53 protein-coding genes, 1 other RNA gene and 2 pseudogenes (1 of these 56 cut by a window edge) are annotated in these 54,670 nt (G+C 54.5%); 45 read left to right on the top strand and 11 right to left on the bottom strand.

Translation table 11 applies throughout. From position 1 onward, the window contains the following. Positions 1-1,381 precede the first annotated feature (1,381 nt). Together BN2684_RS25485 and serS are read left to right on the top strand one after the other, a co-directional pair. Positions 1,382-1,894 (top strand): annotated as a pseudogene (locus BN2684_RS25485) (SbcC/MukB-like Walker B domain-containing protein); the annotation flags it as partial. Positions 1,895-2,447: 553 nt separating this feature from the next. Next, positions 2,448-3,797, top strand: a complete 1,350-nt coding sequence (gene serS, locus BN2684_RS09400) for a serine--tRNA ligase (RefSeq protein WP_058301916.1) — start codon at positions 2,448-2,450, stop codon at positions 3,795-3,797. 814 nt (positions 3,798-4,611) lie between these two features. Here the strand turns inward: serS and BN2684_RS09395 are convergent. Then, positions 4,612-5,235, bottom strand: a complete 624-nt coding sequence (locus BN2684_RS09395) for a GyrI-like domain-containing protein (RefSeq protein WP_058301915.1) — start codon at positions 5,233-5,235, stop codon at positions 4,612-4,614. A gap of 210 nt (positions 5,236-5,445) precedes the next feature. Between BN2684_RS09395 and BN2684_RS09390 the strand changes: the two genes are divergently transcribed. The 3 genes from BN2684_RS09390 (at position 5,446) to BN2684_RS09380 (ending at position 9,092) form a co-directional block, all read left to right on the top strand. Beyond that, entirely contained in the window at positions 5,446-5,778 is a 333-nt protein-coding gene (locus tag BN2684_RS09390) for a PadR family transcriptional regulator (RefSeq protein WP_058301914.1), read from the top strand. Further along, positions 5,775-7,190: an FtsW/RodA/SpoVE family cell cycle protein gene (locus BN2684_RS09385; protein WP_058301913.1), complete on the top strand. Its 1,416-nt coding sequence runs from the start codon at positions 5,775-5,777 to the stop codon at positions 7,188-7,190. The genes BN2684_RS09390 and BN2684_RS09385 overlap by 4 nt, the downstream gene beginning before the upstream one ends. Before the next feature lie 183 nt (positions 7,191-7,373). Then, positions 7,374-9,092 (top strand): family 10 glycosylhydrolase, encoded by a 1,719-nt coding sequence (locus tag BN2684_RS09380; protein ID WP_058301912.1) that lies wholly within the window; start codon positions 7,374-7,376, stop codon positions 9,090-9,092. 107 nt (positions 9,093-9,199) lie between these two features. Here BN2684_RS09380 and modB read toward each other — a convergent pair whose 3' ends face one another. Together modB and modA are read right to left on the bottom strand one after the other, a co-directional pair. Continuing rightward, positions 9,200-9,877, bottom strand: a complete 678-nt coding sequence (gene modB, locus BN2684_RS09375) for a molybdate ABC transporter permease subunit (protein WP_058301911.1) — start codon at positions 9,875-9,877, stop codon at positions 9,200-9,202. Continuing rightward, positions 9,874-10,776 carry a molybdate ABC transporter substrate-binding protein gene (modA, locus tag BN2684_RS09370; RefSeq protein ID WP_058301910.1) on the bottom strand — a complete coding sequence of 301 codons (903 nt, stop codon included), beginning with the start codon at positions 10,774-10,776 and terminating at the stop codon, positions 9,874-9,876. Before modA ends, modB begins: the two co-directional genes overlap by 4 nt. A 215-nt stretch (positions 10,777-10,991) precedes the next feature. On the opposite strand from modA, the gene BN2684_RS09365 reads away from it, so the two are divergent. Further along, positions 10,992-11,966 (top strand): helix-turn-helix transcriptional regulator, encoded by a 975-nt coding sequence (locus BN2684_RS09365; protein ID WP_058301909.1) that lies wholly within the window; start codon positions 10,992-10,994, stop codon positions 11,964-11,966. Positions 11,967-12,159: 193 nt separating this feature from the next. Next, on the top strand, positions 12,160-12,480 hold the full coding sequence (locus BN2684_RS09360) for a P-II family nitrogen regulator (protein WP_199825310.1): 321 nt from the start codon (positions 12,160-12,162) through the stop codon (positions 12,478-12,480). Positions 12,481-12,563: 83 nt separating this feature from the next. Here BN2684_RS09360 and BN2684_RS09355 read toward each other — a convergent pair whose 3' ends face one another. Further along, entirely contained in the window at positions 12,564-13,586 is a 1,023-nt protein-coding gene (locus BN2684_RS09355; RefSeq protein ID WP_058301907.1) for a ThiF family adenylyltransferase, read from the bottom strand. An 84-nt stretch (positions 13,587-13,670) separates the two neighbouring features. Here BN2684_RS09355 and BN2684_RS09350 point away from each other — a divergent pair, with 84 nt between their 5' ends. Next, positions 13,671-14,429 carry a HesA/MoeB/ThiF family protein gene (locus BN2684_RS09350; protein ID WP_058301906.1) on the top strand — a complete coding sequence of 253 codons (759 nt, stop codon included), beginning with the start codon at positions 13,671-13,673 and terminating at the stop codon, positions 14,427-14,429. Positions 14,430-14,528: 99 nt separating this feature from the next. Here BN2684_RS09350 and BN2684_RS09345 read toward each other — a convergent pair whose 3' ends face one another. Continuing rightward, positions 14,529-14,777 (bottom strand): MoaD/ThiS family protein, encoded by a 249-nt coding sequence (locus BN2684_RS09345; protein ID WP_058301905.1) that lies wholly within the window; start codon positions 14,775-14,777, stop codon positions 14,529-14,531. Between the two features lie 333 nt (positions 14,778-15,110). On the opposite strand from BN2684_RS09345, the gene nifB reads away from it, so the two are divergent. From nifB to BN2684_RS09305, 8 genes are read left to right on the top strand one after another with little or no spacing between them, the layout of a single operon-like run. Beyond that, positions 15,111-16,475: a nitrogenase cofactor biosynthesis protein NifB gene (gene nifB, locus BN2684_RS09340; protein ID WP_058301904.1), complete on the top strand. Its 1,365-nt coding sequence runs from the start codon at positions 15,111-15,113 to the stop codon at positions 16,473-16,475. A gap of 24 nt (positions 16,476-16,499) precedes the next feature. Then, positions 16,500-17,381, top strand: a complete 882-nt coding sequence (nifH, locus tag BN2684_RS09335; protein ID WP_187385764.1) for a nitrogenase iron protein — start codon at positions 16,500-16,502, stop codon at positions 17,379-17,381. Next, entirely contained in the window at positions 17,378-18,823 is a 1,446-nt protein-coding gene (gene nifD, locus BN2684_RS09330; RefSeq protein WP_058301902.1) for a nitrogenase molybdenum-iron protein alpha chain, read from the top strand. The genes nifH and nifD overlap by 4 nt, the downstream gene beginning before the upstream one ends. Positions 18,824-18,836: 13 nt before the next feature. Further along, the gene (nifK, locus tag BN2684_RS09325; protein ID WP_058301901.1) at positions 18,837-20,372 is read left to right on the top strand and encodes a nitrogenase molybdenum-iron protein subunit beta; all 1,536 of its coding nucleotides are present in this window, start codon (positions 18,837-18,839) and stop codon (positions 20,370-20,372) included. 43 nt (positions 20,373-20,415) lie between these two features. Then, the gene (gene nifE / locus BN2684_RS09320) at positions 20,416-21,798 is read left to right on the top strand and encodes a nitrogenase iron-molybdenum cofactor biosynthesis protein NifE (protein WP_058301900.1); all 1,383 of its coding nucleotides are present in this window, start codon (positions 20,416-20,418) and stop codon (positions 21,796-21,798) included. Next, positions 21,782-23,128, top strand: a complete 1,347-nt coding sequence (gene nifN, locus BN2684_RS09315) for a nitrogenase iron-molybdenum cofactor biosynthesis protein NifN (RefSeq protein WP_058301899.1) — start codon at positions 21,782-21,784, stop codon at positions 23,126-23,128. Before nifE ends, nifN begins: the two co-directional genes overlap by 17 nt. Continuing rightward, complete coding sequence (locus BN2684_RS09310; protein WP_058301898.1) at positions 23,125-23,517, top strand: NifB/NifX family molybdenum-iron cluster-binding protein; 393 nt, start codon at positions 23,125-23,127, stop codon at positions 23,515-23,517. The genes nifN and BN2684_RS09310 overlap by 4 nt, the downstream gene beginning before the upstream one ends. 54 nt (positions 23,518-23,571) lie before the next feature. After that, positions 23,572-23,883, top strand: coding sequence for a nitrogenase-stabilizing/protective protein NifW (locus BN2684_RS09305; protein WP_159065776.1), 312 nt, complete (start codon positions 23,572-23,574; stop codon positions 23,881-23,883). A gap of 183 nt (positions 23,884-24,066) precedes the next feature. Here the strand turns inward: BN2684_RS09305 and BN2684_RS09300 are convergent, their stop codons facing one another. Next, entirely contained in the window at positions 24,067-24,621 is a 555-nt protein-coding gene (locus BN2684_RS09300) for a DUF1697 domain-containing protein (protein WP_058301896.1), read from the bottom strand. 316 nt (positions 24,622-24,937) lie between these two features. Here BN2684_RS09300 and BN2684_RS25355 point away from each other — a divergent pair, with 316 nt between their 5' ends. The 3 genes from BN2684_RS25355 to BN2684_RS09285 are packed head-to-tail and all read left to right on the top strand — an operon-like array spanning position 24,938 to position 26,771. Continuing rightward, positions 24,938-25,258, top strand: a complete 321-nt coding sequence (locus BN2684_RS25355) for a nucleotidyltransferase domain-containing protein (protein ID WP_392389005.1) — start codon at positions 24,938-24,940, stop codon at positions 25,256-25,258. A gap of 45 nt (positions 25,259-25,303) precedes the next feature. Next, the gene (locus BN2684_RS09290) at positions 25,304-26,206 is read left to right on the top strand and encodes a MerR family transcriptional regulator (protein WP_058301894.1); all 903 of its coding nucleotides are present in this window, start codon (positions 25,304-25,306) and stop codon (positions 26,204-26,206) included. Positions 26,207-26,219: 13 nt separating this feature from the next. Next, a complete protein-coding gene (locus tag BN2684_RS09285; protein ID WP_058301893.1) occupies positions 26,220-26,771 on the top strand; it encodes a GNAT family N-acetyltransferase in 552 nt (183 codons plus the stop codon). Between the two features lie 157 nt (positions 26,772-26,928). Here BN2684_RS09285 and BN2684_RS09280 read toward each other — a convergent pair whose 3' ends face one another. Continuing rightward, positions 26,929-28,722 (bottom strand): putative bifunctional diguanylate cyclase/phosphodiesterase, encoded by a 1,794-nt coding sequence (locus tag BN2684_RS09280; protein WP_058301892.1) that lies wholly within the window; start codon positions 28,720-28,722, stop codon positions 26,929-26,931. A gap of 179 nt (positions 28,723-28,901) precedes the next feature. Next, positions 28,902-30,215 (bottom strand): annotated as a pseudogene (locus BN2684_RS09275) (FAD-dependent oxidoreductase); the annotation flags it as partial. A gap of 184 nt (positions 30,216-30,399) precedes the next feature. Between BN2684_RS09275 and BN2684_RS09270 the strand changes: the two are divergent. The 6 genes from BN2684_RS09270 to BN2684_RS09250 all read left to right on the top strand — a co-directional run bounded on the left by BN2684_RS09270 (position 30,400) and on the right by BN2684_RS09250 (position 32,957). Continuing rightward, positions 30,400-30,744, top strand: a complete 345-nt coding sequence (locus BN2684_RS09270) for a histidine triad nucleotide-binding protein (protein ID WP_058301890.1) — start codon at positions 30,400-30,402, stop codon at positions 30,742-30,744. Positions 30,745-30,832: 88 nt separating this feature from the next. After that, on the top strand, positions 30,833-31,150 hold the full coding sequence (locus BN2684_RS25350; RefSeq protein ID WP_392389011.1) for a GAF domain-containing protein: 318 nt from the start codon (positions 30,833-30,835) through the stop codon (positions 31,148-31,150). Next, entirely contained in the window at positions 31,077-31,298 is a 222-nt protein-coding gene (locus BN2684_RS09265; protein ID WP_262360907.1) for a response regulator transcription factor, read from the top strand. The genes BN2684_RS25350 and BN2684_RS09265 overlap by 74 nt, the downstream gene beginning before the upstream one ends. A 160-nt stretch (positions 31,299-31,458) precedes the next feature. After that, a complete protein-coding gene (locus BN2684_RS09260) occupies positions 31,459-31,794 on the top strand; it encodes an MFS transporter (protein WP_159065775.1) in 336 nt (111 codons plus the stop codon). A 529-nt stretch (positions 31,795-32,323) separates the two neighbouring features. Continuing rightward, positions 32,324-32,497 (top strand): 30S ribosomal protein S21, encoded by a 174-nt coding sequence (gene rpsU / locus BN2684_RS09255; protein WP_005547957.1) that lies wholly within the window; start codon positions 32,324-32,326, stop codon positions 32,495-32,497. 16 nt (positions 32,498-32,513) lie between these two features. Continuing rightward, complete coding sequence (locus BN2684_RS09250) at positions 32,514-32,957, top strand: GatB/YqeY domain-containing protein (RefSeq protein WP_058301887.1); 444 nt, start codon at positions 32,514-32,516, stop codon at positions 32,955-32,957. Between the two features lie 115 nt (positions 32,958-33,072). Here BN2684_RS09250 and BN2684_RS09245 read toward each other — a convergent pair whose 3' ends face one another. Together BN2684_RS09245 and BN2684_RS09240 are read right to left on the bottom strand one after the other, a co-directional pair. Beyond that, positions 33,073-33,531: a chemotaxis protein CheX gene (locus tag BN2684_RS09245; protein WP_058301886.1), complete on the bottom strand. Its 459-nt coding sequence runs from the start codon at positions 33,529-33,531 to the stop codon at positions 33,073-33,075. Beyond that, positions 33,524-33,949 carry a bacteriohemerythrin gene (locus tag BN2684_RS09240; protein WP_058301885.1) on the bottom strand — a complete coding sequence of 142 codons (426 nt, stop codon included), beginning with the start codon at positions 33,947-33,949 and terminating at the stop codon, positions 33,524-33,526. Before BN2684_RS09240 ends, BN2684_RS09245 begins: the two co-directional genes overlap by 8 nt. A gap of 232 nt (positions 33,950-34,181) precedes the next feature. Here BN2684_RS09240 and yqfC point away from each other — a divergent pair, with 232 nt between their 5' ends. The 20 genes from yqfC (at position 34,182) to rnpB (ending at position 54,296) form a co-directional block, all read left to right on the top strand. After that, entirely contained in the window at positions 34,182-34,463 is a 282-nt protein-coding gene (gene yqfC, locus BN2684_RS09235; protein WP_058301884.1) for a sporulation protein YqfC, read from the top strand. Between the two features lie 12 nt (positions 34,464-34,475). Further along, positions 34,476-35,663, top strand: coding sequence for a sporulation protein YqfD (yqfD, locus tag BN2684_RS09230; protein ID WP_058301883.1), 1,188 nt, complete (start codon positions 34,476-34,478; stop codon positions 35,661-35,663). Positions 35,664-35,940: 277 nt separating this feature from the next. After that, positions 35,941-36,915, top strand: a complete 975-nt coding sequence (locus BN2684_RS09225; RefSeq protein WP_058301882.1) for a PhoH family protein — start codon at positions 35,941-35,943, stop codon at positions 36,913-36,915. 48 nt (positions 36,916-36,963) lie between these two features. After that, a complete protein-coding gene (locus BN2684_RS09220) occupies positions 36,964-39,246 on the top strand; it encodes an HD family phosphohydrolase (protein WP_058301881.1) in 2,283 nt (760 codons plus the stop codon). Between the two features lie 4 nt (positions 39,247-39,250). Beyond that, the gene (gene ybeY / locus BN2684_RS09215) at positions 39,251-39,775 is read left to right on the top strand and encodes an rRNA maturation RNase YbeY (RefSeq protein WP_058301880.1); all 525 of its coding nucleotides are present in this window, start codon (positions 39,251-39,253) and stop codon (positions 39,773-39,775) included. After that, positions 39,772-40,479 carry a diacylglycerol kinase family protein gene (locus BN2684_RS09210; RefSeq protein WP_058301879.1) on the top strand — a complete coding sequence of 236 codons (708 nt, stop codon included), beginning with the start codon at positions 39,772-39,774 and terminating at the stop codon, positions 40,477-40,479. Before ybeY ends, BN2684_RS09210 begins: the two co-directional genes overlap by 4 nt. A 22-nt stretch (positions 40,480-40,501) precedes the next feature. After that, positions 40,502-40,942 carry a cytidine deaminase gene (locus BN2684_RS09205; protein ID WP_082651853.1) on the top strand — a complete coding sequence of 147 codons (441 nt, stop codon included), beginning with the start codon at positions 40,502-40,504 and terminating at the stop codon, positions 40,940-40,942. Positions 40,943-41,051: 109 nt separating this feature from the next. Then, on the top strand, positions 41,052-41,981 hold the full coding sequence (era, locus tag BN2684_RS09200) for a GTPase Era (RefSeq protein WP_058301878.1): 930 nt from the start codon (positions 41,052-41,054) through the stop codon (positions 41,979-41,981). A 158-nt stretch (positions 41,982-42,139) separates the two neighbouring features. Continuing rightward, on the top strand, positions 42,140-42,289 hold the full coding sequence (locus BN2684_RS23870) for a YqzL family protein (protein WP_234340206.1): 150 nt from the start codon (positions 42,140-42,142) through the stop codon (positions 42,287-42,289). 50 nt (positions 42,290-42,339) lie between these two features. Next, the gene (gene recO / locus BN2684_RS09195; protein ID WP_058301877.1) at positions 42,340-43,089 is read left to right on the top strand and encodes a DNA repair protein RecO; all 750 of its coding nucleotides are present in this window, start codon (positions 42,340-42,342) and stop codon (positions 43,087-43,089) included. A 425-nt stretch (positions 43,090-43,514) separates the two neighbouring features. Further along, the gene (gene glyQ, locus BN2684_RS09190; RefSeq protein ID WP_058301876.1) at positions 43,515-44,411 is read left to right on the top strand and encodes a glycine--tRNA ligase subunit alpha; all 897 of its coding nucleotides are present in this window, start codon (positions 43,515-43,517) and stop codon (positions 44,409-44,411) included. Then, positions 44,404-46,479 (top strand): glycine--tRNA ligase subunit beta, encoded by a 2,076-nt coding sequence (gene glyS / locus BN2684_RS09185; protein WP_058301875.1) that lies wholly within the window; start codon positions 44,404-44,406, stop codon positions 46,477-46,479. The genes glyQ and glyS overlap by 8 nt, the downstream gene beginning before the upstream one ends. Before the next feature lie 4 nt (positions 46,480-46,483). After that, the gene (locus BN2684_RS09180) at positions 46,484-47,323 is read left to right on the top strand and encodes a pyruvate, water dikinase regulatory protein (RefSeq protein WP_058301874.1); all 840 of its coding nucleotides are present in this window, start codon (positions 46,484-46,486) and stop codon (positions 47,321-47,323) included. Between the two features lie 124 nt (positions 47,324-47,447). Then, positions 47,448-47,918 carry a YaiI/YqxD family protein gene (locus BN2684_RS09175; protein ID WP_058301873.1) on the top strand — a complete coding sequence of 157 codons (471 nt, stop codon included), beginning with the start codon at positions 47,448-47,450 and terminating at the stop codon, positions 47,916-47,918. A gap of 42 nt (positions 47,919-47,960) precedes the next feature. Continuing rightward, positions 47,961-49,805, top strand: coding sequence for a DNA primase (gene dnaG, locus BN2684_RS09170; protein ID WP_058301872.1), 1,845 nt, complete (start codon positions 47,961-47,963; stop codon positions 49,803-49,805). 28 nt (positions 49,806-49,833) lie between these two features. Beyond that, positions 49,834-50,958: an RNA polymerase sigma factor RpoD gene (rpoD, locus tag BN2684_RS09165; RefSeq protein WP_058301871.1), complete on the top strand. Its 1,125-nt coding sequence runs from the start codon at positions 49,834-49,836 to the stop codon at positions 50,956-50,958. 68 nt (positions 50,959-51,026) lie between these two features. Then, on the top strand, positions 51,027-51,848 hold the full coding sequence (locus tag BN2684_RS09160; RefSeq protein ID WP_058301870.1) for a hypothetical protein: 822 nt from the start codon (positions 51,027-51,029) through the stop codon (positions 51,846-51,848). Positions 51,849-51,858: 10 nt separating this feature from the next. Next, complete coding sequence (locus tag BN2684_RS09155) at positions 51,859-52,614, top strand: tRNA (adenine(22)-N(1))-methyltransferase (protein ID WP_316245511.1); 756 nt, start codon at positions 51,859-51,861, stop codon at positions 52,612-52,614. Then, entirely contained in the window at positions 52,590-53,705 is a 1,116-nt protein-coding gene (locus tag BN2684_RS09150; protein ID WP_058301868.1) for a Nif3-like dinuclear metal center hexameric protein, read from the top strand. The genes BN2684_RS09155 and BN2684_RS09150 overlap by 25 nt, the downstream gene beginning before the upstream one ends. A 176-nt stretch (positions 53,706-53,881) precedes the next feature. Then, positions 53,882-54,296, top strand: an RNA gene (gene rnpB, locus BN2684_RS12765) — RNase P RNA component class A. A gap of 295 nt (positions 54,297-54,591) precedes the next feature. On the opposite strand, the gene BN2684_RS09145 is transcribed toward rnpB, so the two are convergent. Then, positions 54,592-54,670: the 3' portion of a hypothetical protein gene (locus tag BN2684_RS09145; protein ID WP_187385763.1), read on the bottom strand. 215 nt of this gene lie beyond the right edge of the window; only the last 79 of its 294 coding nucleotides appear in the window; its start codon lies off the right edge, out of view; its stop codon occupies positions 54,592-54,594.

Below are 54,670 nucleotides of genomic sequence, written 5' to 3'. Positions count from 1 at the left end.
GAGCGCCGTTAGCGCCTCGTTCAGTACGAGCGGCAAGCGGGTCGCCGGGTGCTCATTGCGACTCCTCGCAAGGATGTCGTCCTCGAACTGCTTCCCCGGTTGAGAACGGCGTTTCCCACCGAGCGCATTGTCGCCCTGTATCGCGGCAGCGCTTGAGAAGCTCGCGGCCGATTGCCGCGAGCGCGGCTTCGCCATTCGGCAGGCGAGCTTCGAGCTCGACGCGCTGCTCCGCCGACTGGCGGACGCTTGTCCGCCAGAGCCGGAAGAAGCGGCTCGCGGGGAGGAACCCCCCGCCCTCGCTTCCATTGGGGCAAACAGCGCTTCGCCTGAAGCGGCGGATGTCGCAGTCGCCTCCTTCCTCGCGCAGCAGGTCCAAGCTGCAGCGGAGGAGTTCGCCGCCTGCGAACGCGAGCTGCGGCTGCTCGTTCGAGACGCCGACCCGCTTCTCGCGGCGGCGGAGCTTGACGCCCGCAAGCGAGCCGAGCACACCGCCCGGCAAGGCGCAGCGGAAGAAGCCGCCGTAGCAGCAAGCAAACGCGGTGCGGAAGCTCGCGAGCAAGCGGACGTATTGCTCGCCGCTTGGCTCGGTGCTTACGGCGGCCGCACGCCCGAGGTGCTGGCGGCGGAATGGACGGCGCTTGCGGACAAGGACCGCGCGGCGGATGCGCTCCGGGAGCGGCTGCGCAAGAGCGAGCCGTACCTGGACAACCTACTCGCTTCCATCAATCGCCTTCAGTTGGAGCTGGAAAGCCTCGGCCAGCAAAAGGTACGGCTGGAAACCGAGCAGGCTTCGCTTAAGCGGCAGTTGGAAGATCGGCTTGCCGGACTGAAGGAAAAGCTCGGAGGCGCGACCGGTACCGTGGAAGAGCAAATAGCGGAGACGCAGGAGCGGTTAGACCGTTTGCGCAAGCGGGAGCGGGAAGGCCGGGTTCTGCTCGACCAAGATGCTCGGGCTCTTGAGGAAGCGAATCACCGTGCTACTGCGGCACGTCAGGCGATCGAATCGGCGACGGCTTCCCTCGCCGATATTCGCAGCCGGTGGGAAGAAGCCTTATCCCGTACAATGTTCGCCGATGCGGAAGAGGTCGGGTCGTCTTTGTTGGATTCGTTTACCGAAGACAAGTGGCGTAAAGAGCTGCAGGCTTATCGGGAACGGGAAGCTCTTCTGCGTGAAAAACGAGCGGAACTGGAGCAAAAGCGTGCCGGTAGGATGGTAGCAGAGGATGAATGGCGGCTTGCCTCCGAACGGCTGACTGCCGCTCGCGAGGAAGACGAAGCGGCACTCGAACGCCGAGCTCGAGCTAACCGGGACCGGGAGGACGTGGAGGGCAAGCACACCCATTGGAAGGCGCTTGAAGAGCGCAAAAGCTCCACTGAGGTGCAGCTTGACCGAATGAGCAAGCTCCAGGCCGTGCTGCGCGGTAATGCGTTCATTGACTTTGTGGCCAAGGAACAGCTGCTGCAGGTCACCCGGGCAGCTTCCGATCGGCTGAGCCAATTGACGCATAGGAGATATGCCATCGAGGTGGACTCGGAGGGCGGGTTCATCATCCGGGACGACGCGAACGGTGGAATCAAACGGCCGGTCAGCACCCTTTCCGGTGGGGAGACGTTCCTGACCTCGCTCGCGCTGGCGCTCGCGTTATCCGCGCAAATTCAGCTAACCGGCGAATCGCCGCTGGAATTCTTTTTCCTGGATGAAGGCTTTGGCACCCTGGACCCGGAACTGCTTGATACCGTGGTCAGCGCCTTGGAACAGCTGCAAATGGAACGTTTGACCGTTGGCGTCATCAGCCATGTGCCGGAGCTGAGAGCCCGGCTGCCCAAGCGGCTCATTGTGGAGCCCGCCGAACCAGCCGGAGCCGGAAGCCGCATTACGCTGGAGACGATGTAGGCTCATCTGGGAACTTGCTGTGGCAGTTTGTTGCAACCCCCTTGCGGAAGCTGCCATGCCGCCGCTTCGAGCCGGGGCGTGAACTCGTATCGTTCGATCACGGTTGATACGAATCGGACGATCGAGTACGACTCCGATTCTGCAAGGAAAGCAGACGTTCAAGCTCACCTTCGGTTCTTCGCGGTTTGTTGCTCTTTCCGTTTTGTCTTCATCTCGTTTTGCCTTCGCCTCTTGTTTCCCTTTCACTCCTATGGTATATTGTCACTTACCATCTTGATAACTCGATTCGCCGATGATGAGATTCCAACTCGGAGGCGTTCTCGCCAGGTTATCGCGGGAGGGAGTTCGGTTTCGTCTTATACCGACTTCCCGCTCAGGAGCTTATCCCGCCGATCTCCAAGTGAACCGGACCGCCCGTTACCGCGGAACCAAGAGGTTCGAACCCGTCTGTCCGGTTCGTTCAAGTTGGGTGGCACCGCGAGCAAGCGCTCCTCGTCCCAAACGGATGAGGGCGCTTTTTGTTTGCAAATCCACCTACGAAGGAGTGTTACCCATGTTGGACATGAAGATCATCCGACAGCAGCCGGAACTCGTGCAGGCTGTGGCGAACCGCAAGGGAATCGAGGTATCGGTAGAACGGATTCTGGAACGGGACCGGCAAAAGAGAGAGATTCAGCAAAAAGTGGAGGAGCTGCGCCGGGAACGAAACGAACGGAGCGAGCGAATCGGACGCCTAATGCGGAGCAAGCCAAAGAAGGTCACGACTTCAGCCGCAGTCCAACGAGGTGCGCTTTATGAACCCGAACGAGCAGCTGTGAAAAAGATCAACGACGAGCTGGCCGCTTTGGAAACGGAGTGGACCAACGTCAGCCAAGAGCTCGAAGAGCTCTTGCTCCTCGTCCCGAATCTCGTATCGCCCGATACGCCGGAGGGGCTGTCGGATGCCGACAATGTGGAGCTGAAGCGGGTTGGAGAGCCGCCTCAATTCGCGTTTCCGACGCGCGACCATGTGGAACTGGGCGAATCGCTTGGGCTCATTGATATTTCACGCGGGGTGAAGGTGGCCGGAACCCGCAACTATTATTTGACCGGAATCGGAGCTATGCTTCATCGAGCAGTTCAACAGCTCGCAGTGGATCTCCTTATCAAGCGCGGTTTCACGCTGCTGGATGTTCCGCTTATGGTTCGGCCGGATGCGATGACGAGCACAGGCTTCTTCCCGTTCGGGCAGGATCAGGTGTATCGCGTGGAAGATGAGGGAAAATGCCTCGTCGGCACGTCCGAAGCTCCGCTTGTTGCCTATTATGGTGGGGAGATCGTCAATGTGAAGGAGCCGATCCGGTTGACAGCAGCCACCGCTTGCTTCCGCAGTGAAATCGGCTCGGCAGGGAGGGATGTTCGCGGGCTGTACCGGGTGCATCAATTCGCCAAGGTGGAGCAGGTGGTGATCTGCGAAGCGGATTATGAAATTTCGGAGCGATGTCACCAGGAGATTACTGCAAATGCCGAAGAGCTTCTCTCACTGCTTGAACTACCGTATCGGGTCGTAGCCGTCTGCATCGGCGACATGTCGCAGAAGACCTACAAGCAATTTGATATCGAGACCTGGATGCCCAGCCGGAATGCCTACGGCGAGACGCATTCAGCGTCGAACCTCGGTGATTTCCAAGCTCGCCGCGCCGGCATCCGCTACCGAGGGAAGGATAGCGAACTGCGCTACTGTCATACGCTGAACAATACGGCGGTGGCAACGCCGCGCATCTTGATCCCACTCCTTGAAAATCACCAGAATGAAGACGGCTCGGTAACCATCCCCGAGGCGTTGCGGCCTTACCTGAACGGAATGACGGTCATTCATCCAATCGCCGGGCCGAAAGAGCCGAATGGGACGATGACGATATAAATTAGATCGGATCAGATGGTCCTAGTAGGCCGTCAACCCCAATCGAATGAAATTGAAACGGTGTCAACCTGGAATGAAGCGAAGATAAAAGAAGGTGAGATATATCCCGCGAAAGTGGAGATGAATCAACGGCGTGATCTAGCTTGCGAAAATAATGGAGATGAACCAACGACGTGATATAGCTTGTGAAAATGGAGATGAATCAACGGTGTAATATAGCCTGCGAAAGTGGTTATGAGTCATCAAGTTGTCCACCTATAATGGACAATATGTATGGTTTTGTCTTTCGTAAGGTGGACAGTCCTGTCTGACTGAGATAGAGACGCCGATATGGGGTGGACGTCAATATACTGTTATCACCGACTGTATTTACACTAGATATAGACATTTTGGCGGCCTTAACGTGAGGAAGGGTCTATCTGCTCTTTGTCCACCTTCTAAAAAACAAAATAGGCAAAAATGTCCTTCTCACGCGCACAATATGGATGTTCATACTGGGGAAAGAAAAGACTTCAAATTTCAACGTTGAATGCGAAACCACTGATCGTCCGATTAAATAGGCCGTCAACTCTAAATGTTGAATTATCCTGCACCAGCTCAGACGGAGCCGAATCGGACAATGCTGGATCAACCACACGGGTTCAGACGGAGCCAAATCGGACAATGCTGGATCAACCGCACGGGTTCAGACGGAGCCAAATCGGACAATGCCGGATCAACCGTACGGGCTCAGACAGAGCCGAATCGGACAATGCCGGATCAACCGCACGGGTTCAGACGGAGTCGAATCAAATAACTTGGTCCGTCAACAAAGTTAATCTTCCTTGACCCGGTAACGAAGCACCGTCTTCAAGTTCTCCTTCGCGGTTTTCTCGAAGTTGCTTAGATAGATTTCGCGGTGCTCTCGGCTGCGAAGAGACAGCTTCTGCTCCTGCATAAACTGCTTCATCTTCTCGAAGCTGCGCGGCTCCTCGTCAAAGGAACCGATATGCAGCACCTGAACGCATAACCCTTCCTCTATACTCGAAAGCCTCACTTCCTGCAGCAAGGGGAGGGGCTTTTTCTTGTTTGCGGTATGGACAGCCCTTTCCGCGATTTCGTCCGTCACGAAATCCGGTTGACGGATCATCAAGGTATAGAGGAGTTGGTCTTTGTCCAGCGGATCATTCTCACCGGTCGTATTGGGCAAGCTCCATAGTCCCTCCAACGGATAAACGGTGTACTCCTGATAGCCTTCTGGGGTAACTCCGGTCTTTGGCATCATCCGGATGGCGTAGGCACAAGAATAGAGAGCCTCAATCCGTTCAGAAAATGCCGGGGTATTCGGATTTCCCTCTCCCGTAATGGCCAAAAAGCGCCAAGCTGGAATGTGTATGCGCTCCGGTTGTTCGCTCGGAAGATAAAACGCTTTTTCCTCTTTTCTCCATTCCTTTTTCATAGGGCATGTCCATCCTTTCGCCTTTTGGATTTCCTTTACACTACCAAATTGGGGGGACAGCTTGGATGTCCTCTTTACAGGATTAAAGGGATGGATTCATCTTAGTGAAAGATTTATAGAAATGAATGATTCATTTGACAGACCGTATACATAGATATACGATATATAATATATCTAGGTATTAGGAGAACGGATCGGAGAGGAGGACCCATGAAAATCAACAAGGAACTGATGAAAGGGAGCACCGTCATCTTGATCCTGACTCTCTTGGAGCGGAAACCGATGTATGGGTATGAGTTGACCAAGGAGCTGGAACGCGAATCGGATGGGCTTTTTACCTTGAAAGAAGGCACCTTATACCCCATTCTGCATTTGCTGGAGGCGGAGGGCTGCGTAGAGGCGGAGTGGAGCGAGCAGGAGGGACGCAAGCGGAAGTATTACCGGATTACGGCTGCAGGCAAAAAGCTGCTTGGGGAGAAAAAGCAGGAATGGCGCCTATTCGCACGTACGGTCGATCGGGTATTGGGGGAGGGAAACGCATGAGAAGGCTGGAAAAAGAACCTCGAATTCAGCTGTATCTGGATCAAGTCTGCAAACAGGTGCGAGCGAAGGCCATGCATCCGGAGCTGAGACTTGAGCTTCTTGGTCACCTGGAAGAAACGGTGGAGGAGCTGGATAAGGAAGGATTGAGAGAGGATTCCGCAATCCAGGCAGCCTTGCAGCAAATGGGAGATCCGCGAACGGTCGGAGAGGAGTTCGATCAAGCCCATCGTCCCCGGTTTGATGTGGGCTTCTTTGCAGCTATCGTGATCTTGGCCTTGCTTGGAATCGCACTTGCTTTTTCGGTTAATTCTGCGACGGAAGGTCGACTTGGGTCCCATAACGGTTTCTATCGAACGGCTGCCGCTGTCATCGGATTGGCCCTATTTTTTGTGATGAGGCTCTTTCCCTATCGGCTGCTCAGCCGCTTTCCAATGGGCTTTTACGGAGTGGCGTTGCTCCTGATCTATGTTTCCTTTGATGCAAGTGGGCCAAGTGGTGAAATCTACTTGTCGATAGGATCGTATGCTTTAAATGGTTCGGAGCTGGTCTCCGTCCTTTTCCTTCTCGCGTTGGCAGGTGCTGTTTCGAGCAAGCTGCCGTGGATGGACTCCGTTTCCGATTTCACCAAAATGCGACGGATAGGCTCAGCTTTCGGAAAACTACTCTATCTCACGAAGCTTGGATTCATTTTCTGGGTTATTCCCGGCCTTGCTTTCTTGAAATTCAATGACCTTTCCTCTTACTTCCTCTATGCGATATCTGCGGGTTTCCTTCTGTTTCTTGCCATTCATCGAACAGGCATGATGAGACGCGGGCCAGCTCAGAGGATTGGTTTACTTCGCCTCTCAAAAGTTACTGTCGGTCTAAGCGTCCTTGCCGCCTGCTTCATTTTGATTCCGTTCGTGTTGTCCGATAGCGTTCGCATCCTCAGGATGACCATGCATCGGTTGTTTAATGGAATGGACGGTTATCAAATCACTCAAGTGTCTATCGCCTTGGAAAAGGCAGGCTGGTGGGGACATGGCTTTGGAGCTCCATTCAAGTCGCTGCCTGCCTTTTATTCGGAGATGGCGTTTCCTTATTTCGTCTACAGCATGGGCTGGGCGGCGGGTCTCGCTCTGATCGCGCTTCTCTTGTATTTCACCGTCAGCCTGATCAGGCTTGCATGGGCGATTCGAGACCCATTTGGGCGCTGCTTGGGGGGAGGACTTGCTGCATTGCTCTTGACGAAAACGCTATGGAACCTCGCGATGTGCTTCCGGCTTGTTCCGATCATGGGGGTGTCGATACCGTTTTTCTCCTATGCTCCCACGTCCGTGCTATTGAATTTCGTCATGTGCGGTGTTCTCGGAAGCATCTTCCGCAACCGGAATCGGATGCCTTCTCCTGCACCCGTCCCCTCATCGAAGTAGAATCCCCCATGCGTAATAAGCTTCATTCCATCACCGCGCGATGCCTTTGGTCATTCAAGGGGCCGCACCAAGAAAATCCTATTTATTTTCACACCAACATGCAACTTTCATAGTCTCAGGAATCGTTATAAAGAGAGAGTCGAAAGGCTTCTTCTATTTCATTTACAGGTTCGGAGGAAAATGATGAACGTCCAAGCAAGGTTACTTCTTATGCTGGTGCTCGTGCTTCTCTGGCCGCTCACGGGCGGGTCCGAAGCGCGAGCGGCGTCCGACATCCGGTTAATTCTGGATGGGAAGGTTTTGACCACCGATGTGCCGCCTTACCTCAAGCCGAAGGTTTCGGTGACGATGGTTCCGCTTCGGGTGATTAGCGAGAGCTTTGGGGCGAAGGTCGATTGGTCTCCTTCGAAGAAAGCAGCTACTATCCAGATGGATGCGCAAACGATGGTTCTCACAGAAGGGCAAAAAACGGCTCTGGTAAATGGCGTTCCGATTGCTCTCGACGCATCGGTAGAGGTGGTTCGAGGGCGAACGATGGTGCCGATTCGTTTTGTGAGTGAGAAGCTGCTTGGTATTCAGGTTGTCTGGGATGCTCAGCAGCGTGCCGTTATTCTCACCTCCGGCCGAAATGGGGGAAGCGGGGAAACTCCTGGGTCCGGAACGGGAACGGGTGGAGTTCCTACTGTCCCTCCGGTTTCAACGACACCCACGACCTCTCCGACTCCAACGACATCCCCGACAACTCCTCCCGTGAAGCCGCCGGTAGTCAGCGCTTCGGAGGAGATGCGCGGAGTATGGGTTTCGACGGTGTTCAATCTGGATTGGCCGAGCTCGAAATCTTATGGCAACGTAGAAAAACAAAAAGCAGACTATATCCAACTCCTGGATGAGGTCCAAGCGATGGGTATGAATGCGGTGTTTGTTCAGGTTCGACCGTCCGCGGATGCTATCTATCCATCCCAGCTCGTTCCGTGGAGCTCCTATCTGACTGGGACTGCAGGCAAAGATCCGGGGTACGACCCGCTTCGCTTCCTCATTGACGAAACGCATCGGCGGAAGCTGGAGTTCCATGCCTGGTTCAATCCATTCCGGGCGACCACTGGTGCGGCTCCACAGCTTCCAGTCAATCATGTTGTGAACCAACATCCCGACTGGATCGTGAATTTTGGCGGCAAGCTGTATATCAACCCAGGAATTCCGGAAGCCCGCAAGCATGTCATCGATGCGATTTTGGAAGTCGTTCAGGGGTATGACATTGACGGAGTGCACCTGGACGATTATTTCTACCCGTCCGGGGAGACGGCGAACGCCCCATTCAACGACAACGCCACTTTCCAGAAATACAACGATGCCGGGATTGCCAATAAAGGTGATTGGCGGAGAGACAACATCAATCAGTTTGTTCACGACTTGTCGGAAGGGATCAAGGCGGTGAAACCGGGCCTCTCCTTCGGGATCAGTCCGTATGGGGTGTGGAGGAACAAGGCGGACGATCCGACCGGCTCCGATACGAAAGCGAGCATGACGGCTTACGACAGCACCTATGCCGATGTCCGGACATGGATTCAAAACGAATGGGTCGACTACGTAGCCCCGCAGCTCTATTGGAGCATGTCCCGGACGATCGTCCGTTACGATCTCCTTGCCGATTGGTGGGCGAATGAGGTTCGAGGAACGAAGGTAAAGCTCTATATCGGGCAAGCCCCTTATAAGCTGGGAACCTCCGAGGTGGGGTGGGACAATGCCCAAGAGCTGGTGAATCAGTTAGCCTATAACCGCAGCATTCCCGAAATACGCGGCAGCCTCTTCTTCAGCGCAAAGGATTTGCGGCGCAATCCTCTTGGACTCATCCCTCTTCTTCAAGCTTTTTACGGGAATTACAACCCGTCGGTTAGCGAATGAACGAGCATAAGAATGCCTAACCGACATCACAACAAAACGCTCGCCTCTCCACACAGAGAAGCGAGCGTCTTTGTTTTGCCTCAGGAGGGGGTCTGCGCGAAATGCCATCACTTCCACCGGAGACGGTTGGTCACTAGTATCATCGCGAAGGCGATGAAGATCGTGGCACCCGTCCAATACCAGGCCAGCGTCATCTTGCCTTGATCGACTGCCAAGTAGATGGCCATCGGCAGCGTCTGCGTGACCTTGGGGATGTTCCCGGCCACCATCAGCGTGGCGCCGAATTCGCCCAGCCCGCGGGCGAAGCCGAGGATGTAGCCGGTGAGCAGGGAACGCCAGGCGAGCGGAAGGCTGACATAGAGAAACACCTGGCGGTTGTTCGCTCCGATGGCCCGGGCGGCGGCTTCGAGATCGGGATCAATCTCGTCGAAGCCGGTTTTGGCCGATTGGTACATGAGCGGGAAGGCGACGATAACGGATGCGATGACGGCAGCCTCTGGCGTGAACAGCAGGCTGTAATCGAACGTCCCCTCCAATAACTTGCCGACCGGTCCCCTTCTGCCGAGAAGGACGAGCAGGAGAAAGCCCACGACGGTAGGCGGCAGCGCCAACGGCAGCATGAATAAGGTTTCGATGAGGATTTTTCCGGGAAACCGGGCGCGCCGCAGCTTCCAGGCGAAGTACATGCCGATGAGAAAGACGAGAACGCTCGCAAGCAGGGAGACTTTCAGTGATAGACCGATCGGAGCCCAGACGTCTCCCCATGCGACGTTATCCGGAATCATTCAGCAGCCAGGAAGCCGTGTTTCACAAAGATATCGATCGCTTCCTGCGAAGTCAGATAAGCGCAGAGAGCATCCGCTTCCGTCCGGTGCTCTGTTGCCTGTATGATTCCGATCGGATAGGTGATGGGGCTGTGGGCGCTGTTGTCCACGGTATAAGCGATCTTGGCTTTCGTGGAGGCGAGAGCATCGGTTTTATAGACAAACCCGGCTTCGGTGTTGCCTGTCTCGACGTAGTTCAGCACCTGTTTGACGTCTTTGGTGAAGACCATCTTGGGTTGAAGAGCATCCCAGAGACTGGCCTTCTCTAACGTTTCCTTGGTATAGCTGCCTGCCGGAACGGATTCGGGAGTGCCGACGGCCAGCTTTTTGAAACCGGCATCCTTCAAGTCTTCAAGCGAAGCCACCGTTTTGCCTCCTTCGGAAGGAACGACCACAACCAGCTCATTCAGCAGCAGATTTTTTTGGGTGGTCGAATCGATGAACTTGCCCTCGACCAGCGCTTTCATCTGCTTGGCTCCGGCGGAAAGGAACAGATCGGCCTTAGCGCCTTGTTCAATCTGTTTTTGCAGCGTTCCCGAAGCACCGAAGTTGAAGGCCAGCGTGACACCGGGGTGACTGGCTTCATAGATCGGCTTGATCTCTTCCAGGCTCTCGGTCAGGCTCGCGGCCGCGGAGACAATCAGCTGAACCTTGTCGCCGGCTGGAGCAACCGTTGGAGAAGCGGATTCGGAGGGAGCGAGCGAAGGCGAAACGCTAGGAGAATCGGTTGGAGCGGTTGAGGCGGAAGCAGAAGGCGAAGCGGAGGCGGCGGAATCGGACGATTTTCCACAGCCGGTCAATCCGAGCAGAAGTGCCAAAGAAAGAAGCAGCATCACCAATAAGGGGTTTCTGTTTTTCATGTTAGGCCTCCTCACATCACAAGTTATATCAAAATATAATCAGTTATAACTAACTTGTAAATAGATTTTGTGTGCGCAGTGCTGTCAAAATTGGCAGATTTGTGAAGATTCAGGAAGAGAACGGTTTCATTGCACTTTGGTAGACTCGCCTTTATGATAGAGAAAAGCACCGGTCATCGAGAGAACCGGAATGCCTCCGTGAGGAGTGAATGGACATGGAATCTGCCGTATCGTATACCCCGGAAGAGCTGGCCCAGCTGCTGCGCGTCTCCAAGCTGACGGTCTATGATCTGATCAAAAAAGGCGAGCTGCCCGCTTACCGGGTCGGCAAGCAGATGCGCGTAGATAGCGCGGATTTGGACCAGTACAAGCGCAAGATGCGCATGAGTGAGAACGCTGACGTTCGATTTGCATCAGACAGAGACAGTCGAGGGGGCGAGCGATCCGCTGTGCCTACTCCAGCGGCGGCCGCAAGCGATACCAATACGATCGTAATCACCGGGCAGGATCATCTGCTTGATCTCGTCGCTCGCCACATGGAGGAGCGCAGTTCCGCAAAACGTCCGCTCCGCTCGATGATGGGCAGTCTGGACGGGCTTTTTTCCCTGTACAGAGGGGAATCCGATCTAATCAGCACCCATCTGTTCGACGGAGATTCGGGGGAGTATAACCTGCCGTATATCCGGCGGATTCTGGTCGGATTTCCTTATGTGGTCGTACATCTGGCAGAACGCACAGCGGGGTTGTACGTCACCAAGGGCAACCCTCACGGCATCCGCAATTGGGCTGATCTGACGGTTCCTGGAATTCGCCTCGCCAATCGGGAAAAGGGGTCCGGTGCACGCGTCCTGTTGGAAGAGGAGCTGCGCATTCGCCATTTGAACGCGGCTTCCATCCTTGGATATGAGCGCGAATTCCGCAGTCACATGAGCGTAGCCAGCCAGGTCGCCGCAGGAAATGCCGATGTTGGCGTTGGCTCGGAGCGTGGTGCCTTGTCTGCCGACGTTGATTTTATACCTATGCGCCAGGAACGGATTGACTTGGTCATGCTGAAGAAGCCCGGAAATCGGGAGTGGATCAATGAATTGAAGGCGCTTCTCGCCTCTCCGGAATTCAAAGCGGAGCTAGGTCGACTCGGGGGATATGACTCAACCTCTACAGGCAAAGTGATCGGGGAATATGGAAAATAATAGTTGTTATAAAAACTAACACAAATGTTTTGTTTGAATGAAAATTTTGTGAAAATATTCAAAAAACCATTAAAAATGTTAGTTAAGCTTACACAATGTAATTGACCGAAACCGAGCCTGCCCGTATTCTGAGGGTGGGTTTTTTGTTTGAGGAACCCGAAGAGTCGATTAGGAAAGGGTGAGAGGTATGTTAATGGTCAGGGCCATCATTCGGCCGCAAAAGGTCAATGAGGTAATCTCGGCGCTTCTTGAAGCGGGATTTCCGTCGGTCACCAAGACGGAAGTGTCCGGTCGGGGAAAGCAGAGAGGGATCGAAGCGGGAGGTATTCATTACGATGAGATTGCGAAGGTCATGTTGATGATCGTTGTGGAGGATGACGACAAGGATGATCTGATCTCTATCATTATGCGCAATGCCAAAACACAGCCTAAGGGCCATTACGGAGATGGCAAAATCTTCGTAAGCCGAGTGGATGAGGCCTATACCATCAGTACCGGTACGAACAACCTGTAAAAAAACGAAAACGGCCTGTTCCAAGCTTCCTGATGTTTGCGGAGGCTGGACAGGTCGTTCGCGCGCGAACCGGCAGGTGAGGATCAACCGATAAGTCCGTGATAAAGCCGTTTCGCTTCCGCGATGCTGTTCGTTCCGTGAACCAGGACACGCCCATCCGGGAAAAAGACCAGCCTTTTATCTTCGTGCGAGTAAGAGAGAAGATAGGGGTTACGGTCGAGATGACCGTCGAGTCGCTCTAAGAGCTCGGCCAATTGATTCAGATTCAACGGCAGGCCATTCGAGGGACGAAGCTGAACAGTATCTCTCCCGCATAGGACGGCCGCTTTCAACCGGCTGCCTGCAGCCAAATGGGGATACGTGCGCTCGCTTCCGCAGGAGGGGCAACCCGGGTTGCGCATTCCGGATAAATCGACTTCGTAATGTTGGTTTCTCCACAAATCAAACGTGAGAAAGGTTTGGCGAAGATCCATTTCGTTCCCAGTAAGCAGCTTCAGGGCTTCCACGGTCTGGTGGGCGACGACCGCTTGAACAGCCGGGGCGACGATGCCGCCTATGTCGCAGGTTTCTCCCGTCATAATGCCGGAAGCGAGTAGACAACTGAGACAGGGGGTGGAGCCAGGGAGGATGGTAAAGCTCATGCCGGAGCTACCCACGCACGCTCCGTATATCCAGGGGATGCCATGCTTCTGGGCGAGGTCGTTGACGATGAGGCGGGTATCGAAATTATCGGTTCCGTCCATCAAGAGATCAGCACCTGGAACCAGTTTCTCCAGATCCGCGGGGGCGGCGTCCAAAACATGAGCGTGAATGACGACGTCGGGATTGATCTCGTTCAAGCGATTCCTTGCGGCGATGGCTTTGGGAAGCCTCGCTGCGGCATCTGCGTTACTGTATAGGGATTGTCGCTGCAGGTTACTTGATTCCACGTAATCCCTGTCAATGATCGTTAACGTACCAATTCCCGCGCGCGTTAATGTTTCGGCAATGCCAGAACCGAGTGCGCCTGCTCCAATGACAATGACATGCTTTTGCGAGAGTGCAGTCTGGCCGTTCTCGCCGATGGCGCGGAAACGAATTTGTCTGGAATAGCGGTCTTTATCCATGTGAAGGCCTCCTCGGCATCGGAGATATTAGCGTATATTGTAGCGGCATTTTAAGAAACTGTCACGATTAGGAGCGAGATACTCATGACAAATAACGAGATTCATGGACATGCAGATCCTCAAGCGGGGGCGGGAAGGTATTTTCGCCAGATGGATATGGTCGGAGTGGAAGGGCAGGCGAAGCTGCGGAACGCGACGGTGCTTGTTGCCGGAGTCGGCGGTCTTGGCGGAACGGCTGCCTTGTATTTGGCTGCGGCGGGTATTGGAAAGCTGATTCTGGTTCATGAAGGGGTGACGGTGCTTCCCGATTTGAATCGTCAAATCCTCATGTCGACGGACGGCATCGGCCGGACGCGGGTCGATCAGGCAACGGAAAGTCTATCCAAGCTGAATCCTGATGTGGAGATCGAGGTCTGGAACGGCAAGGTCGAACCTGAAGCGGTGCGCCCGCTTGTCCGTAAGGCGGATCTAGTCATCGACGCCCGCTACGACTTTCCGGAACGATACGAGCTGAACCGCCTTTGCTTGGCGGAAGGAAAGCCGATGATAGAGGCTGCCATGTATGGCTATGAAATCTCAATGACAACCGTTGTGCCGGGGGAGACGCCTTGCTTGGAATGCTTGTATCCAGAATCGCCAAAGGTGTGGGAGCCGCTCGGATTTCCTGTGCTGGGGGCCGTGTCGGGGATGGCTGGCTGCATGGCGTCGCTCGAAGCGATCAAATGGCTGCTCGGCAAACCTGGGCTTGCCGGCAAGCTAATGAGATTCGATTCCTTAACCTTCCAATCGGTTGAAATCGATGTGGCGCAGGCTCCTCGCTGCGAATTATGCGGTTCTCTCTGAGAATGGCTTTCTCTCGATAGCGGGTGTGGCGAAAAAGGCTGCTCAAAGCCGGAGATGCTCCGGTTTTGAGCAGCCTTTTTGCACAAGATGAAAGCAGCTTCAACCGCCTGATAGCGGCGGGATGAGGGAAATCTCATCACCATCCCGGAGGAGCTGGTCGTCCGGGGCGAATGTGCGGTTGACGGAGGTGAGCGATTGGCGGACCCAACGGTCGGCTCCCGGATGGCGGCGAACCAACTCCGCCTTCAAGTCCTGGACGGTGAGGCCGCTCTCGGGCAAGTCCATCGCGAGCGGGGTTTCGCCAATTTCGTCTGCTAGACCGGCGAATAAGTGGATGCGGATCGGCATGGTTTCCTCCTTTTTCAAGCGGGGATTCATCCACATTATAGATCGATTTGGCGTTTTGGCAAGCGGGAAGTGAAGATCGATTCAATTATGAGAACGATTATCAAGGAATCGATCGTTTTGTATGCGCTTTAAAAATGATTGAAAGCGAATACATGTTATATGTATGTTAGAATATATGACATATAATGCGACGAAATTGTTAAAGCGTGTTTGTAAGCGTTACATATCATTGACGTTTTTTCCACGAAATCTGTACTATGTAGACAATTCCACAACGAGCTTCAACACGAAGGTGAAATAACCTGACATGCGAGAGAAAGGAACGGTGAACCCATGGAACCCCGATCGATCCGCCACCCTTGCTACAGCGAAGACGCCCATTATTATTTTGCCCGGATGCATCTGGCCGTGGCTCCCGCATGCAACATCCACTGCAAATACTGCAACCGCAAATACGACTGCGTCAGTGAAAGCCGTCCCGGTGTGGTCAGTCAGGTTTTAAAGCCTTCCGAAGCGTACCGCAAGGTTCAAGAAACGATCAGCACTCTGCCACAGCTTTCGGTGGTTGGAATCGCCGGCCCCGGCGATCCGCTTGCCAATCCCCGGCAAACCTTCGAAACCTTTTCGCTGATCAAAGAGACATGGCCGGAACTTGAGCTCTGCCTCAGCACCAACGGTCTCAAGCTCGCCGATCATATCGAAGACTTGGAGCGCCTTGGAATCGGCCATGTCACCGTAACGGTGAATGCGGTCGATCCCGATATCGCAGCCGAAATCTACGACCGGGTTCACTGGCGGGGCAAAACCTACCGGGGCAAGGAAGCGGCCGAGATTCTCCTGGAGAGACAGGCGGCGGGGATCGAAGAGTTGAGGAAGAAAGACATCCTATGCAAAATCAATTCCGTGCTCATACCGGGCGTGAACGACAGCCATCTTCTGAAGGTGGCGGAAACGGTTAGCGCCTGGGGAGCCTTTACTCACAATATCATGCCGCTCATTATCAGTCCCGGCAGCCCTTACGAACGGGAAGGCCGCGTAGGACCGAGCGGATCCGAAACGCTGAAGATTCAAGAAGCTTGTTCCGCTGTTATGCCGGTCATGCGGCATTGCCGGCAGTGTCGAGCCGATGCGATCGGGTTTCTGGGGGGAGATACCGCATCCGCAGGAACGCAAGACACGCTGGCCATCCGTAGAACATATCCACCTGAAGAGAGGGAGGCGATTCAGCTCGAACTGGAGAAGCAGATGCTCGCTAAGCAGGAGCAGCGGACGCTGAGGTCAGGCGCATGCGGAGGAGGTTCTTCCAAGCGCCAGCCCGGCTCCGTGAAGGTCGCAGTCGCAACGCGTGGCAATGGGAAAATCAACCTGCACTTCGGCCATGCAAAGGAATTTCTCGTCTATGAGGTGGAGGAAACGGGTCCTCGGCTGCTCGGGGTCCGGAAGGTTCAGGCTTATTGCAACGGTACCGCGGATTGCGCGGATCCCGCAGGCAAAGGGAGGATTTTGGAGGAAACTGTCGCCATGCTGTCCGATTGCGACATCCTGCTCTCCTCCGGCATCGGCGAGAATCCATCCCGACTATTCCGGGAAGCTGGAATCGCACCGATCGTAAAGAAGGGCGAGATCGAAAAGGAACTGATGGAAGCAGCTCGATTTTACCGCTACTTGGGCACATCGGCGTTCGTCGCCAAACCTTAAAACAAATCTGGGAGGTTGAGTTTCATGGGAAAGCTTCGTCAAATCGCATTTTACGGTAAAGGCGGCATCGGCAAATCCACGACTTCACAAAACACGCTGGCACAGCTCGCATCGAAATTCGGTCAAAAGATCATGATCGTCGGCTGCGACCCGAAAGCGGACTCCACCCGGTTGATCTTGAACACGAAAGCTCAGCAAACCGTGCTTCATCTGGCCGCCGAACGCGGTACGGTCGAAGACCTGGAGCTCGAGGATGTCGTAAGCGAAGGCTTTGGCGGAATCCAATGCGTGGAATCCGGCGGTCCGGAACCGGGCGTTGGCTGCGCAGGACGCGGCATCATCACCTCGATCAACTTTCTGGAAGAGCAAGGGGCTTATGACGGACTCGACTTTGTATCCTATGACGTTCTGGGTGACGTTGTTTGCGGCGGATTCGCCATGCCGATCCGCGAGAACAAAGCGCAGGAGATCTACATCGTCTGTTCCGGCGAAATGATGGCGATGTATGCGGCGAACAACATTGCCCGAGGGATTCTGAAATACGCGAACACCGGCGGCGTCCGTCTGGGCGGCTTGATCTGCAACAGCCGGAACACCGACCGCGAGGATGAGCTGATCATGGAGCTTGCCCGCCGTCTGAACACCCAAATGATCCATTTCGTCCCCCGCAACAATGTCGTTCAGCACGCCGAGCTCCGCCGTATGACCGTTGCTCAATACTTCCCGGATCACCCGCAGGCCAAGGAATATGAAACACTTGCCGACAAGATCCTGCATAACGACATGATGACGATTCCGACTCCGATCGAAATGGAAGAGCTGGAAGAGCTTCTTATGGAATTCGGTATCATTGAAGACGACGAAACGGCAATCAAGCGGCTGGAGGCGAAGGAGGCTAGAGCATGAGCACAACCGAGAAGCGTTTACCTGTAGAAAAGGGCGAAGCTCTCATCCAGGAGCTGCTAGAGGCTTATCCCGAGAAAACCCGGAAGCTGCGAGCCAAGCATTTTGAAGTGGCTACCGAAGAAAACATCGAAAGCAGCAAATGCTCGGTGAAATCCAATATCAAATCCCGCCCCGGTGTCATGACGGTTCGCGGCTGCGCTTATGCCGGTTCCAAGGGGGTTGTCTGGGGCCCGATCAAGGACATGGTGCACATCAGCCACGGTCCGGTCGGCTGCGGGCAGTACAGCTGGGGAACCCGACGCAACTATCAGAATGGCGTGCTTGGCGTGGATGCCTTCGGGGCTATGCAGATCACGAGCGATTACCAGGAGAAGGACATCGTCTTCGGCGGTGACAAGAAGCTGGAGCAGATCTGCCGGGAGATTACCGCCATGTTCCCGCTTGCGAAGGGCATCTCGGTTCAATCCGAATGCCCGGTCGGCCTCATCGGCGACGACATTGAAGCCGTCGGCAAGAAGATGACCAAGGAGCTGTCGATGCCGGTCGTACCGGTCCGCTGCGAAGGCTTTCGCGGCGTCAGCCAGTCGCTCGGTCACCATATCGCCAACGACGCCATCCGCGATCATGTCATGGGCAAGGGAACGCTCGAAGATACGACGCCTTATGACGTCTGCATCATCGGAGACTACAACATCGGCGGCGATGCCTGGGCATCACGAATCCTGTTGGAAAAGATCGGGCTGCGCGTCATCGCTCAATGGACCGGAGACGGGACACTGAACGAAGTCAGCATCGCTCACCATTCCAAGCTCAATCTCATCCACTGCTACCGTTCGATGAACTACATCTGTACCACGATGGAAGAGCAGTATGGCATTCCGTGGATGGAATACAACTTCTTCGGTCCGTCCAAGACGTATGAAAGCTTGCGCAAGATTGCCGCTCACTTTGATTCGACGATCCAGGAGAACGCCGAACGCGTCATCGCCGAGTACAAGGCGGAGATGGACGCCGTCATCGCCAAATACCGTCCGCGGCTCGAGGGCAAGAAGGTCATGCTCCTGATCGGTGGACTCCGTTCCGGCCATACCATCGGCGCGTATGAGGATCTCGGCATGGATGTAGTCGCTACCGGATTCGAATTCGCCCACAAGGAAGAGTACACGCGCACGATCAAGGATCTTGAGAATGGAACGATCCTGTATGACGACCCTGCCGCCTTCGACCTTGAATTCCTCGCGAAGCGGCTCGATATCGACCTCATGGGCTCCGGGGTCAAGGAAAAGTATGTCTATCACAAGATGGGCATTCCGTTCCGGCAAATGCATTCCTGGGATTACAGCGGTCCTTATCACGGCTTCGACGGGTTTAAGGTATTTGCCCGCGACATGGATATGGCCATCAACAGCCCGGTATGGGGCCTGATGAAAAAAACGGTATAAAGGGGGGCTTCCGATGTCCGATTCATTCGTAACACGCGACCATAATACATTGTTCTCCACGGGAGATTATCTGGAGCAGGCCGAACGGAAACGGCAGTTCGAAAACCCCTGCTCGCTGCAAGAGGTGGAGAGCACTCTGGCTTACACCAAGACGAAGGAGTATGCGGAGAAAAACTTTGCGCGAGAAGCGCTGGTGATCAACCCGGCTAAAGCTTGCCAGCCTTTGGGAGCGGTGCTTGCTTCTCTTGGCTTCGCCAAGACTCTGCCTTTCGTTCAAGGCTCTCAGGGCTGCGTCGCCTACTTCCGCAGCCACTTGTCCCGCCATTTCAAGGAGCCGGTTCCGGCCGTCTCCTCCTCGATGACAGAGGACGCTGCCGTCTTCGGCGGAATGAACAATTTAATAGAAGGACTTCGCAACGCAACCGCGCTCTACAAGCCGGAAATGATCGCCATGAGCACCACCTGCATGGCCGAAGTCATCGGCGACGACCTGAGCTCGTTTATCGGAAACGCCCGCAACCAGGGAGCGATACCGGAAGATTTCCCGGTCGCCTTCGCCAACACTCCGAGCTTTGTCGGGTCGCATATCACGGGCTATGACGCGATGATGAGATCGATGCTGACCTATCTCTCCGAACGCGGTGGAGCGGATCCGACCGAAGCGCCTGCCCGAGAGGGAGCTGTTAACGTCGTGATGGGCTTCGACACCTACACCGGAGATTTTGCAGAAATCAAGCGGCTCTTCTCTCTGCTTGGGGCCGAGCTGACCGTTCTGGGAGATTACAGCGACAACCTGGATTCTCCGGCAGATGGAGAATATCACTACTATTATGGAGGAACAACGCCGGAGGAAGTGGCCGCGGCTCCCGGAGCAGCTGGTACGCTCTTCCTGCAGAAGTACTCCACCAAGAAAACCGCAGCGATGGTCCAAGACAAATGGAAGAAGGAAACCGTCGCTCTCTATTCGCCCATCGGAGTCGGCGCTACCGACAAGCTGCTGGCAGAGGCGAGCCGGATCACGGGCAAACCCATCCCGGAAGTGCTTGTAAAAGAGCGCGGACGCGTTGTGGATGCCTATGCGGATTCCCATCCTTACCTGCATGGTCGCCGCGTGGCGATGGCGGGAGATCCTGACTTCCTGCTGGGGCTCATCTCCTTCTGTCTGGAAGTCGGCCTAGAGCCGGTTCATATCGTCTGCACAAACGGCGACAAGGAGTTCGAGGAGGAAGCGACCGAGCTGTTGAAATCTTCTCCTTACGGAATCGACGGCAAAGTGTACATCGGCAAGGATTTGTGGCATATGCGTTCGCTGCTCATCACCGATCCGGTTGACTTCGTCTATGGGAGCACCCATATGAAATATGCGGCAAAGGATTCGGATACGCCGCTCATCCGGGTCGGCTTCCCGATCTTCGACCGACATCATCTTCACCGGTATCCGATTATCGGCTACCAAGGTGCGCTTAATCTGCTGACCCTTACGGTCAACTCCGTATTGGAAAAGCTCGACGAGGAATCACCGGGGTATAACTTCGATCTCGTCCGGTAAAAGAACGGAACCGGACAAGCGGACGCGAAAGGAGGGCGGCAGGATGAAAGGGAGCCGGAACGAATGGAATCAGGAGCCGGCTTGCGAGCACAGCAAGCCGGAGAAGAAGGGATGTGCCCGGCCGAAGCCGGGCGAGGCGGCAGGCGGCTGCGCTTTCGATGGCGCCCAGATCACCCTATTGCCCATCGCGGACGCCGCGCATCTGATTCACGGTCCGATTGGATGCCTCGGGAACAGTTGGGAAAGCCGGGGGAGTCTCTCCTCCGGCCCCGATCTGTCCCGCTTCGGATTTACGACCGATCTCAGCGAGCAGGACATCGTGATGGGCGGCGAACAGAAGCTGAAGGGAGCCATTTCAGACATCGCCGTCCGTTACCATCCGCCGGCGATCTTTGTATATTCCACCTGCGTGACGGCGCTGACCGGAGAGGACATGGACCGCGCCTGCCAGGAAGCGGAGAAGGAATATCACATCCCCGTTATCCCGGTGCACAGTCCGGGTTTTGCCGGAAGCAAAAACTGGGGAAACCGGCTCGCGGGAGAAGCATTGTTCGATCATGTCATCTCGAAGGGGAATGGAACTCCCCTGGATCCGGAGGAAATCTCGCAACCGCTCGTTAACCTGATCGGCGAGTACAACATCGCCGGAGAGCAATGGGATATCGAAGAGCTGTTGAACAAAGCTGGCATCCACATCCTCTCCCGCATCACCGGAGATGGGCGCTTCCGGGACATCGGGAAGGCGCGTCATGCGAACGCCAATATGGTGGTCTGCAGCCGAGCGCTCGTCACCTTAGCGAGAAGAATGGAAGAAACGTATCAAATCCCTTATTTCGAAGGGTCCTTTTACGGCGCACGGGAAACGGGGTTTTCCTTGCGTCAATTGGCGTTTCTTATCGGTGACAACGAGATCGACCGCAAGGTGAGCCGTTTGATCCGCTCCGAGGAGGAAGCCCTGACGCATGATCTTCTCCCCCTCCGCAAAAAGCTGCGCGGCAAAAAAGCGGTGCTATACACCGGAGGAGTGAAGAGCTGGTCCATGATCACCGCTCTTCAGGAGCTGGGCATCCAAGTGGTGGGCGTCGGAACGAACAAAAGCACCGACGAGGATATCTCCCGGATCAAAGAGCGCGTGGGCATGGATGCCGACTTGATTCCAGAGGGCGGAGCCGCTCGCATCTTGAAGACGGTTAGGGAGCGTAAGGCCGATCTCATGATCGCAGGCGGACGAAATCTCTATGTCTCGATGAAGGAGCAGATTCCCTTTCTCGACATTAACCAGGAACGGCATAAAGCGTATGCGGGCTATGTCGGTATGCGCAGGCTAGCGGCTGATCTGGTCGCTGCATTGGAGCATCCGGTTTGGAATCTCGTGCGCAGACCGGCGCCGTGGGAAGGAGCGAGGGCGAATGGAACCGACCGCTGATGCTGCAAGCTATGCCGGCAATGCCAACCCTGCGGGCGGAGTCAAACGCCTTTCCGTCAATCCGCTCAAAATCAGCCAGACGGTCGGAGGAACGCTCGCGCTTCAGGGAGTCTATCACGCGATGCCGATTCTGCATGGCGCTCAAGGCTGCGCTGCATTCACGAAAGCACTCATGACCCGACACTATCGCGAGCCTGTCGCTCTGCAGACGAGCGCTCTGCAGGAGTTCAACGTCATTTTCGGTGGGGAAGCCAGCCTATTCGAAGCTCTTGACACAATACGAGCCAAACACAATCCGGATGTTACCGTCGTTCTCAGTACCGCCCTCACCGATGTATCGGGAGAAGACATTCGCGGCGAATTGAACCTGTACCGCAAAAGGCACGACATGGGCGGAAAGCTGCTCAGCTGCGCGATGCTGCCCGATTTTCAAGGCTCCTTGGAAAGCGGCTATGCCCGTACGATCGAAGCTCTGCTTGAGGATGTGTTGACCGGAGCGAATCATCCCAAGAAAAAAATCCGCAACCGGGTGAACCTGCTTCCCGGCGCTCATCTCACTCCCGGCGACGTGATGGAGCTGAAGGAGATCATCTCGAGCTTTGGGCTTGAGGTGATTGCCCTTCCCGATATTTCCACATCGCTAGCCGGTCATCTGCTGACAGGTCACACGCCTCTGTCTCGGGGAGGAGTGCCGCTGGATCTGTTGAAGCAAGCAGCCGCTTCGGAGTGGACGATCGCGGTGGGGCAGAGCATGGAAGGAGCGGCGAAGCTGCTCGAAAAACATGCGGAAATCCCTTATAAGCTCTTTAAAGGTGTCACCGGTCTGGATGCGACGGACGATTTCTTCGCTTTCCTGCAAAGGATCGGCTCGGAGCCGGTGTCCGTCAAATACCGCTGGCAGCGGGAATTCCTGATGGATGCGATGTTGGATGCACACTTTGTGTATGGAGGCAAAAAGATTGCCCTGGCTTTAGAAGCGGATCATCTTGGTGTGCTTGAAGGATGGTTCCGCGAAATGGGAGCGCGGCCGGACATTCGGGTCGCGGCAGCTCGCCCCCATTCAGGCGGCAAGCTGTCTCCCGGTACGCTAATCGGGGACCTTGGCGATCTGGAGGACCTTTCTGCGGACGGTGTTGATCTGTGGGTGAGCAATTCCCATGGCGAGCAAGGCGCGCACCGTCTGGGAGTTCCCTTCGTTCCCTGTGGATTTCCCATCTTCGACCGGTTTGGCGCCGGTTTGACCGTGTCGGTCGGGTACCGGGGAACGACGGAGTGGATGAATCAGATCGGGAATCAGCTGTTAGCGGCGGAAAGGAGGAATCATGCATGAAAGTCGCTTTTGCCTCGATGGATGGGAAAACGGTGGATGCCCATTTTGGCCACTGCGAGCGGTTCACGATCCTTCACATCGATGAGTCGGGCTATCATTACTTGGAAAGTCGGGACGTGGCGCATGTGACCGATGAAGGAGAAGTCGACAAGATCGAGAATCGAGTGGCGGCGGTAGCAGATTGTACTCTGCTGTTCATTAGTCAGATCGGTCCGGCGGCTGCGGCCCGCGTGACGCGTAAAGGAGTTATGCCCGTGAAGGTGGCGCTCGGCACACGCGTATCGGAGCAGCTGGAGCAGCTGCTTGAGAAGTTGAAGAACAACCCGCCGCTTTGGCTGGTCAAGGCGATGAGGCAAGCAGAGCAAGCGGAAGAGCGAAACGCGCTCTAGTATGCGAAAAACGTAAGCGTACGGATAGGATCGGACAGCGGAATGGAGGGGTTCATGATGGAAGGGGAAACGAAGGTGGAAGGCGATCTGGATCGACTGGAGGACTTCCTGATCGAATGGAACGTCACTGTCGATCCCGCTGTTCTTGAACAGAAGCGGCTGCGCATTCTGCGCAAGTTCCGCTATCATCTCTCTCGGAAACAGCTGGAGCCAAAGCTCGGCATGGAGCCGAAGTCGCCTGAATGGGAAGCCGTCCGGTTGTGCTTGCGATTGGCGGTCTATGACGCGACTCTGCCTCCTATGTTTCAGGAGCCGCTGGCTTGTGCTCCTTCCGCCTGCAGCGCCTGTCATGAGAGCTGCGGCTAACGGGACGGCAGCCCACGGATAGAGGACTTGGACGCTCGCGAACGACGAACGTACCATCAAAAAAGCGGAGTGTGGAATTGTCCACACTCCGCTTTTTGCGATTGAAGAGCAGGGTAATTTCCACCTATGCTTGCTTGCATAGTAAGCCGCTTGAGATAACTGCGATCATGTGATGTTGCATGGTTATAGATTCGTCAGCATATCATACAACTTCTTTACGGTTTTCCAGTTACGTACGGTAGCGGAGTCGAACTCTTTTGAGGCTCGAACGGCAAGCTTTGAGTTTCGGATACTTGGATGGCAAAGAAAATAGATCTCTTTTTTTCCTGCTCGTAGTTGATCTGGGCCTGTATACGCCTTGCGGATTTCATCCGTCTGGATCTGGCTTGGTGCTTCCTCTAAAAAGTAGACGTAGAGGTGCTCGACTTGTGGGTCCGCTGCTACTGCTTCCGACAATTCCGTGTCCGTGAATGGAAGCTGCTCAATGAGAACTTGTAATTCATCTGCGCTACGTACCAGTACGTTGCTTTCAAAGCCAAAGCTCTCCACGAACGCAGCCTCTATCTTTTTAAGCAAGGTCTCTTCGTCAAGAGTCGTTTCAAAAACGACGTTGCCGCTTTGAATATAGGTTTTCACATTCTGTAGCCCTAAGGCTGTCAGGACTCGTATCAAATCTGCCATCTTGACGATATTTTTCCCGCCGACATTGATTCCTCTGAACAGAGCGACGACCTTCATTTTCTATCCCCTATTCTTCTGATATATTTTCACGACTCGTTCCATGATTTCATTTGCCGGATTCGTAGCAAAGTCCTGATCCTGTTCCAATAAGCGGGGAATGGCTCTGATTTGAACATCAAAGATTGCTTCCGCACCTGATTCGGTTGCTTTTTCAAGGGTTATCTTCCTGCGTTACGTCTTTCCAGATATGATAATCTCATAGTTCTCAGCAAAAAACCACAGCAGTCAGAGCGGCGTTGGAGTTGATCATTTAGAGGGTTACTAGAAAATATGGACAACAATTATATACTATGGAATTATCGAACGGGGAAGGGTGGTTGGATTGATAGCAAATTTCGCCTTCATACACGAGTTTCTTGATCAGGATTTAGCGACTCGAAGTGAGGTTGAGACCGTTATCCTTTGCGGATCTTATGCATCGGGGAAAGCTACAAAGCACAGTGATGTTGACCTGTGTTATATCGGTCAATTCGAATCATTTCAAAGAGAAAGCATCCTTCATCATGGCCGCGAGTTCCAGTTGATGATAGCGCCTTGGTCTTGGTATGAACATGTTGTCTCCGAGTACGAGCGCAAAGGAAACCTTATCACAATTACCGTTATGCTCGCTACAGGTAAGTGTTTAGCCGCTTGACCGTGCCCTTGCGGAATGCTTTATGATGTAGCCAGAGGTGAGAACATGCGATATACAATCGGTCAGTTTGCAGGCTTGCATCATGTATCCAAAAAGACGCTACGATACTACAAAGACATCGGTCTGCTTGAACCTGCTGGCATTGATCCGATCAACGGGTATGCCTTTTATGAAGACGAGCAGCATGAGCGCATGCAGCGCTTGCAGTACCTTCGCAGACTTCGTTTCACGCTTGAGGAAATCCGTAAACTTTTGCAAGCCGAACCAGAGTCGTGGGTCAGTTTTGTTCAAACCCAACTAGCGGTCGTTCGATCGGAGAGGCGTCTCTTGGACAGCATCGAGCAAGAGCTTCTCGCTTTACAAACACGAATTCGGCAAGGAATCGACCGGTATCAACCTATGATAATGACAACGGAGTATCAAGTTGACACATTCAACCTCCAAGAGCCGCTTTGGGTAATCGGCCGTGCGGAACGCGTTCCTTTCGCCGACGAGGAGAAAAAACAGCCTATGATCGACCATTTGATCGGCCAATTCTATGGAAATGACGAGCCCTGTTTGATTCCTGACCCGGCGACGCCTGCCGCAAGCTTCGGTCTTGTGTATGAATGCGAGAAGGACATGAGCATGGGCACTTACATGATGGGTGTGCAAGTTTCTTGTCTGCATGAGATTCCCGAAGGGATGCGCAGCTTCACCCTGCCTTCCGGACGATACGCACGTGTCTCTTTCCACGCGAGCGACCGGGAGACGCTCACCAGCTCGGCATTGGCAGGTGCTTACTCCCATCTATACGACAAATGGCTGCCAAACTCGCCTTATGCCATGACGGAAATGCTGGCTGCGGAGTATTATTTGGAGGACCGAATGGAAGCGCCCTTCAATCCGGGGATGGAGCTTTGGCAGTTGGTAGTGGAAAGAGAAGCGGGAGTATCGCCAATTAAATAGGAAGGGAATTCTTATGAGTATGCCTGTAAATCAATATTTCAAGAGCGAAAGGCTGCTTTACCGGCCCCTTCAGATGGAGGATGTTCATCCGTATGTGAAGATGTGCAATGAAGCTTCCCGTAGGCGATGGTTTTACTTTCAAGAACCCCATTGTTTAACGGAAGCGTTTTGGATTCGTGGAATGGAGAATAATATCGCCACATGGTCGCGAAGGGTAAATGTGCTCAAAGATGATTGCGGCTTGGCCATTGTACGAAAAGAGGACAGAGCGCTAATTGGTCTTGTGGGGATCAGCAAGTTCCACGGACCGGAAGAAGAGCTTGCGGATGTGGAGATCGGATATCACATCGGTGAAGCCTACCAAGGCAACGGATACGGGACGGAAGCGGCTATAGCAGCGGTCGAATGGGGATTAGCCGAACTGCGAGAATTTGGAGCGGTACCGAAAATCGTCGGAAAGGCGGAGCATGAGAATAAGTCTTCACGCCGAGTGCTGGAAAAAGCCGGTTTCACGTTCGTTCATGAGGAACCGTACTTAAGCGTTTACGAGCGAATAGGAGACTAGCTCCAATAAGAGAGATCCGATATCGTACGTACAAGAATATACAAGAATGGGGCTGCTCGGAGGAGTCGGCCCCATTCTTTTTCGCACCTTCAAGATGAATTGCTTTCCGATCAAAAGCTCGTCGAGTTGAACTCATGCTTAACTTGCGCGGCGTGCCCTACGCATAGTCAACAGCGGTGTTTTTGGACACCCAGGCTTCCAGCTGTGCAGGAGTCATGGGTTGGCCAATGTAGAACCCTTGAATCTCGTTGCAGCCGAGCTTTTTCAAAAACTCATATTGCTCAGGGGTCTCGACCCCTTCGGCGGTCACTTGCAGCTTTAAGGTTTGCGCCATTGCGATGATCGCGTGAACGATGGCCGCGTCGTCCGGCTCATGCTCAATCCCTTTTATGAAGGAACGGTCGATCTTGATGACATCAATCGGGAATTTCTTCAAATAGCTGAGGGAGGAATAGCCGGTTCCAAAGTCGTCGATCGCGATGCGCAATTCCATTTCCTTCAATACGCGCATCATCAACGTGGCAAAATGGACGTCCTGCATCGCCGCGGTTTCGGTGATCTCCAACTCAAGCCATTCGGAGCCGAGGCCGTATTCACCCAGGACGGTGGCAATGGTTTCCGGCAGATCGGTTTGACGGAATTGGCGGGCAGAGAGGTTCACGCTCATCTGAAAGTCGCTTAATCCGCTTTCTACCCACTGGCGGCGTTGGCTGCAGGCAAGCCGCAGCACCTTTTCGCCGAGCGGGACGATGAGACCGGTATCCTCTGCAAGCGGGATAAACTCGGAGGGGGGCAGGAGGCCGAACTCGGGATGGTTCCACCGAACGAGTGCTTCGACGCACACCAATTCTCCGGTCATGGGACTCAGCCGAGGTTGATAGAGCAGGATGAATTCGTCCCGCTCCAGAGCGTGGCGCATCATGGTCTCCATCTTCAGCCTGCGATGTCCCTTAGAATCGATGACAGGGGAATAGAATTGATAGTTGTTGCGGCCCTGTTCCTTGGCGCGGTACATGGCGGTGTCCGCATTTTTCATCAATGCCTCTGGGTCGCCGCCGTCTTCTGGGAACACCGAGATCCCAATGCTCATGGTCACGAACACTTCCTGATGCCCGAGCGGGAACGACTGACGCATGACATGCAGGATCGCTTCGGCGATTTCGGCTGCCCGATCCGTATGCTTGATTTCGGGTAGCAGGATCGTAAACTCATCACCGCCCATCCGGGCGAACAAGGCGTCATCCGGAAGAACATTTTGAATACGCTCCGAGACGAGCGACAGCAGGCGATCTCCCATGCTGTGGCCCATCGTGTCATTGACATATTTGAATTGGTCCAAATCCAGAAACAACAAGCCGAGCTGCATGTTTTTGCCCTTCACGGCCTCCAGATAAGCGGCCAACTGCTCGATAAACATCGGGCGGTTGTACAATTCGGTTAGCGGATCGTGATAGGCAAGCCGCTGCAGCTTGTTCGTTCGGCTTCCTATAAAGAAGATAAAAGTCCCCATGGAGAGGACAACAGTAAACAGATCGAACAAGGGAAACGGCTGATTGCCAACCCAATAGAAGATCAGTAGCGCCACGAGGGAACAGCCGCTCATAAAGACTCCATACCGGATGCCGAGCTCGGCGGCGTAGATGAGGACAAAAGGGAGAACCAGCCAGGTTGGCTGCACCTCTCCGTTCCATTCGGGGAGAAGAAAGATCAAGGTCAGCACAATCGAATCCATAAGCAGATAGGCTCTGAACTGCTTGCTCCGGAAAGAACCGAGCAACCGGGTATTGCGATAAGAGTGCCAGACCAGATAAGCGGCCCAGCCGAACGAAAGAAGGATGACGGCCAGCAGCTTGGGCTCTCTATGGGAATGCTCGAATATGTAGACTCCCGTCAATAAGATCGGAATTAGAAAATGGCTGAGTGAGAACGATTTACCGCTTTTGAAACCCATAGGTACACCTCAAGGAAGGAATTAACATCGGTCTGATCCAGTATAACTTATTTTGATCTGCCATACTACAACCGACCGCGCTCGAATAACAGGATTCCTGCCCGGAAAAGAAAGTAGACCGCCTCTCCTCGAATGCATTCGAAGGAAGGCGGTCTGTATGATGGATGGTTCCAACCCGGTTAGCTGCTTAGAAGCATTGCCTCCTCCAAAAGCATCCGGGCAACCGTCCGGGCGCTGGAGAAGGATCGCTCGGCGAGCTCTCCCTTACCGACGCAGCCGTCTCCGCAGAAGAAAAACGGAACTTGCGGGATCCGTACGGGTAGCAACTCGTTGTCCGCCGTGTTCTTCACGCTGGTTACCATAGCTTTCTTGGACACGCGCTTCACCTTCACCGATTCCCTCCAGCCCGGATAATACCGGTCGAAGAGGGTCTCCATTTGGTTTTGCTTGGCGTCCAGGTAGTGGTCCAGCTCCTCCTCCCGTTCAAAATGTCCGGTCAGGTAGGCGATTCCTTGAAGCAATTGACCGCCTTCCGGCACCAGGGTCGGGTCGGTGGCGGATACGTCGCTGATGAACATCTTATTGTCCATATCGCTGATATACGTAAAAGGCCGGGCGACAATCTCGCGTAAGCCGACGTCGTATACCATAACCTCGGTTGGCGTATTATTCTCGTATTTGGCGAGATAAGGAGCCCACTCTGTAGGCGAGAGCAAGCGCAAGGTCTGTTGAAGAGGCGTAGCGAAAACAATGCGGTCGAAAACGGTTTCACCCTGTTTGCTTCTTACCCGATATCCGCCTTCCTCGGGGATGACTTCTTCCACGGGATCCTTAAGCCGAATTTCGAACGTCTCCGACTTCCGAATCTTCGCCTCCAGCTGCCCGGTGATCATCGCCCAGCTTCCGAGAATGTAGTTCACCGGACGACGCGACAGAAACAGGTTGTGATAATACTCGCTGATGACGGCACCGGACACTTTTCTTGCATCTTCCGGTGAAATGAAGAAGTTGGAGCAGACTAGATGCTCCCATAGCTCCTTGATCTCTTCGTCCGCCTTCGATTCTCGCAAATAATCTCCGAGTGTAGGGAAATGTTTGATCTTATGGATTTGGGCGATCACCGAGGTAATTTCTCCAACGAAACGAACCTTTTGCATGGCGGTAAGCAGATCTGTCTTCACCAGGTTGACAAAATCGAGCGGAGCTTCCGTCATCTTTCCGTTCTTTGTATACATGACCTTGCGCTTGTCAACTTCCTTGCTGTTGAATTCGAGCTTCAGCTCATTGGAGATGTCGGTCAGATCATGCCGGTCCACGCCATAGATGGCGTGTGCTCCGTAATTCAGGATAAAGCCGTTCTTCTCATAGGTGAACGCCCTTCCGCCCAAATGGGGGCTGCGCTCAAACAATACACCCTCGATGCTATCCGATTCCGAAAGATAGGCGGCAGCCGTGAGTCCGGCCAGCCCCCCTCCGATTACGGCAATCCTCATGTGGGGTGACCTCCTTTTTCTTCCTGACAAGGTTATTATACCGAGAGACCCAAAGTCCGTCTATCCGCAGACAAGGGCCTAAGCTTGCTATTTGGTTGGATAAGTCATACCATTCTTCTTGAAAAGGATGGAAGCTGTGCAGGATCAAAGCCCGTTCAGATGGGATCACTCGCGAGGAGGATTCATGTTGAAAGAATGCATCTTTTGCCAGATCATCGCCGGAGATACCCCTTGCCGCAAAGTTTATGAAGACGATGAGGTGCTGGTCTTTCATGATATTCAACCGGCAGCACCGGTTCATGCTCTCATCATTCCCAAGACGCATATTGCTTCCATGAACGATGTCGGCCGCGAACAGGAAGGAATCATAGCGGCGATTCATCGGGCTGCCCAGATCACCGCCATAGAGCTCGGAATTGCGGAAACGGGTTACCGCCTCGTCAACAATTGCGGCCCGGATGCGGGACAGGTCGTGCATCATCTGCACTACCATCTGCTCGGCGGGAAGAAGTTAGGAATGACGCAATGAATTCGCGAGCCGCTGCCAGAGGGAGGATCGTAAATGAGCGCAACAAATCCATTGATGTATCATCGATTTTGTTGCGGAACCCACCGTGATGCAGGAGCTGTTTGAGCAAGGAATCAAATTGGGCGTTTCCTTGAGCCGTTCAAGCTGTGGAACGACTGCTGTAGGATATGTTCTGGAGACAGGGGAATTGTCCGTTGTGAACACGGAGGAGCATGCATGGACCGCCTGCCATCCCTGGACTTGCATAGCGGCACCTGTGACGGTTGATGAGGAGCGCTTGGGAGTCGTCTGCATTATGCTGAAAATAGACGGCAAGATCAACCATTGCAAAATTGTTTTACAGCTTCTCAGCGATTCCAAGAGAAATCGAAGTGCTCTACCACATCAAGTCGGGGGTTGCCATTAACGAGCTGCCGGTGAAACTGCAGGTATCGACGAATACGATAAAGACCCATCTTCGGCATATTTACAGCAAGCTGGAAGTGAAGAGCATGCAAGAATGCTTGAATGTACTAGACGTAATGATCGAAGAGGCTTACGGCCTTAATGCTTAAGATAGATTTTCCGAGAAGGCTGCTGCTCTCAGGGTGATAGATGTCACCCTGTTTTTTGCGTTGGGGTGATTTTCTTCGTTAGATTTTGAAGTAGGATAGGGAAATAGCAAACGGCAATGATCCTATGAGCGAGCTGCTCATTGAAATGAGGTATGGCGATATGAAAGAGGAAGGAAGGGAGAAGCGAAGCGTTCTCTTGCTGGTGTTTCTGATCCCGTTTTTAATGGGACTAGGCATTGATTTGTATGCTCCCTCATTACCGATGCTAACCCAGCACTACCATAGCGATCCGGGATCGATTCGACTGACGATTGGCCTCTACATGCTGGGATATGGTCTGGGGCAAATTGGGCTGGGAATCGCATCGGACGGTTTCGGCAGAAGAAGGATCATGGTTGCAAGCTCCTTGTGCTATGCGTACGGCAAGCTCCTTGTTTGGGGCCTTGTCCGGGATTTTGGTTGCGCTGGTCACTTCCTTGGCCAGCGGGCTGCGTAAGGATGCGATGCTTGCCACATCGTTGATGGATTTGGGCATAATAGGAATCTCGCTGCTGTTGTTTTACCTGTGCCGCGGAGTGGAAATGAGGAAACGAAAGGAGCAGGGACGATCACTATGACAAGACCAAAGGATGAAAATTTGCCGTTGGATCAGATATAGGAACCGCCGCAGCAGCATGCTTCTCCTGTTTGCCGTGTTGATCCCATATCCCCGCGGCAGCTTTGCAACATAGCGTTATCAAAACAAGAATACAGCATCTTTTCATTAAATGGGGGACAAAGATCGATTATAACAAAAGATTACGCATGGGCTGCGACACCGATTTTTTCGTCGTTGCGGCATCAAACTCCCCCTTCCTTTCAACTTCGATCTATGCTCGAAAAACGGTAAGAAACTCCCTTACTTGCAGACGAACGAAAAGCTTCCTTCACAATGGTTGACACTAGGATTTCCTTTCCTCTATAATGTAGTTTGATAACCGTGTGTTATTCGTCTTGGACGGTCTGTTCGGAGGGAGGGAAATCTGGTGTCGGAAACAAAAGTACGCAAAAACGAAACCATTGATGCTGCTCTTCGGCGCTTCAAGCGCTCCATTGCGAAGGATGGCGTCTTGGCCGAAGTAAAAAAGCGCAAGCACTATGAGAAGCCTAGCGTCAAACGCAAGAAGAAGTCTGAGGCTGCCCGTAAGCGCAAGTTCTAGGAGGACTTAGCCTACCATGACCTTAAACGAGCAATTGAACGAAGACATGAAGCAAGCGATGAAGAGCCAGGACAAATTCAAACTCTCCGTAATCCGTATGGTTCGTTCGGCGATTAAGAATATAGAAATCGATCAACGTAAAACGTTGGATGACAATGAAGTTTTGGATATCCTGAATCGTGAAATCAAACAGCGCAGAGACGCCCTCCAGGAGTTTCAAAAGGCTGGCCGGGACGATCTGGCGGAAGCCGCGCAAGCGGAAATCGCCGTCATCGCCAAGTACCTTCCGCAGCAGTTAACGGAAGAAGAAATTCAAGCCATTGTGCGGCAGACCATCCAAGAAACAGGCGCTTCTTCTAAAGCGGAAATGGGCAAGGTGATGAGCGCGTTAATGCCGAAGGTAAAAGGCCGCGCCGACGGTAAGCTTGTAAACAAAATCGTTCAACAAGAACTGCAGTAACCAAGGTCCTCTTTTCTGAAAGCCAAGAAAGCACCCTTCACAGGGTGCTCTTTTTGCTTTATCGACAATTAGTAATTCAGAAAGCCAAGCATGACGAGGGAGCGATCCGGCCGGATCAGGCTCCCTTTTTTTGCAGATCCACTTCCACTTCCATCGGTCCGATAACGGTCTTCAAGGGAATGACCTTACCTGATGCGGTCGACTGCAAGGGTTGATCGGATACTTTGACGACGGGAGGCAGAATATCGCACGTATAATGATTCTCGGAGAGGCCGGTCACCGCGTTGCCGCTGATGATATTGACGATTTCGCTCATGGCGGAAGAAACAAAATCGTCAAGAGCGTCCATTTCCATGCCGGACAGGATTCGTACCATTTCCAGGGTCATGCTTTCAGGAAAGCAGAAGTAGATGGTTCCTTCCAGATCTCCGGTGATCCCGATGCTGATGCAGACTTCCTTGTTCGCTACTTCGCTCGTCTGGAGCTGCTCACTGCTCGGCTGAATCTCCAAGTCAAGCATCAGACGGAAGACTTCCTGAGTAGCCTTATAGAAGGGATTGACGAAATCAGTCATGAGCCAGCTCCTCCAATCGATGGACATGGTCCGCGATTTTCTGATCCGTTGCGGCCACATGATTGATGAGCCAAGCGAGTAATTTGCCGGCAAACTTCTGCACGAGCGGCTCTTGATACCCTTCTTCTTCAAAAAGCTTCACGAACTCGCCGACCTCGGCCGTAAATTGGGCGTGTACCTCGCAATGGCGGTCGCAGTCTGGGTAACATACTTTCCGCTGATAGGCTTCTTCATCATGGAAATGCTTGACCACATATTCTTTCATGAAGTCTAGCGTCTCCTTAACCTTCTCGACTTTGCTGTCCCATGATTCCTTGGAACGCAGGACGAGCACGAAGCTCTCCACCCGGTCGAATAATTCTTTGTGCTGGGTATCAATCAAATCCACGCCCAACGTGTACTTCTCTTTCCACATCATCCGGAAGTCCCCTTTCATAGCTGCTTATGTAGGAAAATAATGCTATAGCTCCGATTATAAGACAAAAATCGACAAAGTTGAAGCGTGAAATGACAAGATTTTGTTAACGCGGAAGATGATGGCGTTTTCATGATAAAGCGGGCGGAGGAAAGCTGACATAGACATAGTTGAAGCCGCTGTGTCATATGGATTAGAGAAGCCGCCTGTTGCGGTGTAGGGGGGGAGCGGGCAAATGGGACGACTGAAACGCCGAATTCATACCTTTGCCGCAGCGGTGCTCGATGTCCCTGAAGATGTGGTTCACGATCTGCCCCGCATCACGATGATCGGCAACCGTCAATTGTACATTGAAAACCACCGCGGAGTGCTGAATTTTACCCCAACTGAGCTTCATTTGGATTTGACTGCGGGGCAGCTCCGCATCGAAGGCAAGGAGCTGGTCATTCGTGCGATCCTGCCGGAGGAAGTTTTCATCGAGGGAACGATTCAGACCATTCATTATGAGCCCAGATAGGAGAGAGAGCCCGTGCGTGCGCCATCTATCGCATTCATTCGCGGATATTTGACCTTGTCGCTCAAAGGAGGGAAAGTGGAAGCCTTCTTAAATGAAGCAGCACGGGAAGGGTTGAGACTCTGGGACGTGCAGCTGGTTGAACCGGGTATCGGGAGACTGAAGCTGGACCTTTCTGATTTTTTTCGCCTTCGTCCAATCTTGAAGAGGACAGGCTGCCGCATTCATGTGGAAGGGCGGCATGGCTTTCCCTTCTGGGTGAAACGGGTTGCTAAGCGCAAGCTTTTTCTGGCCGGTGCATTGGGATTTCTCGTCGGGCTGTTTCTCTTGACATCTCTCGTCTGGAGAGTGGATGTGATGGGCAACGAGAAGCTCTCGAAGCAAACGGTTTTATCCGCGGCAAGGCAGGAGGGAATCTACCGGCATCAATGGATCTTTCGGCTGAAAGGGGTAGACGAGCTTGCCCGCGGTCTCATGACCCGGCTTCCCGATGCAACCTGGATCGGTGTTGAACGGAACGGGACGAGCATTCGCATTCGCATTGTGGAAACGACCAAGCCGGAGGACAAGCCTCTCGCCAGTCCGCGCCATCTCATCGCCAAGAAGGACGCGCTTGTCACCAAGATATTTGCGGAGAAGGGCAAGCCGGTTGTTGCACCGAACACTTATGTGCGCAAGGGACAACTGCTAATCTCGGGACAGCTCGGCGATGGAGAACACCGCAAATGGGTGCCGGCAACAGGGAAGGTGTTTGGGCTGGTCTGGTATGTCTCTACCATAGAAGTGCCGATGGAGCAGGTTCACCGGACCTACACGGGTGAATCTGCGGAGAAGTCTTATTTGATCATCGGCAAACGGGCGCTGCAGATCACGGGATACGGTAAAGGAAACTACGAGCATTCCGTCACCATCGGCACTCCGAAGATGCTGTCCTTCCGCCAGTTCACTCTTCCTATCGGATGGCTGAAGGACACGGTTCGGGAGAGCGAGGAGATCGTCTATAAGCTGAGCGCAGCCGATGCGGAAGCGAAGGGGCTCAAGCGGGCAAGAGACGATCTGCTGCTTCAGGCGGGAGAAGGCTCGCGGATAGCGGGAGAAAAGGTGCTTTCACGCAAAGAGGAGAACGGAAAGCTGATCTTGAAGGTGCATTACGAGGTGGAGGAGGAGATCACCTCGCAGCTTGCACTGGTTGAAGCTCCGTAACAGCTGTTAAGCCCGGCGATTGCCGGGCTTTTTTTGACGGAGTGGATCGGAAGGATACAACTTCGCAGGACATAAAAACGTCTTCTCTATACATAAGTAGCGTCAGGGGGTTATCGACGTTTATCGGGCGTTTATCATTTGGATCTGCCGAATGAGGCGAATGGGCGAAAAGCCGCACCAGACCGCCCAAGATATCGGCAACCTTGCATAGTGCGCCTCAAATCCAGTAAACTTGAGGGAGAAGCGACAGCAACCGAAAGCGAGGAGAAGGAGCCTTTTGAACCAACAAACCGCCACAGCCAAGATCACACTCGGCAACATGGCCGAAGGATTGGCGCTATTCGGCCCGCAAGACCGGTTTCTCCATTTGATCGAACGGGAGAGTACCGTGAAGATTTATTCCCGCGAGGAAGAAGTGACCCTGGAGGGTGCTCAACGGGAGGTACAAGCCCTGGAGCAGCTGTTTCACGTGCTGCTGGAACTCATCCGCAACCATTACGTGCTGTCCGAACGGGACGTTGTCTACGCCATGGAACTCGCCAAGGAGGGCAAAGCCGACCAACTGCTTGAGCTCTTCAAGGGCGACATCGCGGTCACATACCGGGGAAAGCCGATTCGTATAAAGACCATCGGTCAGAAGCAATACGTGAACCAGATCAAGAAGACGGATATCGTCTTCGGCATCGGACCGGCTGGAACGGGCAAAACCTACATAGCCGTCGTGCTCGCCGTCTCCGCCCTGAAGGAAGGGCAAGTCAAGCGAATCGTGCTGACGCGACCAGCCGTGGAGGCGGGAGAAAGCCTCGGCTTCCTGCCCGGCGACCTCCAGGAAAAGGTTGACCCCTACCTGAGGCCGTTGTATGATGCACTTAACGATGTCTTGGGTCCCGAACAAGTGGTCAAATCACTGGAGCGGGGATTGATCGAGATCGCTCCTCTCGCCTATATGCGGGGTCGCACACTGGAGGATTCGTTCATCATCCTCGATGAAGCACAGAACACGACTCCCGAACAGATGAAGATGTTTCTCACCCGTCTCGGCTTCGGCTCGAAGATGGTAATCACGGGTGACATTACCCAAATTGACTTACCCCGCGGCAAGAAATCCGGTCTGGTGGAAGCCGAGCGCATCTTGCGGGGCATCGAAGAGATCGGCTTTACCTATTTTTCGGAACAGGATGTTGTCCGTCATACCCTTGTCCAGAAGATCATTACGGCATACAACGTGGATTCGGAAAAACAAGGATCGTAAGAATCCGGCTGCTTAACTCACGCGGATTCGGAAAGAAGGGCCAGTTCCATGAACCGAAACGTCGGCGCCAAAAGCAAAACTCCGCAATGGATGAACGGCTGGAAGCAAAGCCCCTTCATCCGCTTTTTTTTATACGGGCTGATTGCTCTTGTCAGTTATGTATCGCTCGTGGATCACGTGGTTCCCAAAACCTATGATATTCAACCGAATAAGGTGAGCGCGGTCACGATCGTCGCTCCCAAACAAATCAAGGATGAGATCGGAACGGAGAAGGCGCGCGAGGAAGCGGCGCAGAAGGTGTCCCCGGTCAACCGTCCCATTTCGATGCGGACCGACCAGCTAGTGGTGGATTTGTTCGACAAGCTAGAATTCGCTGTAGCGGACCAGGACATGAAGTTCGACGAGAAGGTCAGCTATTTCCGTTCGGCCATCCCGCGCGTTTATGAAGAGCATGCGACCGACTTGGTCGATGCGATCGAACCTGGAGAAGATAACGATAAGCTGATCGAAGAGATGAAGAAGCAGCTGACTGAGCAGGAGTACAGCATTTCGGAGGAAGGCCTGTACAAGCTGCCTCGCCTGACTTCGGAAGACCTCACAGCCATGGAACCGGTCACTCGCGAAATCGTCAGCAAGCTGATGGTAGAGGGAAACACCGATGTGTCCTCCGTTCGAATGAAGGTGACGGCGATGGTCAATTCCTCCGCTCTCACAAAGAATACCCAACGCGAGCTGGTGCAGGAGCTGGCCAAGTTCAGCGTTTTGCCGAACCGGTTTTATGACGCCGGAGCGACTGAGAAGGCTCGCATCGCCGCGAGAGAGAGCACAGAGCCGGTCTATATCGAGCGCAACGCTGTGCTCGTCCGGGAAGGGGACATGATTAACCAGGCCATGTACGAACGGCTGGAGAAAGCCGGCTTGTTACACAAAGAAACGAATTATCGTCCCGCCTTCGGTCTGGCGATCTTCGTCCTGCTCTCCACCTTGCTTCTGCTAGTGCAAGTCAAGCGCAGCTCGAATGCGTCGATCAGTCCGAATGTGCAGCTCCTGATGTTGACCATTCTCTTCGTACTGACAGTGGCGGGCTTGCGCCTTGTAGCGCTCGGCCAAAATCTGGAGTTTCCGATGGTGGGCTATCTGGCTCCGGTGGCGATGGGCGTCATGCTGACGGTCATCCTGATCGATTCCCGAATTGCTGTCTCCTTGTCCATCGTCTTCAGCGTCGTGTCGGCCATCGTCTTTAACACCAATCCGGATTTGCTGTTTGATTTCCGCTTTGGATTTGTCGCTCTTGTGAGTTGCCTGACCGCTGTGTTTTCCTTCGCTCGTGCCGGCAACCGCACGGCCATTCTGAAGTCGGGCCTCATCATCTCGCTGTTTGCCTGCACAGCCGTCTTGTCGCTTGCGTTTATGGAAGGCAATTATGATCGACTGCTTTATTCCCTGATTTACGCCTTCAGCAGCGGCATCATCACAGCCATTCTTGTCTTCGGTCTCATCCCATTCTTCGAGACGGCCTTTGGCATCCTGTCGCCGCTCAAGCTGGTGGAGCTGTCGAACCCGAATCATCCCTTGCTCCGCAAGCTGCTGACGGAGACTCCGGGAACCTACCATCACAGCATCATGGTAGGCAACTTGTCGGAAGCGGCGGCGGAAGCCATCGGCGCCGACGGGTTGCTCTGCCGCGTAGGCTCTTATTACCATGATTTGGGCAAGACGAAGCGGCCGAGCTATTTTATCGAGAATCAGATGAACATGGAAAACCCGCATGACGATATCGATCCCGGACTCAGCATGTCCATCATTACCGCGCATCCGCGGGACGGGGTGGAGATGCTGCTGGAATACAATATCCCGAAAGCGATTCGAGATATCGCCGAGCAGCATCACGGGACGACCCTGCTCAAGTTTTTCTATTACAAGGCCGTGAAGCAGCAGGACGAGAACCCGGAGCGGCCGGTGACGGAGGCGGAATACCGCTATCCGGGACCGAAGGCGCAAAGCCGCGAGGCCGCTATCGTCGGCATCGCCGACTGTGTGGAAGCGGCGGTTCGCTCGCTTAAGGCACCGACAATCGAGCAGATCGACAACATGGTTCGCAAGATTGTCAAGGACCGCATGGATGACGGGCAGTTCGACGAGTGCGATCTGACCATCAAGGAGCTGGACACCGTGTCGAAGGCGCTCAAGGAGGCTTTGCTCGGCATCTTCCACTCGCGGATTGAATACCCGAGCGACCTCCCGAAGCCGCAGGGCGGAACCAAGAATCCAAACGAAGTGGAAGCGGCGACGATCTCAACATCAAGTAAAGAATCCAAAGAAGGAGCCTGATCCTATGGCATTGCAATTGGTCTGGACGGATGAGCAGGAGAAGTATCCGATCCGAGATGAAATGAGTGAACAGTTAGAAGCACTGTTGCGTATAGCCGGCGAACAGGAAGGCGTGGCAAACGGCCGGGTGGAGCTCACCTTCGTCGATGATGAAGAGATCCGCCGCTTGAACGAAGAATATCGGGGAAAAGATAAGGCGACGGATGTGCTGTCCTTCCCAATGCTGGACGAGGATATGGAGGAGCCGGAAATCGATTATTCCGATTTGGAGGAGCTTTCTGGCGAAGACGGGGAGACCCCGGAGGAATTCCAGGAGGAGGAACCGCTCGGCGACATCGTCATCTCTGTGGAGAGGGCATCCGCTCAAGCGGAGGAATACGGCCATTCGCTGGAGCGCGAGCTTGGCTTCCTGTTTGTTCATGGCTTCCTGCATCTGATCGGATATGATCACGAGGAAGGGCTGAAGGAAGAGAAGGAGATGTTCGCCAAGCAGGAGGAGATTCTGATCAAGGCAGGGCTCATCCGGTGAAATCCGGGCCGCGCTTTCTTCGCAGCCTGCACTACGCCTATGAAGGCGTAAAGTATGCCCTTTCTTCCCAGCCGAATATGAAGATCCATTTCTTCGCGACCTTTGTGGTGATCATCTCGGCTGTGTTTTTTCGGATCGACCCGATCCATCTGCTCTTCTTGCTGCTCGCCATTACGCTTGTGATCGTAACCGAGCTCATCAATACGGCGATTGAGAAGACGGTCGATCTGGCCATGCCAAACCGGCACCCTCTCGCCAAGATCGCCAAGGATACCGCTGCAGCCGCCGTTTTGGTTGCGGCGGTCTTTGCCATTGCGGTCGGGATCGCCGTGTTCTTCCAGCCGGTGGAACGCCTGTTCCACGCGGCCCGCGACCCAGGACGCGAACTATCGGTGGAATCCGTATGGATCTATCTGCTGCTCGTGCTGCTGGTGGTCATTGTGGCAGAAACTCGCTTTGGCCGGACGCTGTTCTTGCGCCCAAGCCTGCTATCCGGAGTGATCGCATCGCTTGCGACCCTCATCGCCATCAGCTCGACCCAGATGCTTCCCGCTTTTTTGGCTGCCTTCATGGCGGCCTTGTTCCTCCTGATCCTGTATCGGCGCAAGACCCGGACGTTGCCCGGAATCTTGTTCGGGGCGTCATCCGGGGTCGCCATCACCCTGCTGCTTTTTGAATTGAACCGATTATCGTTGCCGTTTTAACCTTCGGAAGGAGAGGATTTGCATGACAAAGATCACCCAAGAGATGAAAGACCACCTGGTGGCGGAGGCGAAACGCGTTCGCGCGAGAGCCTATACCCCTTATTCTCGGTTCAAGGTGGGCAGTGCCCTTCTGGCTGCAGACGGAAGCATCCACCTCGGCTGCAATATCGAGAACGGAGCGCTCGGTCCGACCAACTGCGCCGAACGGACGGCGGTCTTCCGCGCGATTGCGGATGGTCACGCTCCGCAAAGCTTTCAAGCGATCGCAGTCACAGGCGATACAGACGGTCCGATTACCCCCTGTGGCATTTGCCGCCAAGTCTTGATCGAGCTGTGCGGGCCGGATATGCCCGTGTATCTCACGAATTTAAAGGGCGCCCTGACCGAAACAACGGTGGGAGCGCTTCTGCCCGGAGCTTTTCTGCTGCCGGATGATGCATCGGAAGAAGATCAGGTTAAATAGGAATAGGACGTTATCAACGTGAGCCCTATCCCTGCATCCACTGCACCTTTTTCAAACCAATTGACGCCTGAACGTACAAGATACGAGGATAACGTCCAAGGAGGATTACATGTCAACTGAGAACAACCGGCGTGATCACGCCCAAAAGCCCGTTTACCGGTCCGGCTTCGTCGCCATCGTCGGACGACCGAATGTCGGAAAATCCACGCTGATGAACCAGGTGATCGGCCAAAAGGTCGCGATCATGTCGGACAAGCCGCAAACGACCCGCAACAAAATTCACGGAGTCTACACCACGGACGACAAGCAGATCGTTTTCCTGGATACGCCCGGCATTCACAAGCCGCAATCCAAGCTAGGTGACTATATGGTCAAGGTGGCGGAAGGTACCCTTCAAGAGGTAGACGCCATTCTCTTCCTCGTCAATGCGGCGGAGGAGCTTGGCGGCGGAGACCGCTTCATCATCGAACGTCTGAAGGCGACAACGACGCCGGTCATCCTGGTGCTGAACAAGATCGATCAGGTGCATCCGGAGGCGCTTCTCCCGGCCATTGCGGCCTACAAGGATCTCTATAACTTTGCCGAGATCATTCCGGTGTCGGCACTTCTCGGGAATAACGTGAATACTCTGCTGGAGCAGGTGGGCAAGTATTTGCCGGAAGGCCCGCAATATTACCCCGCCGATCAGATTACCGATCATCCGGAGCAGTTTGTCTGCGCGGAGCTGATCCGCGAGAAGATTCTACAGCTGACCCGCGAAGAGGTGCCGCATTCCATCGCGGTCACGATCGAATCCATGTCCGTCGAGAAGAACGGGCTCGTGAAGATCGGCGCCGTGATCTTCGTGGAGCGGGATTCCCAGAAGGGCATCGTGATCGGCAAGCAGGGTGCCTTGCTCAAACAGATCGGCCAGTTGGCGCGGAAGGACATTGAAGCGCTGCTCGGTTCCAAAACCTTCCTCGAGCTATGGGTGAAAGTGAAGAAGGATTGGCGGAATCAGGACCGCGTTCTTCGCGATTTGGGCTTCCGGGAGGAATAAGCGTGGATGGCCGGATCGACGTGACCTTTTGAAAGGAACGGGAGTTATGACCGCTGGTTGGGCTCCCAGCAATTGCTGCGGGTGAATTCGTTTAAAGGCTCTGGATCATTCGAATACTATCTATCTACATCATCATGTTCACTTTGGGGAGGATGGGAATGATGAAAGAGTTTTACTGGCAGTATTTCCACCATACAGGGAATGTCGAGGCTTATCTGCTATACAAGGACGATGAATCGCAAGAGGATAGGCAAGAAGAGCTTATGGAGGACGCTTCCGCTCCATTTGAGTCGGATCCGTACCTCTAAAGGCTTGAACGAAGAGGTAACGAATAAGTTGGATATGGGAGTGGGATTCGGTGCTTGAGCATGTGGAAGGAATCGTCATCCGTTCGATGGATTACGGGGAAGGCCACCGGATTCTTTCGCTTTTGACCGGTCGCATGGGCAAGATCAGCGTGATGGCCCGAGGCGCCAAGAAGGTGAAAAGCCGGTTGGCCGCCGTAACCCAGCCTTTTACATACGGGGAATACGTGATTTACTTCGGTTCGGGACAGATGGGAACCTTGAACCAAGGGGATTCCATTCAGCCGCATCGACCGCTTCGAGAAGATTTGCACAAGGCTGCATATTCGGCTTATTTAGCCGAGCTTGTGGATCGACTCACAGCGGAGCGCGAACCGAACGGCAGTCTGTTTGAACAGGTGAAGGCCGCTCTGCAGGCGATTGAGGAAGACAAGGACCCGGCCATCATCTTGGCGGTGATGGAGATGAAGATGCTGGCCCTGGCGGGTTACCTCCCGCAGCTGGACGAATGCGTATCGTGCGGTGGCGAGGAAGGCGAGATGATGCTCAGCATGATGCAAGGAGGGATCTTGTGCCCGCGCTGTCGAGCCAAAGACCCCTCTGCCGTTCCTCTGTCCCCGAAGGCTTTGCGTCTTTTGCGAATTTTTCAGCGAATGGATCTCAGGCGTCTAGGGGCAACGGAGGTCTCACCGGAGACGAAGACGGAGATCCGCTCCATCATGCGCTCCTTCATGGACATACACATGAACACGAAGTGGAAATCCCGCGATTTTCTCGATCAGATGGAGAAGTACGGGATTTAACATTGCGCCTAGCTCGCAAATCGCTAGACATCATCGGCTCTTCTCTCTGAAATGATTCAACCGATAAAGCGTGTTGACAACCCTTCCTGGGGTCTGATATGATATCGGATACGAATGAATTTCGGCATCATGAAGGAAAAAAGTACGCGCAGGATCGGTCGGTTTAGAGAGCCGGGGAGAGGTGGAAGCCCGGTACGACTCCCGCGGGGAAGGCATTCCGGAGTGCCGGTACGTACGGAAAAGAGGGCAAGACGTTTGAGCGTCGGGCCAAGTAGGGTGGAACCGCGGGTGCATCAAGCTCTCGTCCCTATGTACGGGTAACCGGCATAGGAGACGCCGGGCTTTTTCTCATTTAGGGAGGCCCTTCGCACTTGCCGTCCGCCCCTCGTATCAATGAGCGACCATTTTGGATTATGGACGGAGGGATGTTCGTGTATTTTCAGCAGATCATATCGACGCTGCAGCAGTACTGGTCCGAACAAAACTGCATCATCATGCAGCCGTACGACTCCGAGAAGGGAGCGGGGACCTTCAACCCGTCCACCTTTCTGCGCAGCCTCGGACCGGAGCCGTGGAACGTGGCTTATGTGGAACCGTCCCGCCGCCCGGCAGACGGCCGTTATGGAGAAAACCCGAACCGCCTCTATCAGCATCATCAGTTTCAAGTCATCATGAAGCCCTCGCCTGACAACATTCAAGAGCTCTATCTGGAAAGCTTGAAGCGGCTTGGCGTAAATCCGCTTGAGCATGACATCCGGTTTGTCGAAGACAACTGGGAAGGTCCGACTCTCGGCGCCTGGGGTCTCGGCTGGGAGGTGTGGCTGGACGGCATGGAAGTGACTCAGTTCACCTACTTTCAACAGGTTGGGGGCATCGATACGGCACCGGTTGCCGTTGAGATCACGTACGGTCTGGAGCGGTTGGCTTCTTATATTCAAGATAAGGAAAATGTCTTCGATCTCGACTATGCGGAAGGCGTGACTTATGGCGATGTGTTCACACAGCAGGAATACGAGCACTCCAAATATACCTTTGAGGTTTCAGACGTCTCGATGTTGTTCCGTCTGTTCCAAACCTATGAAGAGGAAGCGAAGCGCGCTTTGGAGCAGAATCTGATCTACCCGGCTTACGATTATGTATTGAAATGCTCGCACACCTTCAACCTGCTCGACGCTCGGGGAGCGATCAGCGTCACCGAACGAACCGGTTATATTACCCGGGTTCGCAATTTGGCCAGGCGCTGCGCCCAAACCTATCTGGAGGAGCGGGAACGGCTCGGCTTCCCCCTGCTGAAGGAGAAAGGAACGGTGCACCATGGCTAAGGATCTGCTCCTCGAAATCGGAATGGAGGAGGTTCCCTCCGCGTTCATCCGACCGGCGACGGAACAGCTGGCAGACCGGCTCGGCAAATGGCTTGACGAGACCCGAATCGGCTATGCATCCGTTAAAACCTACGCCACTCCGCGGCGCTTTGCTGTCTGGGTGAAGGAGATGGAGGAACAGCAGCGAGATGAGAGCGTGGAGGCGAAGGGGCCTTCCCGTAAAATCGCCCTCGACGACCAAGGTGCCTGGAGTAAAGCGGCCCTCGGGTTCGCCCGCAGTCAGGGTGTAAATCCGGAGGACCTTTATTTTAAGGAGCTGCAAGGAGTCGATTACGTGCATGCCACTCGCCATCATCAGGGCGTTGAAACGGCGGCTTTGCTCGGAGAAGGACTGATGCAGGTCATTCAAACGATGACCTTCCCCAAGAACATGCGCTGGGGTAGCCGCGAGATGAAGTTCGTGCGTCCGATTCGCTGGCTCGTCGCTCTGTTCGGCCGTGAGGTGATCGACCTGTCCGTCGCAGGCGTGACAGCGGGACGCGTAACCCGCGGGCATCGCTTCCTTGGACAATCCGTTGAAATCACATCTCCGGCCGATTATGAGGCGGCGCTTGCGGACCAGCATGTCATCGCAGACGTCGACAAGCGCAAGGAGCTGATGATGAAGCAGCTCACAGAGCTTGCCGCCGATAAGGGCTGGGTCATACCGGTGAAGGAAGACCTCCTTGAGGAGGTGCTGTTCCTGGTGGAGACGCCGACCGTTCTGTTCGGCTCGTTTGATCCGGGATTCCTCACGATTCCGAAGGAGGTCCTGATCACCTCCATGCGTGAGCATCAGCGGTATTTTCCGGTGCTGGATGCGAGCGAGAATCTGCTGCCGCATTTCGTGACGGTCCGAAACGGCAACAAGGAGCATCTCGATACGGTCGCCCGCGGCAATGAAAAGGTGCTTCGCGCCCGCTTGTCGGATGCCCGCTTCTTCTATGAAGAAGATCAAGAGATGCCCATCGACAGCGCGCTGCAAAAGCTGGAAACCGTCGTCTTTCAGGAGGAGCTCGGAACGGTGGGCGATAAGGTACGCCGGATTACGGCCATTGCCGCAGCGCTCGCTTCGCGGATCGGGGTTGAAGTGGCGAAAACTGCCGAGATCGTCCGAGCCGCCTCGATCTGCAAATTTGACTTGGTTACCCAAATGGTCTACGAATTCCCCGAACTGCAGGGGATCATGGGCGAGGATTATGCCCGCAAAGCCGGAGAGTCGGGCGAAGTGGCGAAAGCCGTCAACGAGCATTATCAACCGCGCCATGCGGGAGATGCCGTGCCTTCGACGGTAGTCGGCGCCGTCGTCAGCCTCGCGGACAAGATCGATACCATCGTCGGCTGCTTCTCCATCGGCATCGTCCCGACCGGCTCGCAGGATCCGTACGCTCTCCGCCGCCAGGCATCAGGTATTGTCCAGATTCTCCTGGAGCATCGGCTCCCCTTGGGAGTAGGAGATTTGTTCGAGGTTTCTCTCGATGTTCTGAAAACCGCAAACTTGTTGAAACGCGAGGAGGGGGACATCCGTAATACCCTTTACGACTTTTTCGGTCTGCGGATGAAGAACCTGCTCTCCGAGCGGGGAATCCGATACGATATCGTAGACGCGGTCTTGGCTGTCGGCTTTGACAGCGTCGCCGGCGCCGTCGCAAGGGCGGATGAGCTATCCATTTCCGTTCGGAAACCCGGCTTCAAAGCAGCGGTAGAATCATTCAACCGTGCCGTCAACCTCGCCGCTAAGGCGGATAGCGCCGAAGTGGTGCCGGACGAATTCACCGAGCCGTCAGAACGGGAGTTGTTTGAAGCCGTCATCCGGATGCAGCATGCGTATCAAGTTCACCTGGACAAGAATGAAGCTGGCGCTGCCCTCGCTCTGCTCCGCCAGCTGGAAGCTCCCATTACCGCTTTCTTCGAGGCGGTCATGGTGATGGCGGAAGACCCGGACGTTCGTAGGAACCGTCTTGGCCTTCTCTCCATCGTTGCCCTGATGGTCCGCAGCTTCGCCGATTTCTCCAAACTGGTGTGGTAGGAGGATGCCCATGATGGAAAATACCCCAACGGTCTATGTGATTTCAGACTCGGCAGGAGATACGGGGGAAGCGGCGGTCCGTGCTGCAGCTGTCCAGTTTTCCCCGATTGCCGTGCAGATCGTGCGCGTCACGTTCATTCAGGACAAGCCAGGCATTGATCGGGTGATCGGAGCCGCGCGGAACAGCCGCAGCATGATCGTCTTTACGCTGGTCGTGCCCGAGCTGAGAGATTATTTGTTGGAGCAGGCTCTGCTCAACAAGATTGTCTGCATCGACCTCCTCGGTCCGATCATCGGCAACCTGGAAGGGCTGCTGCACAAGCAATCCCGGCATGAGCCCGGCATCATCCACGAGTTGGATGATGATTATTTCAAACGTGTGGAAGCCATCGAATTTGCCGTCAAATACGACGACGGGCGCGATCCTTCCGGCGTACTCAAAGCCGATATCGTGCTGGTCGGTGTCTCGCGGACCTCGAAGACTCCGCTCGCGATGTATTTGGCGAATAAGAGGTTCAAGGTTGCCAACGTGCCGCTTGTTCCCGAGTTGAAGCCTCCGAAGGAATTGTTCACCATTCCAAAGAGCAAGATCATCGGGCTTCGTATCGGCACCGACAAGCTCAACGCGATTCGCAAGGAGCGGCTCAAGGCGCTTGGTCTGCACGGCGAAGCTAGCTATGCCAAGCTCGAGCGCATCGAGCAGGAGCTTGACTACTCGACCGCCATCATGGAGCGGCTCGGCTGTGTAACCATCGATGTGACCAACCGGGCAGTGGAGGAAACGGCCAGCATGATCCAGGACATGTACCGTGCGAATCACCAGCACGACCATATCCGTTTTTGAGCTCTGGTGTCTGCGGATGCAGGCCCGAGAAATCGGCCTGACGATCCAGGAAGGAATTTTCAAGACTTGGTCGTATATAGTTTATGAAAGAATATGCTTGAATGGGTGAGCGGGTGGGTAAGCGATGAACAGAGAGGGAAGAATCATAATTGTCGACGCCGACGCCTGCCCGGTCAAGTCCGAGATCGCCAGGACAGCCCGGAAGTTTGACGTTCCGGTTTGGATGGTCGCTTCGTTCGACCATCGGCTCGTTCCAGAAGACGGGGTTACCGTCTTTCAAGTGGACCGCTCCGATCAGTCAGTCGATCTCTACATTGCGAATCGGATTCAGGCGGACGATGTGCTGGTCACGCAAGATTTCGGTCTTGCGGCCATCGGAATCGGCAAGCGGGCGATCGCCTTGTCCAATCGCGGACAGATCTATTCGAACCGGACCATTGATTTCCTTCTGGAAAGGCGCAACGAACAGATGCGCAAGCGCCGAGGAGGAGGCCGATCCAAGGGTCCGAAGGCGTTCACTGAGGAAGACCGTCTGACCTTTCTACAAACTCTGACAAAAGTTTTGTCGGACAAGCAGGAGATATTCATCACATAAGCGAATAGATAAAGACGTGTCCATGAGATGCAGGTGAAGATAATGAGTTATGGACGCATACCCGATGAAGTGATTGAGTCAGTCCTGAAGAGGCATGACATCGCCGATGTGGTCGGCAAATATGTCCATTTGAAGAAGCAGGGGAATTATTTGAAGGGGCTTTGCCCCTTTCATTCGGAGAAGACGCCTTCCTTTACCGTCAATCCGGAACGGCAAATTTACCATTGCTTCGGATGCCGCGCGACGGGCAATCTCATTCATTTCGTCATGGAATTGGAAGGATACTCGTTCCCCGAGGCTGTCAGGCAGCTGGCCGAGGAAGCGGGAATCCCTACGGACTGGGAAGGAGCTCCGCGCGAATCCGACCCGGAACGCAAAGACCGCGAGAATCTTTTTGCGGCGCATGAATTGGCATCCCGATTGTATCAATATATATTGGGTAGCACCAAACAGGGCCAGAAGGCTCTGAGTTATGTGAGAAACCGGGGAGTGTCCCAGAAGCTGATCGAGACTTTCGAGATCGGATGCGCAGCCGACAGCTGGGACCTGCTGGCATTGCAACTGGACAAGAGGGGCTTCTCGCTGCCCCTATGCGAGAAAGGAGGGCTGGTTTCCGCCAAATCGGACGGGAACGGTTATCTGGATAAGTTTCGAGACCGGCTTATCTTTCCGATCCATGACTTTAAGGGGAAAGTGATCGCTTTTGCCGGAAGAGCTCTTGGAGACGTACAGCCGAAATATCTCAACAGTCCGGAATCTCCCTTGTTCAGCAAAAGCCGCAATTTGTACAATTTTCACCGCGCCCGGCCGCAAATCCGCAAAACCGGACAGATCGTTCTTTTTGAGGGCTATCTGGACGTCATCAAAGCGTGGGAAGCGGGGATCGAGAACGGGGTTGCGACGATGGGGACTGCTCTGACTGAAGAGCATTGCTCTATCCTGCGCCGCAATGCGGATGAAGTGCTGGTCTGCTACGACGGGGATAACGCGGGTCAATCCGCTGCTTACAAAGCGCTCGCCATGCTGGAGAAGGCGGGGCTTACCGTGCGCATCGCGATGCTGCCGGAAGCGAAAGACCCGGACGAATTCATTACCGCCTACGGACCTGGAAGGTTTAGAAAAGAAATCATCGAGGGGGCCGTCAGCTCCGTACGCTACCGTCTTCAATACGTACGGAGGAATTTCAATCTGCTGAGCGAAGATGGCCGTCTGAGATACCTGGAGACCGCCGCCCGGCTCGTGGGTGAGCTCGCCTCGCCGCTCGAAAGGGAGCATTACGCCAAAGAGCTGACGACTGAGTTCCAAGCGGGGCTGGAAGGGTTTAAACAGGAAGTTGGGCAAGCTCGGCAGGAATTCCTGAAAAAGAAAGAGAACAGGGATAATAAAGAAATTTCGTGGAATAATGGTAAAAATAACGGGAACGGTGCGGGAAGACATCCTTCCCCGGGACGCGCTTACCACAACGCGGAGATTCTTCTTCTCGCTGTCATGATGCATGATCGAGATGTAGCGGAATACGTTCGGGAACGAATCGGGGAAGAATTTATTTCGGAAACCCATGCGGCGCTTGCTGCTTATTTGTACGCGTATTATGCTCAGGGGAATCCTCCCAATGCCAGCCGCTATCTGGCGACTTTGCAGGACGAACGGCTCGAGACGGCGGCCGGTGCGATCCTGATGAAGACGCTGCCGGAGACCAACCAGCAGGTCATCGACGATTACATCAGCCAAATCCGCAAAGAATTCCGTCAACAGGCCATCAAACAAAAGAGAGAAGAGATGGCCGGGGCCAGCAAAGCCGGAGATGTCATGCTGGCGGCAAAGATTGCAAGTGAGATCATAACCCTGGAGAAGCAGTTGAAATCATTCGGACATGACAACGCTTGACCGATTCCGGGGAGGAGGGAGAAGATTCATGGCAAACGACCAACACACCCGAGTGGAAACGGAACTTACTCTTGATCAGGTGAAAGAGCAGCTGATCGAGCTTGGCAAAAAGCGGTCATCTCTTACGTATAAGGACATCATGGAACGACTCGCTCCCTTTGATCAAGATCCGGATCAAATCGATGAATTTTTTGAACAGCTCGGGGAGCTGGGCATTGAGATCGGCAACGAGAACGACGACGATGAGATGCCAATGGGACGAGGGGAAGATCACGAGGGGGATGAGTTCAACTTCGATGATGACCTGTCGCTTCCTCCGGGAATCAAGATTAACGACCCGGTCCGCATGTACTTGAAAGAGATCGGGCGCGTACCGCTCTTGTCGGCGGAAGAAGAGATCGAGCTTGCCAAGAGAATTGGCAACGGCGATGAGGAAGCGAAGCGCCGCCTCGCGGAAGCGAACCTGCGGCTCGTCGTCAGCATCGCCAAACGCTATGTTGGCCGTGGCATGCTCTTTCTTGACCTAATTCAAGAGGGCAACATGGGCCTGATCAAAGCGGTCGAGAAATTCGACCACGAGAAGGGCTTCAAATTCAGTACCTATGCGACCTGGTGGATTCGCCAAGCGATCACGCGCGCGATTGCCGACCAAGCCCGAACCATCCGTATTCCCGTGCACATGGTCGAGACGATCAATAAGCTGATTCGCGTATCCCGCCAGCTTCTGCAAGAGCTTGGCCGCGAACCGGCCCCCGAAGAGATCGCCAAGGAGATGGAGCTGTCAACCGAGAAGGTCCGCGAGATCATGAAGATCGCGCAGGAGCCGGTGTCGCTTGAGACGCCGATCGGGGAAGAGGATGACTCCCATCTAGGCGACTTCATCGAGGACCAGGAGGCGCTCGCCCCTGCCGATGCAGCCGCATATGAACTGCTCAAGGAACAGCTGGAGGATGTGCTCGACACGCTGACCGAGCGGGAAGAGAACGTGCTTCGCCTGCGCTTTGGGCTCGATGACGGACGCACCCGCACCCTTGAGGAAGTCGGCAAGGTGTTCGGCGTCACGCGCGAACGGATTCGGCAAATCGAAGCGAAGGCGCTCCGCAAGCTTCGCCATCCAAGCCGGAGCAAGCGATTGAAGGATTTCCTCGAATAAAACCAGCTGCGCAAGACCTTTTGCTTTTTGGGAAAGGTCTTTTTTTCTGAGAGGTGGAGGCGATCGGTATGGAGTCGGAAAAACACCGTGTAATCGTTCAGGAAATTGAGCAATGGCGGCGCAATCGGCTGCTCCCGGAGCAGTATTGCGATTTTCTGCAAAATCTGTACCGTGACCCGGATGAGGACACCAAACAGGTCTTCGGGATTCCTGCGGGGAAAATCGTGAATGCCCGGCCGCGCACATGGCTGCTAATGATCGTCTTTATTGGAATCATTTGCTATATTGGTTTTTATTTTATCTCTTTTCCAAGGCCCATGCAAATCGCGGTATCTGCTTTGTTCGTTCTCGGACTGTATCTGGTGGGAACGCGGCAGAGGAACCGGCGGCCGCACCTTTCTTTCGTTGCGCTATGGGCGGGAGCTTTGGCAGCTCCGGCGGCCGCGCTCTACCAGCTGCAGGAATCGGATGCTTCTCGGGGAGCCTATGCGATTCTCCTTCTGTTGGTAGCCGCCTTTTGGATCACAACGGGAATCGCTTCTCGCTTCGCCGCTTTTCATTTTAGCGGATGGGGAGCGATCGTCCTCTTGTACGGGTGGCTGCTCCACCATGTGAGTCCCGACGCCGGCATCCTCCGGCTGCAGCTTGGCTGGCTGCCCGTCGGCGCTCTGCTTGGCTGGGTGGGGACGCTGCTGCTTACGAAAACCCGGCTGAACGGCAAGGTTTTGCTTGTCAGCGGAGCGGCCTTGTGGCTGGCTCCTGAGATTTACGGGCTGATCGCCACGGAGCTGTCACCGGTGCTCCTTCAGACGATTCTGACGGGGAAGCTCGCTGCGGCGGGTATCGCCTTATATGCAACACGCCAAAAATGGATAGAATGGATCGGATAACGACATGGTCATGCTTTCAACGAGATTATCGGCAATCGCCGCAAAGATACCGGCGGGAAGCCGGCTGGCAGATATCGGTTCGGATCACGCGCTTCTTCCGGTATCCCTTGCCGAGAACGGCACAATTGCGCGCGGAATCGCAGGCGAGGTGAATCCCGGACCCTATGAAGCGGCCCAGCGCCAGGTTCGGGAAGCGGGGGTCGGCAAGCTCATCGACGTGCGGAAAGGGGACGGCCTTTCGGTTCTTACCCCGGGCGAAGTGGATGTGATATCCATCGCGGGTATGGGCGGGAGCCTGATTGTAAGCATCCTGGAGGCTCACCCCGACCGTTTGGAGGGCGTCAATCGGCTTGTCCTGCAGCCCAACGTCGGAGAAGATCAGGTGCGGAAGTATTTTCTGACTCACAACTGGATATTGTCCTCTGAAGAACTGCTCGAAGAAGACGGCAAGCTCTATGAGGTTCTCACCGCCGACAAGCATCCGGATGCGGAGAGGTTGAATGAGGAGTTTTACAGGGAACGGACCATTGGTCGCTCCTGTCAGTTGGATCGAGAGTGGCTGCTGCGCCTCGGGCCTTACCTGGTAGAAGCGGGAGGAGTTGTTTTCCACAGCAAATGGGAGCGGGAGCTCGCCAAGTGGAGACGAATCGAGAAGCAGCTCACGGAATCGGAGCTTCCCGCTTCCCAAGCGAAGCGGGAGGAGGTTCGGCACAACATCGCAAAAATCGAGGAGGTTCTGGCATGTACGGGAATGGACAGACGGTAACCTCTCTCCTTGACGAGCTGGCACCGAAGAGATACGCGGTTGAGGATGATCGGATCGGCTTGCAGGTGGGCTCGCTTGCGAAGGAGGTCCGAAGGGTGCTCGTAACCCTCGACGTAACGGAGGAAGTGGCGGATGAAGCCATCCGCGAGGGCGCGGAGCTCATCATCGCGCATCACGCACCGATCTATCGGCCGCTGAAGTCGCTTCGAACGGACACGCCTGCAGGAAAGGTGTTCGAAAAGCTGATCAAGCACGATGTCGCTGTTTATGTGGCGCATTCGAACCTAGATGCCGCCGTCGGCGGAATCAACGATTTGATGGCCGATGCCATCGGGCTGACCGACACGGTCCCGTTAGACCCGACCTATACGGAGAGGCGAAAGAAGCTGGTCGTGTACGTTCCGACGGATCATGCCGATCAGGTTGCGGACGCGCTGTTCCGGTCAGGAGCGGGGCATATCGGCCGGTACAGCCACTGCAGCTTCCGCTCAAACGGGACGGGAACCTTCCTGCCGCTGACTGGAACGAATCCGTTCATCGGCCAAGAGGGGCAGCTGGAGCAGGTGGATGAAATCCGGCTGGAGACGATCTTGAGCGAAACCGGCGAACGTCGTGTGGTAAGAGCTATGCTCGAGGCCCATCCTTATGAGGAGCCGGCCTACGATTTGTATCCACTTGAGCTGCCGGGCGAGACGTTCGGTATCGGCCGTACCGGTAAGCTGGCGCAACCTTGCACGCTCGATGAACTCGCCGAGCGAGTGAAGACCGGGTTTGAGGTGCCGTTTGTGCGCATCGTCGGCCGGGGAGATACGGTGATCAAGAAAGCGGCGGTTCTCGGCGGAATGGGCGCCGACTATGTATCCCACGCTCAGTTTGCAGGTGCGGATGTCCTGATCACGGGAGACATCGATTATCACACCGCCCATGACGCGCTCGCTGCTGGAATGTGCTTAATCGATCCGGGACATAACGCGGAGAAGATCATGAGAACGGGCGTCGCCGATTACTTGAACAGAAGGCTGCGCGAGAGGAAGCTGGACACGATCGCCATGGCGTCCAGCGTGGACACGGAAGTATTTCGGCTGAGGTAGCGCTGGCCGTCGCTTGCTGATAGGCTAATGAACAAAGCCCGAAACCAAAGCCCGCAACCAAAGGAAAAGCTCCTTTTGGATGTGGGCTTTGTTCGATTGATGACGCCTCATCTGGTAAATCCCGGATGCGGTTGCATGACGGCAGGCAAGCGTGTATACTATAGATTCGTGTCCGGAAAGTTTGACAGACAATCGCCGGCGGTTATGCCGCGGGAGGAAAGTCCGGGCTCCATAGGGCAGGATGCTGGATAACGTCCAGTCAGCGCGAGTTGAAGGATAGTGCCACAGAAATGGACCGCCGATGGCTCGTCCCTCCGGGACGGGATCAGGCAAGGGTGGAACCGTGGTGTAAGAGACCACGAGGGGCTATGGTGACATAGCGCCTGGTAAACCCCATCTGGAGCAAGACCTAATGGGACGCAGGGAAGCAGTCAACTGCACCCAAGCCTTAGCCCGAGGCGCGTCCGGGTTGGTCGCTGGAGCCGTTCAGCAATGGACGGCGTAGATAGATGATTGTCGCTTCAAAGGCGGGAGGGGAAACCCGTTATCACCGCCAGAAGTACAAAACCCGGCTTACGGCAAGCTTCCCGGAACGAATAAAGCCCGCAACCAAAGGAAATGCTCCTTTTGGTTGCGGGCTTTGTTCTATGTTCAGCCGAAATGCGATATCACCCAAACGAGGTTGCGAGCAACCAAAACCGGGATCAGTCGGTAAGGACGGCAAGATGAGCTGCGGCTGTCGGGTCGGCTAACCGCTCATCCGCAAGACGGCGATTTTCGAATGTTCATGCAGAAGAGATCCCCTCAATCGGGGATAGCGGACAGAAACGCTTATCGGACCGGCAGCGCTGGGGACGCGAAGGTCCCCAGCGGCTGACTGACCGTTTCACTTGCGGAAGGGGCTGATGGCTCCGCCAGCGGGTCCGGTCGGGAAGGGACTTACCCCGGCGGGAAGCGACGAGATG

The sequence above is a fragment of the Gorillibacterium timonense genome, from assembly GCF_001457415.1.
In the GTDB taxonomy this organism is placed as follows: Bacteria; Bacillota; Bacilli; order Paenibacillales; family NBRC-103111; genus Gorillibacterium; species Gorillibacterium timonense.
The sequence above is the reverse complement of the archived record's forward strand: the minus strand, read 5'-3'. Positions and strand labels throughout refer to the sequence as shown.

Bases quoted from the DNA above. Each gene is read 5' to 3' on its own strand.
- nifE (WP_058301900.1), top strand. From the start codon at position 20,416: ATGAAAGGGAGCCGGAACGAATGGAATCAGGAGCCGGCTTGCGAGCAC.
- modB (WP_058301911.1), bottom strand. From the start codon at position 9,877: ATGATTCCGGATAACGTCGCATGGGGAGACGTCTGGGCTCCGATCGGT.
- nifD (WP_058301902.1), top strand. From the start codon at position 17,378: ATGAGCACAACCGAGAAGCGTTTACCTGTAGAAAAGGGCGAAGCTCTC.
- BN2684_RS09270 (WP_058301890.1), top strand. From the start codon at position 30,400: ATGTTGAAAGAATGCATCTTTTGCCAGATCATCGCCGGAGATACCCCT.
- BN2684_RS09350 (WP_058301906.1), top strand. From the start codon at position 13,671: ATGACAAATAACGAGATTCATGGACATGCAGATCCTCAAGCGGGGGCG.
- serS (WP_058301916.1), top strand. From the start codon at position 2,448: ATGTTGGACATGAAGATCATCCGACAGCAGCCGGAACTCGTGCAGGCT.
- dnaG (WP_058301872.1), top strand. From the start codon at position 47,961: ATGAGTTATGGACGCATACCCGATGAAGTGATTGAGTCAGTCCTGAAG.
- BN2684_RS09175 (WP_058301873.1), top strand. From the start codon at position 47,448: ATGAACAGAGAGGGAAGAATCATAATTGTCGACGCCGACGCCTGCCCG.
- BN2684_RS09355 (WP_058301907.1), bottom strand. From the start codon at position 13,586: ATGGATAAAGACCGCTATTCCAGACAAATTCGTTTCCGCGCCATCGGC.
- BN2684_RS09390 (WP_058301914.1), top strand. From the start codon at position 5,446: ATGAAAATCAACAAGGAACTGATGAAAGGGAGCACCGTCATCTTGATC.
- BN2684_RS09380 (WP_058301912.1), top strand. From the start codon at position 7,374: ATGAACGTCCAAGCAAGGTTACTTCTTATGCTGGTGCTCGTGCTTCTC.
- BN2684_RS09395 (WP_058301915.1), bottom strand. From the start codon at position 5,235: ATGAAAAAGGAATGGAGAAAAGAGGAAAAAGCGTTTTATCTTCCGAGC.
- BN2684_RS09285 (WP_058301893.1), top strand. From the start codon at position 26,220: ATGAGTATGCCTGTAAATCAATATTTCAAGAGCGAAAGGCTGCTTTAC.
- nifN (WP_058301899.1), top strand. From the start codon at position 21,782: ATGGAACCGACCGCTGATGCTGCAAGCTATGCCGGCAATGCCAACCCT.
- BN2684_RS25350 (WP_392389011.1), top strand. From the start codon at position 30,833: ATGCAGGAGCTGTTTGAGCAAGGAATCAAATTGGGCGTTTCCTTGAGC.
- rpoD (WP_058301871.1), top strand. From the start codon at position 49,834: ATGGCAAACGACCAACACACCCGAGTGGAAACGGAACTTACTCTTGAT.
- BN2684_RS09180 (WP_058301874.1), top strand. From the start codon at position 46,484: ATGCCCATGATGGAAAATACCCCAACGGTCTATGTGATTTCAGACTCG.
- BN2684_RS09280 (WP_058301892.1), bottom strand. From the start codon at position 28,722: ATGGGTTTCAAAAGCGGTAAATCGTTCTCACTCAGCCATTTTCTAATT.
- ybeY (WP_058301880.1), top strand. From the start codon at position 39,251: ATGGCATTGCAATTGGTCTGGACGGATGAGCAGGAGAAGTATCCGATC.
- BN2684_RS09250 (WP_058301887.1), top strand. From the start codon at position 32,514: ATGACCTTAAACGAGCAATTGAACGAAGACATGAAGCAAGCGATGAAG.
- yqfC (WP_058301884.1), top strand. From the start codon at position 34,182: ATGGGACGACTGAAACGCCGAATTCATACCTTTGCCGCAGCGGTGCTC.
- modA (WP_058301910.1), bottom strand. From the start codon at position 10,776: ATGAAAAACAGAAACCCCTTATTGGTGATGCTGCTTCTTTCTTTGGCA.
- BN2684_RS09360 (WP_199825310.1), top strand. From the start codon at position 12,160: ATGGTCAGGGCCATCATTCGGCCGCAAAAGGTCAATGAGGTAATCTCG.
- glyQ (WP_058301876.1), top strand. From the start codon at position 43,515: ATGTTCGTGTATTTTCAGCAGATCATATCGACGCTGCAGCAGTACTGG.
- BN2684_RS09245 (WP_058301886.1), bottom strand. From the start codon at position 33,531: ATGACTGATTTCGTCAATCCCTTCTATAAGGCTACTCAGGAAGTCTTC.
- BN2684_RS09155 (WP_316245511.1), top strand. From the start codon at position 51,859: ATGCTTTCAACGAGATTATCGGCAATCGCCGCAAAGATACCGGCGGGA.
- BN2684_RS09365 (WP_058301909.1), top strand. From the start codon at position 10,992: ATGGAATCTGCCGTATCGTATACCCCGGAAGAGCTGGCCCAGCTGCTG.
- nifK (WP_058301901.1), top strand. From the start codon at position 18,837: ATGTCCGATTCATTCGTAACACGCGACCATAATACATTGTTCTCCACG.
- glyS (WP_058301875.1), top strand. From the start codon at position 44,404: ATGGCTAAGGATCTGCTCCTCGAAATCGGAATGGAGGAGGTTCCCTCC.
- nifB (WP_058301904.1), top strand. From the start codon at position 15,111: ATGGAACCCCGATCGATCCGCCACCCTTGCTACAGCGAAGACGCCCAT.
- nifH (WP_187385764.1), top strand. From the start codon at position 16,500: ATGGGAAAGCTTCGTCAAATCGCATTTTACGGTAAAGGCGGCATCGGC.
- BN2684_RS09205 (WP_082651853.1), top strand. From the start codon at position 40,502: ATGACAAAGATCACCCAAGAGATGAAAGACCACCTGGTGGCGGAGGCG.
- BN2684_RS09385 (WP_058301913.1), top strand. From the start codon at position 5,775: ATGAGAAGGCTGGAAAAAGAACCTCGAATTCAGCTGTATCTGGATCAA.
- BN2684_RS23870 (WP_234340206.1), top strand. From the start codon at position 42,140: ATGATGAAAGAGTTTTACTGGCAGTATTTCCACCATACAGGGAATGTC.
- BN2684_RS09300 (WP_058301896.1), bottom strand. From the start codon at position 24,621: ATGAAGGTCGTCGCTCTGTTCAGAGGAATCAATGTCGGCGGGAAAAAT.
- BN2684_RS09345 (WP_058301905.1), bottom strand. From the start codon at position 14,777: ATGCCGATCCGCATCCACTTATTCGCCGGTCTAGCAGACGAAATTGGC.
- BN2684_RS09150 (WP_058301868.1), top strand. From the start codon at position 52,590: ATGTACGGGAATGGACAGACGGTAACCTCTCTCCTTGACGAGCTGGCA.
- era (WP_058301878.1), top strand. From the start codon at position 41,052: ATGTCAACTGAGAACAACCGGCGTGATCACGCCCAAAAGCCCGTTTAC.
- BN2684_RS09305 (WP_159065776.1), top strand. From the start codon at position 23,572: ATGATGGAAGGGGAAACGAAGGTGGAAGGCGATCTGGATCGACTGGAG.
- BN2684_RS09290 (WP_058301894.1), top strand. From the start codon at position 25,304: ATGCGATATACAATCGGTCAGTTTGCAGGCTTGCATCATGTATCCAAA.
- BN2684_RS09260 (WP_159065775.1), top strand. From the start codon at position 31,459: ATGAAAGAGGAAGGAAGGGAGAAGCGAAGCGTTCTCTTGCTGGTGTTT.
- BN2684_RS09310 (WP_058301898.1), top strand. From the start codon at position 23,125: ATGAAAGTCGCTTTTGCCTCGATGGATGGGAAAACGGTGGATGCCCAT.
- BN2684_RS09240 (WP_058301885.1), bottom strand. From the start codon at position 33,949: ATGATGTGGAAAGAGAAGTACACGTTGGGCGTGGATTTGATTGATACC.
- BN2684_RS09220 (WP_058301881.1), top strand. From the start codon at position 36,964: ATGAACCGAAACGTCGGCGCCAAAAGCAAAACTCCGCAATGGATGAAC.
- BN2684_RS09160 (WP_058301870.1), top strand. From the start codon at position 51,027: ATGGAGTCGGAAAAACACCGTGTAATCGTTCAGGAAATTGAGCAATGG.